Raw genomic sequence first — 57,671 nt, forward strand, 5'->3', positions numbered from 1 at the left:
TGCTGCTGCCGTTCGACGTCAGCTCCGGCCAGATGCCCTGGGACAGCCCGGCGGGTGACCGGGTGGGGTTGAAGCTCTCCGACGAGGAGACCATCCGCTGGTATCTGCCGGTGGCCTTTGCCAAGGTGAAGCCGGCGGTCGAGTTGCTGGTCAGGAACGTCGAGCCGGATGGTCCTGAGCGGGAGCAGGCGTCGGGGGTCGCCGTGCTGGCGTTGGCTTCCTTCGATGAACGGGGCTTCCCGTCGTCCAAGGTGCTGCTGTCCAGTTTCGGCTGGGCCTGCGGAGAGGTCCTGGCCGGCCGGATATCCGGCTTGCACCGGTATCTGGACGTCCAGGACGACCTGTGCCGGGAGATCGGTGACGCGCTGATCGAACGCGCCGAGGACGGCTGCCAGATTCCGACGACCAGGCGCGGGTTCGTCCTCGGTATGACCGCTCTGGAGCGGTGCCTGAACCTGCCGAAGGAGGTGCTCGAGCGGTCGCGGGTCGCCATCCGCGTCATCGGGGACGGCGAGAAGGAGCCGGTCGACATCATCAACAGCTTCTTCCTCCGCGACCTGCACCGCATCCGCACCGCCGTGCAGGCCGGTGGAGGTGGGCCGATGCTGAAAACCTATCTCGGGAACCGGTCGCCGCCGCACCGCCGCGACGTGTTGGCCGATAAGGCGCTGCTGGAGGATCTGCTGGCGCCGCGCCGTCTGCCCTTGGCCCGCTGGCCGGCTCCCAAGCCCGCCAAGCTGGTGACGTTGCAGCAGGCGGCGGTGAACGCCACCATGCGCGATCTGGCGGATGGCGGGATGCTCTCCATCAACGGGCCGCCCGGCACGGGCAAGACGACGCTGCTGCGCGACGTCGTCGCCGCCGTGATCCTCGACCGGGCCGACGCGTTGCTCGGGTTCGAAGACCCGGCATCCGCCTTTTCGCCTGCGAACCTCGTCGCCGAAGGTGGCCGCCGGCAGACGCTCTACAGGCTGGACGCCCAGTTGCGGGGGCGCGGCATCGTGGTCGCCTCCTCGAACAACGCCGCCGTGCGGAACGTCAGCGCCGAATTGCCTCTCGCCGGAACGGTGGCTCCGGATGTCGGCGTGCGCCATTTCCCCGGCACCGCCGATGCCGTTCACGGCAAGGCGGGGAGTTGCTGGGGGCTCATCGCCGCGGTGCTCGGCAACATGGCCAACCGCGCGGAATTCGTCGAGGACGCCTGGTGGCATCCGGATTGGGGGTTGGAAAAGTATCTCGCCGCCGTGACTGGGCGGGTGAAGCGCGATCGTGCGGGCGATCCGCCCCCGACGATCGTCGAGGTCGAAACGCCGCCGCGGAACAAGGCGGCGGCCATGGAACGCTGGCGGCAGGCTTGCCTTGACTACCGGGAGAAGCGGGCGTCGGCCGCCGGCATGCAGGCGTTGCGCGAGCAGATCCGCACGGCGCTGTGGACGGCGGCCTCGGTTCAGCAGGCCATGGACGACGCCCATGCGGCGCACCGTGCCGCTGCCGAGGATGCGGACAGGGCACGGGAGACCCGCCGCGCTGCGGAACTGGCGCTGGCGCGGCTCGACGCCGCCGTCGCTGATGCGCGCCGTCTGCTCGACGGCAACACCGCCCTTCAGCCGGTTCCTGTTTTTCGCTGGCTGGGCCTGGACGCCCGCTGGCGGCAACGGCAGGAGGAGGCGATGGACCTCCTGCGGCGCATGCTGGCCGACCAGGAGGCGGCCCGAACCGAACTGTCTGCCGCCGGGACCCGGATGGAGACGGCGGACGCACGGGCAAGAGCGGCCGAGACCGCGCTGACGGCCAGCCGGGAACGATGGGCGCAGTTGCGTGACCTGGAGGCCCGGTGTCCGGAGGTCTGCGCCGGCACCCAACTCGGGCCGTCGTTCTGGAGCGGTTCCCACAAAGCCATTCACACCGCCAGTGCCTGGGCGGACCCCGATTTCACCGCGGCGCGGGATGAGATGTTCGCCGCCGCGATGCGGCTGCACCGCGCGTTCATCGACGCCGCCGCCGGGCCGATGAAGTCGAACCTCGGGCTGATGATGGATCACCTCAAGGGCAAGCGCACGCCGTCCGGCGCCGATGCCCATCTTGGCGATCTGTGGGACAGCTTCTTCCTGATGGTGCCGCTCGTGTCGACGACCTTCGCCTCGTTCGACCGGCTGATGGACGGGGTGGGTGAGGGAGCCATCGGCTGGCTCATCGTCGACGAAGCCGGTCAGGCGACACCGCAGGCGGGGGTTGGCGCCGTGTGGCGGTCGCAACGCGCGCTCATCATCGGTGATCCGCTGCAGATCGAACCGGTGTCGAAGGTTCCCACGGGTCTCGTCCGGGCAATCTGCGCCAGCTACGGAGCGCACCCCGACCTGTGGGCGGCGCCGCGGGCATCCGCGCAGACCCTCGCCGACGCCGTCAGTCCGCTGATGGCCCGCATGGGCGCGGGCGCCGACGTCCGGGAGATCGGCCTTCCGCTTCTCGTGCACCGCCGCTGCCAGGACCCGATGTTCTCGATCTCCAACGAGATCGCCTATGGCGGGTTGATGGTGCATGCGGCGGGGGAGCCGGCGTCCCCCATCGCCGATGCCCTGTCACCGTGGCTTGCCGGCAGCGCCTGGATCGACGTCCGGTCCAACGCCGAGAAATGGAGCAAGGCGGAAGGTGAGGCGGTCGTCGACCTCCTGCGGAAGCTGGGCGTCCGGGGCATCCGGAAGCCCAGCCTGTACATCATCTCCCCCTTCCGGGCCGTGGCGGACAAGCTCAGGAGCTTCGTGCTGAAGAGCGGCGTCCTCGACGAGCTGGGCATTGAGGGAAAGAAGCCGAAGGAGGATTGGGGGAGGGCGCACATCGGGACGGTCCACACCTTCCAGGGCAAGGAGGCGGAGGCCGTGCTGCTGGTCCTGGGGGCCTCGGCGGAGACCAGCCGCGGATCGCGGAACTGGGCAGGCGGGACGCCGAACATCCTGAATGTCGCCGCCACGCGAGCGAAAAAGGTGATGTATCTTGTCGGCTCTCACGCAGCCTGGGTAAACACCGGGGTGTTCGCCGTCGCAGCCGCAGCACTTCCCGTCGTGTCTTGGCCGTTCGATCTGCGTGAACCTCCCGGTGAATGTGATGAACTGCCCTTTGAGTTGGAAGACGTTGCCGACGAGGAGGAAGGCGCCTGGTCATTGGCGGAATGACCTTCATCGTGGCGTCGATCCCGTCGACGGTGGCTGCGGCCCTTTCGATCCGCGCCGCCAACGACTTGGCGTCAGCGCCGGGCCGTTTCATCTGGCGGCTGGGGGCAGGCGTCCGGAGAAGCCGAAACCACGGCTGTCCAGCTACGAGGACATGGCGCCCAGGCCGGCACCAGCCCCACCGCCGGCCCCCCGCATCGAGAAGAAGGAACCGCCTCCTCCGCCGGCACGGCCGCAGGCCAAGGCGTCCCCGATGGAGAACCAACTGCGCAAGAAGGCGATGGAAGCCGGCGTTGGCGGCTGGAGCCGCAAGGAGGAGGGGGCGAGCGTCGCCTCTGCCCAGGCAGGAGCGTCGGACTTTACCATTACCGGTTCCGATTGCCTCGTGCTGGCGGGGACGCCAATCCCCTTGCTGACGGTAAACCATGTGGTGACCGAGCGCGGCGGGATCGTCACCGCGCGGGTGACGCAGGACGTCTGGGACGTCGGCTTCTCCTGTCTGGCGGTGCCCGCCGGTTCGGTGGTGATGCTGGACGTCGGTGCCACCGTCACCAACCGGAGCGGCTATGACGGACCTCGTCGCTGTGGTCCCTCCGGGGAATCACACGGCGCTGTCCTGCGGGAATCGCCGCATGAGTCGTACTCCGCAGGACTTGGTATAAGGTGCATGGCGGCCCGTTAAGCACGTGTCGGTCGAGATAGCTCGAAACGTCTGGACCGCGCCGGTTCAATTCGCGCTGGTTAAAAAGGGAGTTCCCAGTTTAATGAAGGTCCAGACACAGCGGCGGATGGTCCAGCGGCTCATACCGGCAATCAAGCTGATTGCGGGCGATTTCGAGGATTTCGGAGGCAAGCTGCTCGACCATTTGCTTCACGCCCGGCTCGAGCACTCGGGCGTGAACTTCCTGGGGCTTCCGGTCAGCCGTGTGCTGGACAGCACCAGTGATGACGGCGCCGTCGTCGCCCAATATTCCGCCGAGACCGACTATTTCACCGCCGGGATGGAAAAGGCGTCGGGCGACATCACCAAGGCGTTGACGCGCAGGCCGGACGCGAAGCGCATCTTGCTGATCGCGGCGGAGGAGAAGCGCCCGATCATCGCAGACGACTTCAAGAAGAAGGTTCTGCAAGAGGACCGGATGAAAGGCCGCTCGATCGGCATCTTCGGTGCGCAGAGCATCGCCGCTTGGATCGTCCGGAATTTGCTCTTCAACGATGCGGCGATCGAGGAACTGGCGGAATACCTTCCGGAGCTCGCGCAGATGCGCGACGAGGCGGCGAGTGACCTGCTGTTTCCCAAACTGCCCGCTTTGCACAGCCCTCGACCGACGGTTACCGCCGAAATCGGCCGGCGCTTGGCGGTCAGTCCCTGCCTGGTCCTGACCGGCATCGGCGGATGCGGTAAGTCGGAGGCGGCCACCGCCTTTGGTGTGGACGCCGCGAAGAACTACGATCTCAGGATATGGCTCGAGCCGGACGAGTTCAAGGGAGCAGCGGCGCTAAAGGCACTGCCGCTCGTGCGCGGCGGCACGAAGCGGAACATCGCTACGCTCCTGAAGCGCCAGCGCTGCCTCCTGGTCATAGACGACCCACTAGGCTCTGTGGACAAAGGTTGGTATCCAAATACGAATAGCGGCGAGCTTGACGAAGGCGATGAAGGAAGAGCGGGTCTTGTCATAACGGGTTGCGACCCGCCTCATCTGTTTGAGTTTGTTGAACATTCTTTCGATTTTGTTGCGAGCCTTGTAGGCCTCCTTGTCAAAAGCGGGCATTGTCTTGCGGGTTGGGTTCGGCTTGATGATCGGACGGATAGCCCGGATCAGCAAATGCTCACGGTTGGCATCGCTATCATAACCGGCATCGGCGAGCAGGGCCTTGGGAGAGGGGATCTCCAGCGGGATTTCCATCAAAGGGATCAATTGCTTGCTGTCGGATGCCTCGCCCCCGGTCACGATGAAGGCCAGGGGCCGCCCGGTCCGATCGCACCGTGCGTGGATCTTGCTCGTAAAGCCGCCGCGCGAACGACCAAATCCCGCCGCGCAGGTCCCCCTTTTGCGCCCGCGGCTTGGCTGTGACCCCGAACCGTCGTGCTATCGACCATCTGATCCTTCCAGTCGTCGGTAATGCCCAACTCGACCAGCGTTTCGAGGATCTCGTCGAAGACCCCTTGGACACACCAGCGCCGGAACCGTCGAAAGATCGAATTCCAGTTTCCATAGCGCTCCGGCAAGTCCCGCCAGGGAATACCAGTACGCAAAACATAGTTTATCCCGTTGAAAAAACGGCGATTGTCATGGGCTGGCCGGCAGCCTCGCCCGCGCTCCGAAGGCAAAAGCGGGCCAATCACCGCCCATTCGCCATCCGATATCTCCCCGCGCTCCATCAAGACCTCCCATCCAAATGAAGTCTTGAATCAGATTCTCCCTCCGTTGGGAAGCCCCTTTGTCCACAGAGCCTAGGGGTCGTCGTGCAGGCGGACCTTGTGGCGCTCTGTGGCCCCGGCTCGCATGTCCTGGTGACCGTGAGGGATATCACTCCCGGCGAGTATCGCCTCCCCGAGCTGACCCAAAGTGAGGCGCAGGCGATCCTCGACGGGGCGGCCGCCCAACCATGCCCGGCCCAGGTCTTCCAGACCATCTGGGCAACCGTGGGCGGACATCCGCTGAGCTTCGCTCTCATGAACGCGGCAGTCCGCAACGGGGCGATGTGGGAAGACATCGAACTGGATTGCCAAGCCGTCGGTCAACTTGCGGACCCGCAGCAGCGGCTCGCCGATCGGCTGCTAGACCGCTACCGCGAAGTGCTGAAGGACGAGCTTTCGCTCTTCGAATGGGTGGGTAAACCGGAATGCGACTACGGCTTCCTGCGCAAGGCGATCCTGCCGGCGGGGATAAGAAAGCTCAATGAGCGAGCGTTAACTGCCTCCGATCTGCCGTCGACGGTTCGCCTTCATGACGTCGTGTTCGCGAGCCTTTCGAGTTTGGACTGGTGGTCGGCCGAACGGCGGTCGCGCTGGAACGATGTGCTCGAGCGCTACCTGACGGAGACGTCAGGGCTCAACGATCTGAGCTTTCGGACTGCGGCTTTCAGCTTGCGCGACCGCCTTCGTGCCCTCGTGGAGGCGGGGGACAGGCGGCCCGCCTACGTCCTGGCGCTGCTGGAGATCACCAGTCCCGAAGGCAGCGACGCGCTCGATCTGGATGATCCCGTTCAGCAGGCGGCAGGGCTCTCAACGGCAGGTCGACCCATCGATCCGCTCCTGTTCCGGACGATCATCGAGACATTCGAGTGGCTATATCTGCGCACCAAGCAGGTCGGGCGGGACGAAGCCACCGCCTTCGCGAAAGGTGGGCTCCCGCTCTTCAACGATCTGGAGAAGATTCTGGGGCTCACACCGCGGCAGCGCTCGGAGATCCGCCATCATCGTGGCAAAGCTCTCGCGTGGATCGGTCTTCGTGACGAGGCGTGGAAGGAGTTCGAAGCCGTTCTCGCGAGCGCCGCGCCGCTAGATGCCTCGCGGCTTCAGCTCATGCGTGGCTACAAGCATGCCAAGGAGAACGATAAGGCCATCGCGCTGGGTGAGGAGGTCATGAAGTCGGCCGAGGCCGAGCCGGGCACCGTTTCGCCCTCGGTGCTTCTGGCGGTGATGCAGGACATGCCATGGCGCGTGGAGGCGGCCCGTATCCGGATTTTATGGCCACGCCAGGACTTCATCGTCCGCACCATCGTCGAGAATGCATCCGCCGGTGTCGAGCAGGCCTACAAGACGCTGGCGGCCGTGGCCCGCTTCTGGTCGAAGGAGGCACCCGAGGTTCTGGATGGGGTGCTGCAGGCGATCCCGAAGCCGGACACGGAGCAGTTCGAGGACGATGAAACGCGCAACGGCTTCGCGGACGTCATGTTCGAATATGGCCGTAGTCGAGGGGCTGACGGCGGCGATGCGCTGAAACTGGCGCTCGACCTATTCGAGGGCGCAACCAAGTCTTCGCCGTTCAACATTCAGCGTAAGGCCGAACTCCTGATCGTTATGGGTCGTTATCCGGAGGCCGAGACGATCCTGAGAGCGAGGGAGGATCTGAAGACGAACGGCTGGCTCCAGCGCCTGTTGGCGTTGGCGCTGCTCGGACACGGAGAGCCCGACGAGGCGTTGGTCTGGATCGACCGCGCTCTCTCAGACGCGCAGTGCCAATCGCATTTCCATGAGTTCTGGGAGCACCGCTACGAGATCCGCACGGCGCTCGGGGAGAGCGAAATGATCGAGGATCTACGCAAGGCCTGCTCGCTCGCTCCGGCTGGTCCGATCAGGGACCGTCTGGAATCCGTCCTTAAGTCGCCGGCGGTTGGCGCCAACGGTTGATATGCCTTCAAGCGGGCATGGCACGTGGTTCCAGGGCAGCAGGTCGGCGATGCGGTTGACCGCCGAGGCTTGTGGTGGAGCACCAGACCGAGCAGGCGAGCCTTGCCCGCGCCGCCAGCCGGGCCAGCAAGTTGGTCTCGGCCGATGTAAGGACCAGGGTCGAGGACTACACCGCCGATCCGGTGGTGATATGTGGGTAACTGAAAGGTTCACTGGATAAATATGATCACGGTCTCGCCCAGTCCTCGATCGTGGGCTCAGGCCCTTCGAGGGCTTGTCGAATATCGTTGTGGGAGGAAAACACTACCTTCCGAGACTCCTGGACGATGCTCCCGAATTCCGTATCGCATTCCAGTTCCGCTAAGATGAATTCCACTTCATCGCACGTGTCTATGAAGGCGGGGGGATGGTCGCTTAAAACCTTCACGATGCCTTGGGCCAAGGCGTGGCGGTGTTCTGCGGAGGTGTTCATCTGCATCAACTCCTGTACCTTCATTAGGGCGTCGATGACGGACAGGTCGTTGCGGACGTGCGGAAGCATGGCCTTCAAGTCAGCGCCCGGCAGCCAATCCTTGAGCTGTGAAAGCCCGCCCACGGCCGCAGGCGCCGCCTCCGCGATGCGGCCGATCCACGCCGCATGCTGGGTCTCGTTCGGCGAGAGCGACAAGAACGCCGACCAAGCTTTTATCAGCCGATAAGGTCCATTGCTGATCGTCGAGAGCAGCAGAGGATTGAGCACGCGCTCTGCATCATCTGCACGTAGGGCCATCACGCATTGCGCCACCTGCCCGTCATCCGGATCGAACAATAGCTCGCGCCATGCGAGATCAAAGAGCGGATGGGTGGGTATTCCGGAGAGTCTTTCGACGACGGGGCCCCAAACGTCCTTCCCGCCATGGTGTTTTGCCAGCACGGCAAGGATGGTTGGCCGGCCGGCATAAAGATGGATGACGGCCGAGAGCAGATCGGGGTTCAGGCGCGCCACCAACTGGTCGGCGCCGACATCCAGCCTGAGCCCTTCGCCGAGGATGGCTGCCTGCAGGCGCTCGGGAACAAGGGTTCGAGTCAGAACAGCGGCCCTAAGCCACCGCGCATCACTCCTGGGCGTGCTGATGAGCCTCTCGATTTCGGTCCGCTCCTCTTCCGTCAGCGCGTCCCATTCATCGACCAGATCGGCCAGGAACACGAGAGGAGCGCTAGTTCCCGGGAAACCGAGCAACCGCTGCACGAGACCCGCGCGCAGTGCCGGCGTTCCCCGGGTGCCCGCAATCAGGATATCGGCAACTCCGAGGGAGAAGTCGTCCGGGTATGCACCGCCGGCAATCTCACGCTCAAGCCACCCGATCCAGGCGTCGCTGAGCGCAACGATCGCTTCCCGCGGTAAGGTGCCCGTAGCTTCCATGGCGGCGCAGAAAAGCCGTGCCGGCGTGAAAGCTGTTTGCGCCGGCAGAGATCGCATGACCACAGGCATCATTGTCCCGAAGATCGGCCAAGCCGTGAGGAAGCCAGGACGGCCATGCCGGCCTACCAAAACTAGCGATTCCATTAGAGATGCGGCTGCCACGGGAGACTCAGCCATCCCGATGAGTCCTGCCAGAACCAGCTTTCGGCGCTCTTCGCGCATCTGTTCCCAGCCGGCCGCGATCCCATCCAGGGCTGCTCTCGCCATCCGCGGGTGGTCGTCACGGAAAATCCGATCCAGCACATGCTCATCATTCGTACGCGGAACGCCCAGCCAGATCTTGGCAGCCTCTGCCCGGATCGCCGCCTCCTCGTAACTGAGGAGGCGCTGCATGATTGTCAGCGAAAGTCTTTCAGGCTTGTGTCCGAGATAGCCCAGCACGCTCGCGACGGACTCGGGAGGCAGGCGACTGCCGCTCCCCAGGTGTTCCATGTTCGCTGCGATTGTGGACGCCGAATTCCCGTTTTGAGTTCCAACCGAGAATCGGTAGCCGGTAAACTCCCCCAATGGGAGCCGCGCGTTGCCATCGACCCACTCGAAATCGCGGAGGTCTCCCCAAGTTGCGTTCTGCACCCATTCGCCAATCTGATCCGCCCGATCCGGCATGCTCCCTAGTTTGCTGATCAGGAAGCGTAGGCAGAAGTCACGAGTTGAGGGGAAGAAGGATTTTTTCAATCCCTCAATGGCAAGGTCTAGAATTTTCTCTCGTGCGTTGGGACGGCGCCCGAGGACCTGATGAATCCAGGATAGATTTCGGGCGGTAGCCCGGGACGTCGACGGACTGTTGCAGAAGAGACCGCGTTCCACCATCCTTATGGCTTTATTGGCGTTGTTTTGTGTCGCGCCGTCAACGGTGGCTTCTGCGGCTGTCCTATAGTGGTCATGGCTGAAGCCGATATGGCTGCTCACGCCGACTTTGAGGATGGTCCGTCTCTCGAGTTCCTCAAGGCTATCCTCGGCTTGAGTGGACAGCCGCGGTTCCGTTTCGTACTGCGGTTTCTCCGTAGGCTTTTCCACTCCGCCCATGACAATGAGGCCCAGCAGTTTCGCCTTTCCAGGAAGACCTTCTCCACCATCGCCAGCAACAAAGGCCAGCTCGACCTTGGCGATGGGCTCCTGTACGGTCGAGGCGACGGCCATGCTCATTAACAGCTGTTCATATCCTTCGGCCGCGAGCGCACGGCCCAGGATCGCAGCCTCCTGCGTTGCCAGCCGACGGAAGTCCTCGACGCTGGCGCCTGGAGGCAACTCTCCGGCATTGGCAGCCAAGTAGAGCAGACTGCCCACTCCGAACGCGATATCGCCCGCCGTAATTGCCCGCTCAACCATCGCTGCTAGATCGAACGCGACATTGTACGTAATTGAGAACTGCAGCCAGACTCGCTGCAGGAAGTTGGCCGGTACCTGTTCGAGATCGTGCCAGCGGTGCATACCGGTCCGCACAGCCGAGACTTCCTGCACTCCGCAGATATGCAACAACATGTCGCGCTGTTGTGCTACGATCAGCTTCCGATTGTTACTGAGATCCTTGAAAAGACGCTGGAGCTTGAGCAGTTCCGTTGCGTTTTCCATTGCATTAATGGAGCTGAGGGGATCATCAAGGACTACTAATCTCGGATAATCGCTGGCATCGAGCAGGAAGCGTTCCGCCGATGCGACCTCTCTTGCCTTATGGATACGGTATCCGTGATCCTCGAATTCCGCAGCAATCCAACAGGCCGTATCTGACTTTCCTACCCGTGGCGCACCGGATAAGAGCAAAATATTGTCATCTTTGAGTAATTCGATAAGATTATGCTCGTTGCCACGTTCGATATAACCGGCGGGGCGGATTGCTGGCGGCTTTGCGGCGGCAATAATATCTCGTGCCTTTGAGAATGCATCTCCCTTTTTCTTAAGGTCGATGATGGCATCCCGTAGATCTCGTACTATGACAGGGGCACGATCGCCGGGAATCCGGTGCCGCCAGAGGTGCCTTTCGCACCGATCCTGAACGTCCTGCTGGCCGACGCGGTCGATAATGATGAGGCGGTGAAGCGCCTTCGCCATTTCCCTGACAGAGATCGTCCCCGCCAGTTCTCGGCAGCGCTCCTCCCGACGGCTTTTTAGGGACGTGTCCTCATCTGTACTCTTCGCCAGTCTGACTTGACCAAACGCCGTCAGCAGGTTCGACGCATCGGCCTGCCGGACGGTACCTTTCTCGTGGCATTCTCCGTCCCACTCCATACACTTAGCTGCCCTGTAGACCGCGGCACTGTCAGAACATTCCCCTGTCGTAACCAGTACCACGTAAAGTTCTGGATCGTCGATCAGTCGCTGTAGCAGGGGTTTGTCCGACTTGTATGGCCTGAAGTGCGCCAACCACGTTGCCAGCTTGTCAAGCGTGACCCGATTCTTCTCGCCCTTAACCTGAATTTCCGCCGTGATCCCAGGCTTGCTGGTGCCGAAGACAAGCCGACCATCTTCGCCGCCGTCAGGTTCCACATGGAAGGTGGCGTCCACAAAACTGTGAAAGCGTAGAATCATCTCAGCGCAGACAAGGTCCTGGAAAGTGTACTTCTCCTGACCGGTGATCTCGATTGTCATTCCGAATTGCTTGTTCTTGTGGTCGGGCCAGCGAAGACGAGCGACACGCGTCGCTCGCATCGCAGAGGGCGATACGCCCGCTGCTACCAGCGTAGCGTGCGACGAGCAGTCAACGCAAAATCTTTTGGCTTGAACATATCAGGAGGTGAGCTGGAACAGTTGTCTTTGATGACTCGTATAACAGCCTACTTTTGCGGGTGCTCAAAAGGGAAGCCAAAGTATATAAATGGTGCCCAGGCCTCCGGATGCTCGAAAGGCTTGTCCGAACCGAGTTCCGTCAGGAATCTAGAGGTGTGGAGAAGATATAGATCATTCTGCAATATTTCGCGGGCCTGCTGTCGGGGCAGGTTTCGCAGCCAGAGCTGGGCCGCGTGAACTGCTCTGTCGGCCTCAATGCCTTGAGAAATCAGCGTATGGAGGCGGTAGCTGAACAGACCGGAAGCCACATCCTGGCAGGCCCAGATCGACCCAACAACCCCTCGGGCACCCGCGATCAGGGCAGCAGTGGCAAGGCCGAGTTGCTCTGCGCTGGCAGGGCCACTCTCCGCCCGAGCGCTGTGACAGGCGACCATCACCACGACCCCAGTAGCCGAAAGATCCACATCGGCCGCGATCTGCTCAAAGCTAAGCGGACCGTCCCATGCTTGGATCGCCTGACGCGCTCCGTGACCGGCGAAGTGGACAACGTTGCTGCCATGCATGTGGGAAAGAATCGCATCCTTGGTGGCATCAGGGCCGAGGAGAAGTTTGGCTTCGGGCCCGTACAATCTTGCCACCGCCGAGGCTTCGGCGGTGGCAACGGGCAGATTGAGCGCGGTTGCCACGACCAGGGCTGGCCGGATAGGCGACGAAGTGGCCGGCCGTGGCAGCGGTCGAAGACGCGGCGACAGGCAGATATTCATATGGTCGATCGTCCGTCGCCCGTCCGGAAGTTCGGCGGCCTTCAGCGGGAGGTGCGCAATGGCACCGTCATGGACCAAGTAGACAGGGGAGTCGGGGGAGATCCTTGCTGTGCGGAGCAGACCCGAAACACTCTCCATCAGGCGGTGACCGACCTCCCGTAGCAATGCTTCAGTGCCGGCCACTATCCCGCCGCTACCGTGGTCAAGGCGCTGCCGCCAGCTTGAACCGTCGTAGGGGATCTCGGCCCACTTCGAAACGTATGTGCGGGTGAGGATTGGTACCGGGACCGCTCCTATGGAGTCGTTCCCATCGCCGCACCGGTTGAATAGGACCCAGGCATGGCCATACTGATTGAATGAGATTGTCAAGACCTGGGCGACCGGCGGTAGCGATCGCGCTAGCATCTGGATGACGCTCCCCTCATCGGCCTGCGCGTCGAATGACAAGCGAAGGTCCGGACCTTCTCCAGAAACCCCAGCCAAGCCCGTGACATCAATTCCTTGGCTGAGAAACCTGAGTTGGCGGCGCCGGTCGTTCTTCGTTCCGCTGGCAAGGTGATAGGCGGTAAGAGCGGCCCGCGCTTCATCATCGACCAGGATCGCCAGGAACAGCTGCCCCATTTCTGCAAGGCATTCCGACCAGGAACTGCAGACCGTCGACCGTAGGCCGAGCATCTCCCTCAGAGCGGCACCGGTGACCTGTTCCCGGGCGGCGCGGTCAAGCCGGACGACGGCATCGCGGTACGCCGCCGCTGCTCTTGGTAGATCCTTGCAGCGTCGCAGGATGTTCCCCTTTAACTGCGACAGCTTGGCCAAGTCGACCAAAAGCTCTGTGGACCCGCAGGTGTCTTCGGCTATCTGGAGGACTTCGGCTGCGCTGCGCAGCGTCCCTGTATCAGGATCATCCTCGATCATCAACTGGCTGCGGAGGACGGCGACGGCGATGTGCAGCAAGGGGGGCGCGCTTGAGTCGAGCCGTCCCTCCAGACGGGAGCACATCCCCTTAGCTGCCTCGAGGGAGGCGCTGCCTTTCCCATTTTCCAGCAGGGCTAGCCGATAATAGGCCTGGGCCAGATCCAGTGCGGTTCCAAGAGCTGCATGGTGGTGCATCTCCTCCCGGCAGGCCAGGGACTGCTTCAGGAGGTCGCGTGCAAGCCTCAAAGCGTTCGGGCTCTGCCCGTCCAGCGTTGTGATCAGGTTGGCCACATTATGCTCAAGACCTGCTCGAACTTCTGCCGACTTGGCTTCTCCACGAATTCTTCCGGCTTCAATCACGTCACTGATGAACATGTGCGCCGGCTCTTCATCTCCGAGGTCCGCAATGATGCGGACGCAGGTCGACAGCGATATCCTCACAGGATCAACGTCGATGTCAGTACCGGATCGCTCTACGATGGCCTGGGCTTGAAGAAGAAAGTTTCGACCTGCAAGGGCATTGGCGAAACGGTCCCCTTTCTCACTGCGGACCAGGGTCCCAGCCAGCTGGACGAGAAGTGCCGTCGCTGCCTCGTCTCGGTCTTCGCTCATGAACAATGCTACGCCGCTGTCGATGAGGGCACAGCCTCTGCTAACTGCATCGCTTTTCCCGGTGGCGACGAGGCGGGCTCCAAGCACCGCCTGACCGTGCCCGAGCACGTGGTTGCTGAGTTCGGTCCCGCGGAGGGCCTCCTCCAGGATCTCGGCTTCGTCCTCCAGAGCATCGGCGGTACTATAAGCGAGCGCCAGCTTTAAATTCTGGGCGGCGATCAGGACCCGCATGTCAGCGTCGGGGTCTTCAGACAAGGTCAGCATGGCTGCCTTTCGGCGCCGCTGCGCCTCTTCAAACGATATTTCCCTCGTCCGAGCCAAGTGGAAGGTTACCTGGAGCTGGGCGGTAATAGCTTTCCGTACAGGTCCCACGATGGTGAACACGGCCGCGCACCACTCGATTGCCCGGCCCAACGCTAAGGATAGAGAACCGCGTGGACCCGCCATGTGGCCCACGACGTGGGAGGATACCAGCAGCAGAAGTTCGGCGATTGGCTCAGCTAGTCGGCCGTCTGGTGTAGGCACTGCAGTGACGACGGCCTGTAGATGGTGCTCGACCGCCGTCCAGGCGGCGGGGCCGGCCGGCACGTCTGCGAACGCCATCAACGCATGAGCGTAGGCCCGGTCCCCAGTTTGCGTTCCTGGATGATCCAGAACCGAACTGGCCAAACCACGCGCTTCTCGTTGGTCAAGCTTGGAGGAGTTATGCTGACGCAGAAGAATGTAAGCAAGCCTGTTGCGGGCGTAGGCGCCGGTGTCGAACGACGCGGACAGATCGACCGCAGCTCTCAGGCTTTCGATAGCGACCGTGTCCCATTCGGGATAAGCCTCTCCGAGCAGGATCGCCAAGTCGCCTCGACACAGATGGGTCTGCAACGCCAACTGTTGGTAGAGGCCGCCGGCTCGGGGGATCGCCTGGAGTAAATCGCCTAACAGGGCGCGGAAAAAGGCTATGCCCGGCTGGCCGGTCGTGATTCTCTCATTTCGTAGAGAATGAGGCCGGCGAGGGGGCGATGCGGGGTTCGGACGAACGCAGCGAGGGTCTGTTCAGCTACGTGAGCTGTGAGGCTCGGGTTCCGGCCAACCACCCGTTGCGGGCGATCCGGGCCATCGTGGATGAAGCGCTGGAGGTGATGTCGCCAGCCTTCGAGGGTCTGTACTCGAAGATCGGGCGGCCGTCGATCGCACCGGAGAAGCTGCTGCGGGCGCTGCTGCTCCAGGCCTTCTACTCGGTGCGCTCGGAACGCCAGTTGATGGAGCAGCTTGATTACAACCTGCTGTTCCGCTGGTTCGTCGGGCTGTCGATGGACGCCCCGGTGTGGGACGTGACGGTCTTCACCAAGAACCGTGAGCGTTTGCTGGCGGGGGATGTGGCGGCCACGTTCCTGGCCACCGTGCTGGATCAGCCGCGGGTCAAGGCGCTGCTGTCGGACGAGCACTTCTCGGTGGACGGCACGCTGATCGAGGCGTGGGCCAGCGTGAAGAGCTTCCGGCCCAAAGATGGCAGCGGTGAGCCGCCGGGGCCGGGCCGCAACGGCGAGCGCGACTTTCACGGTGAGAAACGGTCCAACGAAACGCATGCCTCCACAACCGATCCCGAGGCGCGTCTCTACCGCAAGGGCAACGGGCAGCCGGCGAAGCTGGCCTTCATGGGCCACGCGCTGATGGAGAACCGCCATGCTCTGGTGGTGGATGTCCGGCTGACGGCGGCTACGGGCTTGGCCGAACGCGAGGCGGCGGTGTCGATGGTCGAGGCCATCTCCGGCTGCCACCGCATCACGCTGGGCGCCGACAAGGCTTACGACACCAAGGATTTCGTGGCGAACATGCGCCGCCTGGGCGCCACCCCGCACGTTGCCCAGAACACCAGCAACCGCCGCTCAGCCATTGATGGCCGGACCACCCGTCACCCCGGCTATGCCGTGTCCTTGCGCATCCGCAAGCGGATCGAGGAGGTCTTCGGCTGGATCAAGGGGGCGGGGCTGCGCAAGACCCGTCACCGCGGCACCGCCCGCGTCGGTTGGATGTTCACGCTGACTGCCGCCGCCTATAACCTGATCCGTCTGCCCAAGCTGCTGACAACGGCATAATCATCCCGGAGTCCGCCTGAATGGCGGCTCCAGGAGCCTGAGGGCGCGGAAAAAGGCGCCATCCAGACCAAAACAGGCCCCGAAAACACCATTTCCAAGCTTCAGCGGAGACAATGCCACCGCATCGGTCCGTTTTTCCGCGCCCTGCTAGGGCTCGACCGGCTTCTGCATCCAACCGCTCCGGGAGATGTGGCCAGCTCAATAGGCGGAGTCCGGTGGTGCAGGCGATTTTTGATGCCTGCGAGTCAGAGGCTCCCACGGCAAGCGCATAGCCAATCTTGTGAATGGCCTTGATGACCGATCCGCCGCCACCCGCCTGAAGCTGTGTGACCGCCAAGCTCGCCGCATATGCGCTCTGGTCCGCGCAATCATCGAGTGAAGGCACGTAGTGAGTGTTAGGCAAAATTCGCCATCCTATTTTGTCGGTCTGGATGCTAGAGGGCGTCGTTGGACGGCCGAACTCACTTCCAATTGGGATGATACCGGAGCATCTCATTCGGAGCAGCCGCCCAAGCCTTCGGCGTGGGGAAGACGATTCGGTGCAAGCTGTGCTTATCCAGCGAGTGTCGGCTGCCCAGGTGCCTTGGTTGGCTACATCACTTACGGTGTAAACAGCGCGGTGCTCATCCCTTTCACAATCGTCTGAACAGGGCCGGATCGGTGAGTGCGGAGACCGCGATCAGCCGTCGGTCCCCACCATTCGGCGCTGCGGACACGAACGCGTGCGGCGGTCGACCGGGACGGTCGTCCAGAGCCATGACGATGAACACCCGTGACGGCTGGCCGACCTTGGTGAACTGGTCGCCGACCGCGGCATTTGCCGGACGCCCGAACATCAGCGGTCCTCCGGCCGGCGCGCGAGCTCGTCGATGAGATGACCATAGCGCTCCGGCGGGAGATGCCGTTGGCTGGCGGCCATGGCCTGCAACGCAGCGTAGCCTGATGGGGTGAAATGCGCGTGGGGAAACCCCCGATCCGTTTCGGCGATCGTCACCAACCCGCGCTCCAGCAGGCTCTGCACGATGGCCGTGAGTTTCGGTTCGCCTTTTTGCGGGCCGGTCGCCCACCGCTTCAGAAGGATGCCGTCCGCCAGCCGCGGCGGTTCCGACCAGCGGCTCATGAACTCACGACGGATCAGGTCGCGTTCGGCGGGGGTGAAGTCCACGGTGTCGGTCATGGCCGCGACCGATAGCACCCGGACGATGTCCGGTCCAGCGGTGGCCGGGGAAACGTCCGCCACATCGAAGGGAAGCGCGACGCCACCGGGCCATGCCAGAAGATGGCTTCGGCAAACGGTGCAGTCGCTGCTGCCGAATCCCGGGACCGGAACCGACAGGGTGGCGAGGCGTGCGACCAGCGCGCATTCGTCGCCGGCGGGAAAAATCCAGCAGCCGGTCACGGTGCCCGCCGCGGTCAGGCGGTCGATGTGCCAGCGGATGCTCTTGTCCCGGCGCATGTGGCGGCCGACGCGGGCACGCAGTCCACCCGGGCCGTGGGCGCTGCCGCAGTACAGGTACCGCCCCGGCGGCAGTATGGCCTTGGTCCGGCCGGGCAGGGTGACGTCCACCGCCTCCGTCAGCCTGACGAGCAGAACGTAGGCGCCGGCGACAGGAGGGAGCGTTTCCGCCGTGCAGTGGAACTGGGAAGCCTGCCTGGACATCATCACCGTCACTTCAGCGCGGCTGGCGTGAGGCGTCAACGGGAAGCCGCCGGTTTCCCTCTCGATCGGGGAATACCGCGTTCGCGATGACCTCCTTCGTTTTTGGCTTCACCAGCCAGGGGCTGCATTCGGCCGGTCCTCCGGATGGACCGGGTCCAACCCCTTCACCGTGGAGTCGATCCCGTCGACGGTGGCTGCAGGCCCTTCCGCTCCACACCGTCAACGACCTGGTGTCAGCGCCGGGCCGTTTCGTCTGGCGGCTGGGGGCAGGCGCCCGGAGAAAGAGGAAGAGGGCTTGACGGTGTTCGCGACGGGTTTCGGGGCTGGGGGACAGGCTTCCGGCCGGCCCGTCGCGGAGACACGCCATGCCTGATACCGCGCGAACCGCCCGCTCCGGCGCCGACCGGACCAGCCTCTACGCCGAGATCACCGCCCGGATCATCGCCGAGCTGGAAGCCGGCCGGCTGCCCTGGGTGCAGCCCTGGGGAACCCCGGCCGCCGCCGCCCCGCTCGGCCTGCCCCGCAACGCCGCCACCGGCCGCGCCTACACCGGTGTGAATGTGCTCATCCTGTGGGGCGCCGTCGTCGCCCGCGGCTTCTCCGGCCAGAGCTGGCTCACCTTCCGTCAGGCCCTGGCACTGGGCGGCCACGTCCGCAAGGGCGAGCGCGGCACCACCGTCGTCTACGCCGACCGCTTCGTTCCCGGCGACGAACGCCGGCGCGCGCGGGATGCCGGGGAAGAACCCCAGGCGATCCCCTTCCTGAAGCGCTTCACGGTCTTCAATTGCACCCAATGCGAGGACCTGCCCGACGGCATCGCCGTGGTGCCGCCGGCGATCCCGGAGGGGCTGATCCTGCCGCGGGCCGAGGCGCTGATCCAGGCCAGCGGCGTCGATGTCCGCATCGGCGGCACCCGCGCCTTCTACAGCCCCCAGCACGATTATGTGCAGGTGCCGCCTCCGCAGGCCTTCTTCGAGCCCGTCAACTGGCATCGCACTGCGCTGCACGAACTGGGGCACAGCACCGGCCACGCATCGCGGTTGAACCGTGACCGTTCCGGGGCCTTCGGCTCCCGCAAGTACGCCTTCGAGGAGCTGGTTGCCGAAATTTCAGCCGCCTATCTCTGCGCGGCGCTCGGCATCGTCCCCACTGTCCGCCACGCCGATTATGTCGGTGCGTGGGTTGAGGTGCTGCGTGGGGACAATCATGCAATCGTCCGCGCCGCCAGCCAAGCCAGCAAGGCGGCCGACTATCTCCTCGGCTTTACGCCCGAAGCCGCCATGGCCGATGACGAGCAGGCAGCCATGTGATGGCCGCGCTCCTCCCGCGGTGCCTTGCGCCGGAACCGGCGTACAGCATAGCGCCGTGATGACGGGGACCATGCGTTCAGGCGGACGGTCACTTTGATGGGGCCGGGGAACGGCGCCACGAGGCGATGGTCCGCACCGCCAGCAGGGCCTCGGCGTTGTCGTCGATGCACACGTGGCGCCGCAGTTGAGCCACCGCCGGCCATTCGCCCCGCTCGTCGAAGGCCCGGCGCACCGCCGCGGCCATCGCTTCGTCCACCACGAACACCACAACCCTCCCCGGACGGCTCCGCCGAACCTGGCCGGGATGATGCGCATGGCGGGGCTCCCGGGCAAGCGGCCGTTCGGGCAGGACGGGGAGCACCAACCAGTTGCGAGGCCACGCTCGGCACCGAAGAGGGAGAGGAGGGCGGACATCGGGATGACGGATGAGGAGGTTGGGAGAGAGGCTCCCGGCCGTCCGTCGCGGAGAAGTTCGACATGGCCACGCCCAAGATCGTTCTCAACACCTCGCGCGACATCCCCTTCAACAAGCTGGTGCTGTCACAGGCCAACGTCCGCAAGGTCAAGGCCGGCGTCTCCATCGAGGAACTCGCCGAGGACATCGCCCGGCGCACCCTGCTGCACAGCCTCGCCGTCCGCCCGGTGCTCGACGCCGAGGGGGCCGAGACCGGTGTCTTCGAGGTGCCGGTCGGCGGCCGCCGCTTCCGGGCGCTGGAACTGCTGGTCAAGCAGAAGCGCATGAGCCGGACCCAGCCGGTGCCCTGCGTCGTGCGCACCGCCGGCCTCGCCGAGGAGGACTCGCTGGCCGAGAACGTCCAGCGCGCCCCGCTGCACCCGCTCGACCAGTTCCGCGCCTTCCAGACCCTGCGCGAGGCGGGGCTGGGCGAGGAGGAGATCGCCGCCCGCTTCTTCGTCACCCCCGGCGTGGTGAAGCAGCGCCTCAAGCTCGCCACCGTCGCGCCGGCGCTGCTCGACGCCTACGCCGAGGACCGCATGACGTTGGAGCAGTTGATGGCCTTCACCGTCAGCGGCGACCACGCCCGCCAGGAGCAGGTGTGGGAGGCACTGTCGCGCGCCTACAGCCGCGAGCCCTACCAGATCCGCCGGCTGCTTACCGAGGGGGCGGTGCGGGCGTCGGACAAGCGGGCGCTGTTCGTCGGCGTGGAGGCCTACGAGGCGGCCGGCGGGGCGGTGATGCGCGACCTGTTCCAGCACGACGACGGCGGCTGGCTGCAGGACCCGGCGCTGCTCGACCGGCTGGTGGCGGAGAAGCTGGAGGCCGAGGCGGCCACCGTCCGCGCCGAGGGCTGGAAGTGGATGGAAGTGGCGCTGGCCTTCCCCTACGGGCACAGCCGTGGGTTGCGTCGCTTGGCCGGCGAGCCGGTGCCGCTGAGCGAGGCGGAGCAGGCGACCTACGACGCGCTGCACGCCGAGTACGAGCGGCTGGAGGCGAGCGAGCCGGCGGAAGCGGAGGAGTTGGATCGGGTGGCGCGGCGCCTCGCCGAGATCGACGTGGAGCTGCGGGGGCTGGAGGAGCGGCCGCTGGTCTACGAGACCGCCGAGGTGGCGCGGGCCGGGGTGTTCGTCAGCGTCGATGTCGAGGGCGGGCTCCAGGTGGATCGCGGCTACGTGCGGCCGGAGGACGAGGCGCCAGTCGAGCCGGTGGTTCCGGCCGGCGGCGAGGAGGCGTCCGCCGTCCCGGTCGGTGGCGGGAGTGGGGCGGTGGCCGCTCAGCCGGCCGCCATCGCCGGCGGTGCCAGCGTGTCGGCCCCGGTGCCGGTCACGGGGGCGGCCACCGCGGAGGAGGACGAGGGGCTGCGGCCGCTGCCGGAGCGGCTGCTGATGGAGCTGAGCGTGCACCGTACGCTCGCCCTGCGCGACGCGCTGGCCAACGACCCCGACACCGCCTTCCTGGCGGCGCTGCACGCGCTGTGCCTGCGCACCTTCACCCAGCGCCCCGGCGCGTCGTGCCTGGAGCTGGACCTGAAGAGCGCCGGCTTCGGGGTGCAGCCGCCCGACCTCGCCGCCAGCGCCGCGGCCCGGGCGATCGACGCCCGCCAGCGCGCCTGGAGCGCCCAGCTGCCGAGCGAACCGGCCGCCCTGTGGGAGACGCTGGTGGGGTTCGACGGCGACAGCCGGGCGGCCCTGTTCGCCCACTGCGTCTCCTTCGGCGTCAACGCGGTGCACGAGCCGTGGAACCGGGCGCCGCAGCGCGCCGCCCACGCCGATCTGCTGGCCGGGGCGGTCGGCCTCGACATGGCGGCGGCCGGCTGGACGGCGACGGTGGACAGCTACCTCGGCCGGGTGCCGAAGGCGCGCATCCTGGAGGCGGTGCGCGAGGCACGTGGTCCGGAGGCGGCGCAGCTGATCGACCACCTGCGCAAGCCGGACATGGCCAAGGAGGCCGAGCGGCTGCTGGCCGGCAGCGGCTGGCTGCCCGAGCCGCTGCGCCGGCCGCTGGAGCCGGCGGCCGGCGGCAATGCCGGCGCCGAGGGCGAAGCGGAGGGCGGCGCCTCCCTGCCGGCCTTCCTGACCGGTGACGGGGAGATCCCGGACGACACGGACCGCAGCGAAGCGGTCGCCGCGTGACGCGCACGCCGCGGAGCGGCTCCGGCCGCTCCGCCTCCGTCCCCGTTGCTGGAGGTTCATCATGACCGAGCCCTTCATCACCATGGTCGTGCGTCTGCCGGCCGCCGCTCTCGCCGACGATGTCCCGGTCCTCGTGATCACCGCCGAGGCCGTCGTCATCGTGATTCCGGCTGGCCAGGGAGCCGTTCTCCTCGACCCGGATGTCCCGCGGGAGCACGTCCTGCTCCGCCTGACCGAGCAGGAGGTCCGGGAGGAGATCTGCACCGTGATCGAGGCCGACGGCACGCTGACCCGGCTGAGTCCGGAGATGGTCGGCGGCGCCGACATCCACGCCGCCTGCCGGGCCGTGGCTTCGAACACCAACCTCGGCGAGGAGCGTGGCACCGCGCGGTTCCGGGCGGCGCTGGCCGCCATCCGCGCGGCGGAACGCCGCCTCGGCGGTGCCCCCTGATCCGAGCCCCACTGTCGAGCCCGGCCGCCGTGCCGGGCTCCTGTCTTCTGGGAGAACCACCATGCCGATTCCCGACTTCGTGAAGGCGAATTTCGAGACGCTGCTGCGCGCCGCGGCCGTCGGCGATCTGGCGCTGGTGAAGGGCACCGACGCCCGCACCGGCGAGACCCGCTTTATTCTTTGCGCCGTCGCGCAACGCGGTGGCGAGGTGGTGCTCACCCCCTTCGGGCATCTGGCCGATGGGAACCCCTATGAGCTTTACCACCCGCCGTTCGATCCCGGCGGCGGGTAGAGGGCGAGGGGAGCGGGGGGCGGGGTGAGCCGGAGCGGATCGAGAGAGCGTCCGCCGGCCGCTGGTCTCCCCGCTCTCCCGGATCCTCCGCCATGACCCTGACCGCCGATCTCCGAACCGATGCCGTCGCCCCCTGTCCTCCGCCCTCGGTGGACACTGCGGCGGCCCTGCTCGCCGCCGCGGAGCGGCTGCTGCCCGGCCTCGAACGCGGCCGGGCCATCGACGCCGGCACGCTGCGCGCCGCGATGACCGCGGCGTTCGGCGGCTCCGACGCCGAGGGCGCCTGGAGCTGGAAGCTGGCCTACGACGCCGGCGAGGCGGCGCAGGTGCTGTTCCTGCGCCGCTTCGGCCCAGCCATGCAGGCCCGCGCCGCCAGCCCGGCGGCGTTCCTGGCCATGCTGGAGCGGCTGGTGGCGCTGCTGCCCAGCCAGACCCGCCGCTCCGAGGAGAGCCAGGCCCGGCAGCAGTTCTCCACCCCGCTGCCGCTGGCTGGTGTGGTGGCCGCCACCGCCACGCTCACCCCGGCCGACCGGGTGCTGGAACCCTCCGCAGGCACCGGCCTGCTCGCCGTCTTCGCCGAATTGGCCGACGCGAACCTTGTCCTCAACGAGTTGGTGGACGCCCGTGCCAGCCTGCTGGAGCGTCTGTTTCCCGGCGTCCCGGTGGCCCGCTTCGACGCGGCCAACATCCACGACCATCTCGATCCAGCGGTCCGGCCGACGGTGGTGCTGATGAACCCGCCCTTCTCGGCGCTGGCGGCGGTGGACGGCCGGGTGGCCGACGCCGCCCTCCGCCACCTCGCCTCGGCCCTGGCCCGGCTGGCGGAGGGCGGACGCCTCGTTGCCATCACCGGCGCCGGGCTGGCGCCGGACCATCCGGCGTGGCGCGATGCCTTCGTGCGCCTGCAGGAGCGGGGCCGCGTCGTCTTCTCCGCCGCCATCGACGGGACGGTCTACGCCCGCCACGGCACCACGGTGGACACCCGGCTGACCGTCATCGACCGCGTGCCGGCGGAGGACCCAACCGCCTTCCCGGCCTCGCCGGGCATGGCCCCCGACGCCGTCACGTTGCTGGACTGGGTCCGGCGCGGCGTGCCGCCGCGTGCTTCCGTTCCCGCCTCGGCAGCGGCTCCGTTGCCGGTGTTGGCCCGCCCCACGGTGGTACGGCCCGTGCGCCGGGCGACCGCCGTGTCGGTGGTCCCGATGCCGACGGTGTGCACGCCGGTTTCCGACCCGGCGGCCGTCGAACTGGCCTACGAGCCGCGCGACTGGGCGCCGGAGGCGGGGGCCCGCCTCACCGCCGCGCTCTACGAGCCTTATACGCTCCAGTCCATCATGATCCCCGGCGCCCAGCCGCACCCGACGCCGCTGGTCCAGTCCGCCGCCATGGCCGCGGTCGCCCCGCCCAAGCCCCGCTACCGCCCGCACCTGCCCGCCACCCTGGTCACCGGCGGCATCCTCTCCGACGCCCAGCTGGAAAGCGTCATCCTCGCCGGTGAGGCGCACACCGGCCACCTCGCCGGCAATTGGACCGTGGACGAGACCTTCGACGTCGCCTCGGCCGCCCCGGACGATGCCGAGGACGCGGTGCGCTTCCGCCGGGGCTGGTTCCTCGGCGACGGCACCGGCGCCGGCAAGGGCCGGCAGGTCGCCGGCATCCTGCTCGACAACTGGCTGAAGGGACGCCAGCGCGCGCTGTGGATCTCCAAGTCCGACACCCTGATCGAGGACGCCCGGCGCGACTGGTCCGCCCTCGGCCAGGAGCCCCTGCTGGTCACCCCGCTGTCGCGCTTCCGCCCCGGCGTGCCGATCACCCTGGAGCGCGGCATCCTCTTCACGACCTACGCCACCCTGCGCGGCGAGGGCGGCGAGGGCGCCGTGCCGCGTGTCCAGCAGATCGTCGACTGGCTCGGCCGGGACTTCGAGGGGGTGATCGTCTTCGACGAGTCCCACGCCTTGCGCAACGCCGGCGGCACCGCTGGCTTCGGCCGCGACGGCGGTCCCGTCACCCCCTCGCAGCAGGGCCGGGCCGGCCTGCGCCTCCAGCACGCCCTGCCGGACGCCCGCGTTCTCTACGTCTCCGCCACCGGCGCCACCACCGTGCACAACCTCGCCTACGCCCAGCGCCTCGGCCTGTGGGGCGGGGCGGACTTCCCCTTCGCCAGCCGCGCCGAGTTCGTCCAGGCCATCGAGGCCGGCGGGGTCGCCGCCATGGAGGTGCTGGCCCGCGACCTCAAGGCGCTCGGCCTCTACGCCGCCCGCTCGCTGTCCTTCGAGGGGGTCCGCTACGAGATGGTCGAGCACCGGCTGACGCCGGGGCAGGTTGCCATCTACGACGCCTACGCCGCTGCTTTTCAGGTCATCCATGCCAACCTGACCGCGGCGCTGGACGCCGCCAACGTCACCGGGGCCGGCGGCACCCTGAACCGCGCCGCCAAGGCCGCCGCCCGCTCGGTCTTCGAGGGTGCCAAGCAGAGATTTTTCAACCATCTGATCTCGGCGATGAAGGCGCCGACCGTGCTCAGGTCCATTGAGCGTGACCTTGCCGCCGGCCATGCCGTGGTGGTGCAGCTCGTCTCCACCGGCGAAGCCTTGATGGAACGCCGTCTGTCCGACATTCCGACGGAGGAGTGGGATGATTTGTCGATTGACGTCACGCCGCGCGAGCTCGTCCTCGAGTACCTTGCCCACTCCTTCCCGACCCAGCTGCACGAACCCTTCACCGACGCCGACGGGACCCTGTCGTCGCGCCCGGTGTGGCGGGACGGCCAGCCGGTGCCGTGCCGCGAGGCGGTGGAGCGGCGCGACCGCATGATCGAGCGGCTGGCGGCGCTGGAACCGGTGCCGGGAGCGCTCGACCAGATCGTCCAGCGCTTCGGCGCCGGCATGGTCGCCGAGGTCACCGGCCGGAGCCGGCGCATCGTGCGCAAGACCGATCCCGGCGGGGACGAGCGGCTGGCGGTGGAGAGCCGCCCCGGTTCGGCCAACCTCGCCGAGACCCGTGCCTTCCTCGACGACGAGAAGCGCATCCTCGTCTTCTCCGACGCTGGCGGCACCGGCCGCAGCTATCACGCCGATCTCGGGGCGAAGAACCGGCGGCTGCGGGTGCACTACCTGCTGGAGGCGGGGTGGAAGGCCGACGCCGCCATCCAGGGGCTGGGCCGTTCCAACCGCACCAACCAAGCCCAGCCGCCGCTGTTCCGCCCGGTCTCCACCGACGTGCGGGCGGAGAAGCGCTTCCTGTCGACCATCGCCCGCCGGCTCGACACGCTGGGCGCCATCACCCGCGGCCAGCGCCAGACCGGCGGGCAGGGGCTGTTCCGCGCCGACGACAACCTGGAATCCGTCTACGCCCGCGCCGCCCTGCGCCAGCTCTACGGCCTGCTGCACGCCGGCAAGGTCGAAGGCTGTTCGCTAGGGGACTTCGAGGCGGCGACCGGGCTGGCGCTGTGTGACCGCGACGGCGGCCTGCGCGAGGAGTTGCCGCCGATCACCACCTTCCTCAACCGGCTGCTGGCCCTGACCATCGGCTTGCAGAACACGTTGTTCACCGTGTTCGAGCAGCTGCTCGCCGCGAAGATCGAAGGCGCCATCGCCTCGGGCACCTACGACCGCGGCGTCGAGACGCTGGTGGCCGACAGCTTCACGGTGACGAACCGGCGCACCCTCTACACCCACCCGGCGACCGGAGCGGAGACCCGGCTGTTCACGCTCGCCCGGCGCGACCGCAACCAGCCGCTGGGCCTGGAGGAGGCGCTGGAGAAAGGGGCGGGGCCGCAGGCGCGGCTGCTGGTCAACGCCCACTCCGGCCGGGCGGCGGTGGCGGTGCCCGCCGCCGGGCTGATGCTGGACGACGGCACGGTGGAGCGCCGGGTGCGGCTGCTGCGGCCGCTGGAACGCCTGACGGTGACGCTGGCCGAACTGGCGCAGAGCCACTGGCGCCCGGCCGAGCCGGAGGCCTTCGCTGCCGTCTGGGAGAAGGAGATCGCCGCGGTGCCGGAGTTCACCACCAGCACCCTGCACCTGGTGACCGGGCTGCTGCTGCCGGTGTGGCGGCGTCTGCCGGACACGAACCTGCGGGTGGTGCGGCTGCAGACCGACGACGGCGAACGGATCATTGGCCGGGTGGTGGCGCCGGACGCCCTGGCCGAGGTGGAACGCAACTTCGGCGCCGGTGCCGTGCCGGTGCCGTCGGCGGAGCAGGCGTGGGCCTTGGTGGTGGAGGGGCGGGCGGCGTTGCATCTGGCCGACGGGCTGCGGCTGCGCCGGGTCACGGTGATGGGTGCCCACCGGATCGAGCTGTCGGGCTTCAGCGAGGGGATGGTGGAGCGGCTGAAGGCGCTGGGGCTGATGTCCGAGATCATCGCCTGGACGCTGCGGCTGTTCGTGCCGGTGGGCGAGCGCGGGCCGGCGGTGTTCGCCGCCCTGCTGGCCCGCCACCCGCTGCTCCGTGTTGTCGACCGGACGGGGCCGTGAGGGGCCGGCGCCATGTCCGTTGCGTCGGAGATGGCGCAGCGCCTCGCGCGGGAGGCCGAGGCGGTGTGCCGCCATTACCTGCCGCACGGACGGCGGGAAGGGCGCTACTGGCGGGTCGGTGACGTCCGCGGCACGCCGGGGGAGAGCCTCTACGTCCGGCTGCACGGGACCGCCGCGGGCCGATGGGCCGATCCCGCCGCCGGCGAACACGGCGACCTGCTCGACCTCATCGGGCTCAACCGCGGTCTCGGCCGGCTGGCCGACGTGCTCGACGAGGCGCGTGTCTTCCTTGGTTCGCCGCGGGCGTCGCCGGAGCCGCGGTGGGAGCTTCCAACTCCCATCGGCTCGCCGGAAGCCGCCCGCCGCCTGTTCGCCCGCTCCCGGCCGCTTGCCGGCACGCTGGCCGAAGCGTACCTGCGCAACCGCGGCATTCCGGATGTCCGGAAATACGGTTCCCTGCGCTTCCTGCCGCACTGCTGGTATCGCGACGCCGATGACCGGCTCGCCCGGGGGCCAGCGCTGATCGCCGCGGTCACCGGTCTGGACGGCCGCCTCACCGGCGTGCAGCGCACCTGGCTCGACCCGTCCGGCGACGGCAAGGCGTCGATGCCGTCGCCGCGCCGGGCGCTGGGCCACCTGCTCGGCAATGGCGTCCGCTTCGGCATGGCCCGCGACGTCCTGGCGGCGGGGGAGGGCGTCGAGACCGTGCTGGCGCTGCGCACCGTCCTGCCGGCCTTGCCCATGGTCGCCGCGCTCTCGGCCGGGCACCTCGCCGCCCTGCGCCTGCCGCCGACGCTGCGCCGCCTCTACGTCGCCCGCGACAACGACGCCGCCGGACGCCGGGCGGTGAGCCGGCTGGGGAGCCGCGCCGAGGCCCTCGGCATCGAGGCGCTGGTCCTGGCACCGGTGCTGGGCGACCTCAACGACGACCTGCTGGCGCACGGCGTGATGGCACTGCGGGCGCACCTGCGGGCCCAGCTCGCCCCGGAGGATGTGGCGCGCTTCTGGGCCGGCCCTGATCGATCATGGGGAGCCTGAGCCTCGGCGGACGGGCGCCGGTCGGAGCGGGCGGATGCCGGTCCGGCCGGCGGGAGGCCGCGGCCACGGCCTTTCAGCGGGCGATCGGGCGGCAGCCGGGCTGGCTCCGCAACGGCGGGGAGCACCTTTCTTCCCCGGCCGGCTGAGCCGGCCTTCCTCGCGGGACAAGAAAGCCGCCCCCCGCCGTCCTCCGCTGGCGCTGCGGCCCCAAGAGGGTGCGGACCCGCCCCGCCCGCCGCTGGGGATCGCCACAAAGGCCGCGATGGGCGCGGCCGATCCTCCAGCCGAAGGGCAGCCGCCATGGTCACCGACGCCGACGCCGCCGAACTCCGCCACGCCTCCTCCCCCACCGACCACGCCCTGACCGAACTCCAGCTCTACGGCCACCGGCCCTTCCAGGACGATCCCGATCCCCGCCCACTGCCCGACGAGACCGCCATCCGCGCCGCCCTGGCCGACGTCTTCGACGCCCTGGTCTCCACCCTGACGGACACCCGCCTTGAGCCTGACCTGGCCGACCTGCTGTGGTCCGCCGTCAACCTGTTCCACCGCGCCACCGACCGCGTGCAGCGCGAGCTCGACGACAACGAGGACGCCCAGAAGCGCAGCCAGCGCGAGCAGGACGGCTCGGAGATCCGCTCGGTGGAGCTGGAACGGCTGCTGGCCGAGGGGCTGACGCTGATCGAGCGCCGCACCGCCATGGAGGCCTTCCGCGACCACGCCGCCGAGCTGTTCGAGGTCCACACCGGCTCCGGCTGGCGGCCCCGGGCCGGCTCGCTGGTCAGCCACCGCACCCTGACGGCATCGCTGATCGACAGCCGCGACTTCCTAGCCGCCAAGCGGCGGGCCGAGACCGAGCCGCTCCTGCCGGCCGGCCCCCGCATCGCCTTCACCGGCGGGGTGGAGTGCAACGACCACCACCGCATCTGGGCGGTGCTCGACAAGGTGCGCACCAAGCACCCCGACATGGTGCTGCTGCACGGCGGCAGCCCGAAGGGGGCCGAGCGCATCGCCGCCTGCTGGGCCGAGCACCGCAAGGTGACGCAGGTGCTGTTTCGCCCCGACTGGGCCCGCCACGCCAAGGCCGCCCCATTCAAGCGCAACGACCGGCTGCTGGAGGCGCTGCCGATCGGCATCGTCGCCTTCCCCGGCTCGGGCATCGCCGCCAACCTCGCCGACAAGGCCCGGCGCCTCGGCATCCCGGTCTGGCGCTTTGGCGACGGCGCCTGAGCGCCGCCGTTCCGGCGATCCGCTTCGGCGGATCGCCGGCCTTCCGTAAATCCGTTGTCCTGGACAGCCGGATCGGCGGCAACGCGCCGATGGTGTTGAAAAGCCGGGTCTCGGTACCCGGTTCGCCCAAGCCCCCGTCGGCGTTGCGCTGAGCCTCCTCAAGGCCGCTCCGCCGACAGAGGCCGAAGCGCGGCGTTGTTAGGCTGCCAGCTGCTCCGCGCGCTCCTGCATGCGCGCTACGGCCCCAGAAATCGAGTCGATGTCGGGAGCGAACAGATGAGGCATTGCGTCGAGCAGCCGTGGCAATTCGAACAACCGGTTCCGCGCAAGATGATCGAGCGCCAGCGTCCGGGCGGGACCGTGTGACCAAGCGATCGTACCGGCCAGCGTCGGGAAATGGGTCTCTTTTTCGATCCCGCGGATCCAAAGCCATGGATCCAGGCGCGTGACCCCATCATCGGTGACGTGCCACAACGGCTTGTAGTCCCGGGCGAAGGTCACGGTGGAACCATCCTTGAGCGTCCAGTAGCCATAAGGCAACCATAGGCGGCTCGGCGCGAAATCCTCCAGCGGCACCCTCGGGGTCACGACCTCGAAATCAGCGCATATGCCGTAGCCCGTATCGTAGAAGAGATGGGTGGGGCGTCCCATCGATTTCAGATAGGCGGTTCTGTTCGAGCCGGGCGCCTTCACCCGGACGATGGTGCCAGCCTTGCCGCGCCCGGGCGGACCGAAGAGCCGATCACGCCAAATCATCGTGCGGAGCCTGAGGGCGTCGTCGAGTGTCAAATCGCTCAGCAGGCGAGACTTGGACAGCGCATACTGCACGTCGCCATGATCGGCCGCCAGCCTGTCTGCGACCGAGAGGATGATACACTTGGCCTGCTCGAGATTTATCCGCGCGGCGGGCATCAGGCTGGCCAGCGTGGACGAGATCATATCGTGCCAATCGCGGTAGCCGATTGCGCCTGCGACCGCCTCCTGTGCGGCTGACAGTTTCACATGGTGTGCGTGGCGTGCGAGCAGTTTCGCGGCCGCCTTGGGCCGGTCGAGATTGGAGAAAAAGAGTCGCATGTGAACCACTCCGGCGGTGCTTGAAGAGGCGTGTCCACTAGGCCCGCGCGCACCTGGAAAGGTCCGGGTCGTGATCGCACTCCTGCCCTCGGGCTGCGCCAATGTGGACGGCATGGCCGGATCAGCCGTACGCAGGATGACGGACTTCTCGACGCGGTTCAACACCATCCTGCAACCATGGCCGGTCGATCACGCGATCAATCAGGCCATTGGTCACTTTCACGATGTGGCGCCCCCTTTGAGAAGCCCGACGAGGTGCGTGCCAAGCACCCGGACATGGTGCTGCTGCACGGCGGTAGCACTAAGGGAGGCCGAGCGGCGGATCACCAACTTTTCCGTAAATCCGTTATCCTGGATAGGCGGATCAGCGGCTATGTACCATCTCTAGACATTCATCGGTATGTGGACGGCGAGCATTTTGGTGTGGTTCTGAGAGGAGATCTTCGCTTCGATTGCGCACATAAGATCAAAATATCTCAAAGTCATTATTTTCGGTTTCGTGGGTATTCTGAAACACATTCACCCTACGGATGATGTCTGAGTAGCCCACCTTACCGACAACGCGCTCTTCCTCATTTTCCTCGATATGTTCTCTCCACGCCTGCCGGATAAGGTTTCTCGTATATTCGGCGACATTAGAATCGCTCCATTTTGGTAGACCCGTAATAGACCGTGGCCAACTGCTGTTGTTGCATCTCGAGATTGCGCCATCGTGCTTGAGTACAACAGATATATCCTCGGAAGTGCGGAAATCATCCCGAAATTCCTTTGGATGAACGCTATCCTGATCTTCATCATAATCGAACTCGCCGTCGAAGCTGATAGTAATTTCTCTCACTGATCCGAGTTTTTCGCTGAATTCGTCCGTTGAGAGCCAATCTGCTCCCCACTTTATGAACTTAAGGTCTCCAATGTCACCGCCGCATTCAAGCACCACTTCCGCGGCACGCGCCTGACGTTCCTCATCCTTCACAGATGCAGCAATTAAGCTGGCCTGCTCCGATGCCCAGCGTGAAAGTGCCTCTTTTGTAGCAAGCGGTTGCGCTATATCCCGGGCAGCTGTTGTTGCCTCCCCCAACAAGATGCCTTCGACATTATGGAGCCTCCCTGCGCGAAGCCCCGAAATGGTTATCCACCCCCCATCTGCTGAGAACGAATACCGGGATGGCGAAATGTAGGCACGCCCAAAAACCTGACCGTCAATGCCACTGATGGTCTTCATGAGCGCTCGATCCGACTTTGTCGCGTCACCATCAGTGCGGCCTCCCGTTGGGTTGAGGCGCCGAACCAAGTCTAAGTCGCTGATTTTCAGCCAGTCGCCTGGCCGAGCTACCGTTTCTGTTCCTTCCTGGACGATAATCTCGGTTGCGATATCAAGGTTGGGAGCCACAGCGCCAACCAGCTTTGCCAATGAGAGCGCTTCCTTAGTGTAAGAGTTGACGTGGAGAAGGCCCCCCGCTCGGTGTGGGTGGTTCTTCAGTAACACCTCTATGCGCGTGCCACCATCAATGGGAACAGGTGCCCCAGGTGCAGGAGAAAGGATAGGACGTGAACTTGTCCCGTCACGAAATTCTAGGAGATTTCCTGTATCCTGCCCTCTGTCACAACGTCGCGAATACACACGGACAATCGGTCCCAGCATGAAAATTGAGAAGAAGCCGATACCAAATCGCCCGATGGCATGCATTCCGGAGGCCATCAGACCTGGAAATTCTTCCATCGCTTGTGGAGACCGCCAAAAAGACGTTCCAAAATCGAGAAGCGGCCCTGTAAGCACGTACTCGGACATGCCGATGCCGTTGTCCTCAACGACCAACCAAACTTCGTCACCTTCTGGAACTAGGCCTATCGTAATCAGACCCCAGTCAGCGGCACGCTTCTGGTATCTTCGTCTGGCTTGGACAGCATCGGCAGCATTTTGGATGAGCTCACGTAGTGCAACTGTTGGATCATTTCCGTAGAGCTTGGACCCGCCGAGGTTCTCCACAATCCGTGGAACATCCGAGACTTGGAGTCGAGCATCGACTGGACGCCAACCTCGAGTTTGAACGGAGCGGGCAAGAATTTCTGGTGACCCTGCTCCTTTGATCCGTCTTGCCTTCAGAACTTCGCGGTTCCGTCCCTGTAGGAGCAAATCAACATCCCGAAGTTCGCGGTCGACAGCATTCAGCGTGTCATATGCAAGCCACCAAGCCTCCGCATCCTCTTTTCCGAAGGGCTGTCCCGTGGTGAATACCATTGCGTCGAGCTCGATATGCGGCCTAGCTAAACGCTCCTGAAATGCCCAATGAAGTGCCGAAATCCCACTAGGATTGGTAATCGCGCGAAGGAATCTTGGAGCGCGACGGCTGTCAAGGTGTAGGGCGTCGGCAACGCGCAGAAGGCAGGCGAGTTTAATCCGGTCAATCCGATTGAGCGTCCGGTTCGCAAGCGCTCCAAGATCGCCCGAGAATTCTTGCTCAAGTTTGTGTATGGACCACCAATGGCTGTGAGCAATCTGACCGATTGTCGGTCCATAGAATCGGCGAAGTTCTGAATCTTCGACCAGATAAACCTGCGATCCGTCTGCCGTGCGCCATGCCTGCTCAGCGAGTTCCTCAGCACGCTCTGCATGTAGGCGACGAAGGACGTCCGGTACGATGCGTTGTATAATTTCGGCCGGTGGGTCCTCAACATCGAACTTTTCGTTTCCGCTTTCCTCCGACGCCAAGGCGAGGCGTGCGACGGCATCCTTCCACGCCATCGTCGTCCTCACTTCTGTTAGGCCACCAGGATAAGCAGCCAGACTCATTGCGGCATCGTGCAGAAGGATGCTCGCGCCGAGAACAAACGCTTCTGCCGGATTGACGTTGACGGCTCCCTCGGCAACCGAAGATGCGGTGTCCCACAGGGCATCCAGATGGCTGATATCATGAACCGTCATTCCGGGTAGGTCGACGGCAATCCGCGAAACAAGTTGTGCCGCGCGCTCTCGAATCGAGAGATACTGAGTTCTAACAGGGCGCGGAAAAACGGACCGATGCGGTGGCATTGTCTCCGCTGAAGCTTGGAAATGGTGTTTTCGGGGCCTGTTTTGGTCTGGATGGCGCCTTTTTCCGCGCCCTCAGGCTCCTGGAGCCGCCATTCAGGCGGACTCCGGGATGATTATGCCGTTGTCAGCAGCTTGGGCAGACGGATCAGGTTATAGGCGGCGGCAGTCAGCGTGAACATCCAACCGACGCGGGCGGTGCCGCGGTGACGGGTCTTGCGCAGCCCCGCCCCCTTGATCCAGCCGAAGACCTCCTCGATCCGCTTGCGGATGCGCAAGGACACGGCATAGCCGGGGTGACGGGTGGTCCGGCCATCAATGGCTGAGCGGCGGTTGCTGGTGTTCTGGGCAACGTGCGGGGTGGCGCCCAGGCGGCGCATGTTCGCCACGAAATCCTTGGTGTCGTAAGCCTTGTCGGCGCCCAGCGTGATGCGGTGGCAGCCGGAGATGGCCTCGACCATCGACACCGCCGCCTCGCGTTCGGCCAAGCCCGTAGCCGCCGTCAGCCGGACATCCACCACCAGAGCATGGCGGTTCTCCATCAGCGCGTGGCCCATGAAGGCCAGCTTCGCCGGCTGCCCGTTGCCCTTGCGGTAGAGACGCGCCTCGGGATCGGTTGTGGAGGCATGCGTTTCGTTGGACCGTTTCTCACCGTGAAAGTCGCGCTCGCCGTTGCGGCCCGGCCCCGGCGGCTCACCGCTGCCATCTTTGGGCCGGAAGCTCTTCACGCTGGCCCACGCCTCGATCAGCGTGCCGTCCACCGAGAAGTGCTCGTCCGACAGCAGCGCCTTGACCCGCGGCTGATCCAGCACGGTGGCCAGGAACGTGGCCGCCACATCCCCCGCCAGCAAACGCTCACGGTTCTTGGTGAAGACCGTCACGTCCCACACCGGGGCGTCCATCGACAGCCCGACGAACCAGCGGAACAGCAGGTTGTAATCAAGCTGCTCCATCAACTGGCGTTCCGAGCGCACCGAGTAGAAGGCCTGGAGCAGCAGCGCCCGCAGCAGCTTCTCCGGTGCGATCGACGGCCGCCCGATCTTCGAGTACAGACCCTCGAAGGCTGGCGACATCACCTCCAGCGCTTCATCCACGATGGCCCGGATCGCCCGCAACGGGTGGTTGGCCGGAACCCGAGCCTCACAGCTCACGTAGCTGAACAGACCCTCGCTGCGTTCGTCCGAACCCCGCATCGCCCCCTCGCCGGCCTCATTCTCTACGAAATGAGAGAATCACGACCGGCCAGCCGGGCATAGCCTTTTTCCGCGCCCTGATAGTCCTCCATGAAGCGCTTGCCGAATTCCTTCATGGTAGGGGATGCCTTGCGCCGGTCGCGTTCGGATGCTGGATCGCCGCCGCGCCGGACATCGGACAGGTGCTTCATGGCCTCGGTCCGGGCGACGTCAGGCGTCAGGACGCCATGGGGGCCAATGTTGACGCGGCGCAGACGGCCGCCGGCCCGGAATTGGGCCAGATACATCTTCCGGCCGGAAGGATAGACGCGCAATCCGAAGCCCTTCAGTTCCTCGTCCCAGAGGAAGAATTCCTGCTCGCCGGGGACGGCGGCATCGACGGACCGTTTCGTGATCTTGACCATAGAGTACCCCCACGAGCGCCGGCATCTCCGGAATCAAATCGGAATCACCTGGGAAGAATTGAGAGCGTTTCCGATGAAGCTGTAGCGTAGATTGGCTTCAATAAAACTCCAATGGAAACAAGGTATTATGGTGGGATTGGATGCCATGGGGTGCTGCCGGAAACGTGCGCGCAGGGGTCTGAAAACGAACTCATAACCTGAAGGTCGTCGGTTCAAATCCTCTCCCCGCAACCACTGATAACGACAAACCCGTAGCATCCGCTGCGGGTTTTGTTGTTTTTACAGCCTTTCCAATGGCTTGCCGCTCCGTCCAGTTGAGGATCGTGCCCAGTTCGCCGTGAAGCGTCGCGTAAATCTCGCCTCGTTCTGGCCCCGGTGTGAGCGAAATCTTCTCGATCAGCCCACGTAAAGTCTCTGCCGCTTCCTGGCGCTCTTCCTTGCGATTGAGCGCCTTGGTCAGCGCAGAAACCTTCTTCGCATAGATCGCCGAGGCGCTCGGCAGAATGTCCGGGGTGTCCTCTGGCGCATCGGCCAGCAGGGTGGTCAGTTCGGTCTTGCGGGCCTCCAGCGTGTCCATCTCTGCCTTCATGCTCTCATGGAACATACCAGCCTTGATCGCCTCGATGATGCCGCGGATCTGCTTCTCGATCTTTACCAGTTCCGCCTTCCAGGCATCGCCGCTGGAGCGGCGTTCCCGGTTCAGCCGGTTGGTCTCCTCCGCGTAGGCGCGCATGGCCTCCTCAACGATCTCAGGCGCCATCATGCGGTCCTTCAGGCCGGAGAGCACGCGGGCTTCCAGATCCTCACGCGGGATCGTGCGGCTGTTTGAGCACGCGCCCTTGCTGATGTGGTTCGAGCAGGCGAATCTATCTGCACCGCGAAGTGAGTAGGGGCCTCCGCAGCAGCCACAGAACACCAGACCGGACAGAAGGGACTTCGGCCGACGTGTGCCGTTCAGGCGGTTCTTTTTGTGGTGCTTGCGCACGGCTTCGGTGACGTTGGCAAACTTCTCGGCGATCTCGCCCTGTCGGACACGGACTGAATGCCAGAGTTCGTCATCGACAATGCGCAGCTCCGGCACATCCTTGATGATCCATTCCGATTCCGGGTTCAGGCGTGAGACGCGCTTTCCGGTGGATGGATCTTTGATGTAGCGAAGCCGGTTCCAGATCAGACGACCGATATAAAGTTCATTGTTCACCAGCCCCGTGCCGCGCTTTACATGGCCCCGGATCGTGGTGTCGCTCCAGAGCTTGCCAGCCGGACCCGGGACACCTTCCTCGTTCAATGTGCGGGCGATGGTGCGGGGGCCGACGCCGGCGGCGAACTCGCGGAAGATGCGCCGGACAACATTCGCCTCGGCTTCGTTGATTTCCCGGTCGCCGCGAATGGGATCACCGCGCGCATCGAGCTGCTTGACGACATTGTAGCCAAAGCACAGACCGCCACCCGATTTGCCGTCCTCGACGCGGCCGCGAATGCCGCGATGGGTTTTGGCGGCAAGGTCTTTCAGGAACAGCGCATTCATCGTGCCCTTGAGCCCGACATGAAGCTCGCTGATCTCGCCCTCCGACAGCGTGACAATCGGAACGCCTGCGAACTTGAGGTGCTTGTAGAAGGTGGCGACGTCAGCCTGGTCACGACTGATGCGATCCAGTGCCTCTGCCAGAACGATGTCGAACTGGCCAGCCTGCGCATCCTGAAGAAGGGCCTGAATGCCGGGGCGCAGGATCATGCTCGCGCCGGAGATGCCAGCATCCTTGTAGGTTCCGACGATCTTCCACTTCTCGCGCTTCGCCTGCTCGCGGCAGATACGTAGTTGGTCCTCGATCGACGCTTCGCGCTGATTGTCGGAAGAGTATCGGGCATAAAGCGCAACGCGGGTCATCGGTCAGTCCTTTCAAGCTCCGTGTGAGGGGGCAGGTTAATTCTGTTCAGGGTCGGAGGCGGTTTCGACGGCTTTGCCGCTGCGCTGCGCCGCTGACAGCAGCTCGTCATATTGGGCGGCCGACATCAGCACAAACTCGCGCCGGCCATGTCGCGTGATCTCTACCGGCTCACGGTGAGACTCGTTCAGATACTGTCCGAACTTGCGCTGGAATTCGAGGGAGGTTGTGGTTGGCATCGCAGACTCCAGGAGAACAGGTCTGCCTATATAATACGTATTACACGTATAAATGCAAGAGGATTTGCAGGTCAGCTACGTAGGTGGCGTTGACCTTTGCGCTCCGCTGCCAGCTTGCGCTCAAATTGTTCGCGGGCGATCTGGCGTCCGATCAGGCGGGCCAGTGACATGACTGCAGCGTCTTTGCGCGCAGGATCGTGCCGGTCCGTTTCCGGTCCGTTCGAGGCTGTGACCTCGATATCGATCCTGTTCCGCTTGACCGCCATCGTCTCCAAAATCCCGTGCCCGGAAAGGGGCTGGGACAATGGAAGCGCGGAATGTCAGCCGAGGGAAGGTCTCGGGCACCGCTGTGCGGTGAATGGGATACCGTTGCGTAGAAAAGGGACGGCGTATTTGGAAGCGAAAGTGGCTGAACAGATCCCATAAGCACACAGATGACTTCGAATCTTCTCCATCTGCCACTTGCATAATGAATACCTAAACCGTTGCGTTTTTAACGCAAGCCTGAGAAGCATAGAGAAGTGACGCACAATGTTAAGACTAAACACTATCCGAAAATGGTAACCATAAGCTAAGTAATCTCAACATAGCCAATGAGTTCTGCAGAGTAGCTTCCATCTCCAGCTGCGGTGCCCTTATGCTTGAGCTCCCGTTGAAGGGACGGCTCGACGGTCTTGCTGAAGATGCTGATCCGCTCATCCTCGCCCAGGAAAGGTCGAGAGGGCGACAACCTGAGCACCTGATCAACCTGGCGCTCAATTGCAGGAAGCCTTGTCCCCTCAGGGCTGACCGCGATGGATTGTATGGTTGTCCGTTTTTCACCTTGACCGTTGGTCGCTTCCACAAGCCACAACGAGAGGATGGCTGGTTCAATTCCATTTCCCTCAAGGGCTACTCCGAGAAAATTCGGATTGAGCGAACGCCACCTGCCCAGTTCCTCCTGGACCGCTGGATGATCAAGCCCCAGGAGATCGCACGTTTCGGAGGAAGTTGCGACATCGCGGTTTAGAGTAAATCGAATGCGGCGGGCACCATCGACCGTAAGTAAATCGATAGTCTCTGCATCAACCTTCGAGATCCTTAGATTCCGGTCCGCCATGGCCACCGACAAGAAATCAACCAACCGCTCCAAACCCGTGGAAACATCGGAGAACGGCTTGTAATCATCCAGACTGAAGCCTTCGAGATCTTGGAAGAGATCAAATACTACCTCCCGTGCCTCGCGTGCGTTTGCCAAGGCCGCCTCAAGTTCAACTGCGGTCCGTTTCAGCTCTGGGTCACCCAGAGCCTCTTGGTAAAGCCGGTCGTAGTTCAATCGCTCTGACAGCTGCCCAAGTATCTGAGAACGCAGATCTTCTGCGACGTTGCCTTGCTCGTCGACTTTCCCGAGCGTTCTCGCGATTTCCGTAAGCTTGTCGTCAAGCAGAAGAAAAATGCGCCCTTCGATCGTATCTGAAAGGACCAAGTTGTAGACTTGCGCGGTGTGCGCTTGACCATATCGATGAATTCGACCGATCCGCTGTTCCATATCCATTGGATTCCAGGGCAGGTCAAAATTGAAAAGGATGCGTGCGAACTGCAGATTGATGCCCTCGCGGCCTGCTGCGGTGCAGACCATTACACGCGGCCCATCCTTCAACTTGAAGCGGCGTTCAGCAGCGGCTTTGGCGCCGTGATCACCGCCACGGAGAACTACGACGCCTTGACCGGGATATGTCGCCTCGATTTCACGGGCCAAGAGGTCCACTGTCCCCAAATACGTGGCAAAGATCACAATCTTTTCGTTGGGATTTTGACGCCACAAGGTACCAAGGCCGTCGAGTAGCTTCTGCACCTTGGTTTCACGCTGCACCGGAAAAACCGAGAGCAAGTCTGCAATTCGCAACCGCTCTTCCGGTAGATGCAGGTCGATCGCTGCCGAGGCGACATCCTCCATATGAGAAGACGCAAATTCCGAGCCATAAGGATCGGACGCCATCTCCAGCGCTTCCTCGTCCAACTTCTTTGCGAGCCTATATTTTAGGTCGGCCATTATCCGGTCGACTTCACTTTTCCCGATCGGATCCCTTTCAAGCCCCCATTCGGCATGAATCAGCTCCCGCGCTTCATCGAACAGTCGCTCGCGACCTTCAATATCAAGCTCCTTGTCCCGCAGAAGCGCCTCTTGCAGGGTGAGCATGAGCATACGTCGCTTGAGTGTCCGCCTCACGGCAGCGAAGCTGGACGCTGCGATCTTTTGGAAGATCGCCATGAGAAAGCCCAAGGCTCGCCCTTGGTTTCCTTTTCGTTTGGCCAGGTCGAAACCTTCTTCGAGGTATTCGCGCAGCCGCTCATAAAAGCGTCGCTCTTCGTCACCCATCAGGAAGGATTCTGTATGTACCCACCGGCGTGCGAAAAGCGGATCTCCATCCGGGCGGCAAGCATCCGCCTTGGTCCGTCGGAACATCACGGTATTCAAGCGATGTCGATTTTCCAACATCTCCTCAGGGCTGCCGAAGAGCGTGGGATTTAACAGTTGGACGAGCATCCAGAACTGGAAGTGGTTTCCTTGATGTGGCGTCGCGGAGAGGAGAAGGAGGTCTCGCGTGTGACCTTTCAAAGCCTCGCCGAGTTTGTAGTTTTCCGTCTTCCGAACTTTCCCTCCCGTTCGGTAGGCGGTCAGGTGGTGCGCCTCGTCAAAGACAACAAGATCCCAATGTGGAGCTTCCAACAGGCGTTTGATGCGCGCTGGCCGCTTCAACGTGTCGATGCTGGCAATGAGCCGGTCATGTTTCGCGAAAGCGTTAGTCTTGCGGTCGGTGATATCGCCTTCCGACCCAAAGACCTCGAAGTCCAGGTTGAAGACTTCGTTCAGCTCCCGGTGCCAGTTGTTCACGAGGCCCGCAGGCACAACCATCAGGGCACGATCAAGCTCACCGCGGCTTGCCAATTCGCGGAGCACGAGCGCGGTTTCGATTGTCTTTCCGAGACCGACTTCGTCGGCGATAAGAAATCGACGAGGCGAGGCTGTTGCGATGCGATGTGTCAGAACGACCTGGTGGGGCAGAAGGTCGATCCGCGCGGACGTGAGCGCGGACGCGCTCTCCATCACGGGCAGTGCGTGAGCCTCGTAGGATAGCCAGACGGATCGTGCCCGCTCGGCGGTTCCCTCTACTGATCGCAGAATGCGCTCGGTGCGCGACAGCTCCTTCTGAACGCTGGCGATCGGAACGCGGCGCTCTCCGATACTGAAGAATGCACGGAGGTAGCCGTCGCGCGGTGCTTCAAGCACAACGCCGGCGCCGAAATCGAGATGGGTGATCCGCTCACCGGGGCCGAAGGTGGTCTGTTCCATCTGCACGATCAGGTGATCCTCAAATGGAACAGGCCCACCGATTTACCGCCCTGCGCAAGAATGATCTCTTGCGGATACTCCCAGGCTTCTCCCCACAAGACCCGTCCGAAATCGATAGTCTCGCTGGAAAACGGCGCAGAGCACCGCCACCGCACGGCATCGGTCGCAAGGTCGATGGGCATTCGCCTCTGGCCGTTTGGAAGCCAGAACACCAGCGATGCCTGACCATCGTAGAAATCCTGGAAGGAGAGGATCGCTGATTTCAGGGCTCCGCCAAGCCAGGCATCGGCGTCCGCCGGCGACAGAAGGTCGAGGCAGGCATCGAGGCCCGCCACGACCAATGTGTCACCGCCGTTGCTCGGCAGTTCGTCCGGCCACGATTTGGTGGCAAGCATCAGCTGGCGCAGGCTGTAGACCTCGCTCGCCCGCGCAACCTTCGCGAAGGCGTCGTCGTCCCAAATCCAGCTGACGCCCCGACGTTGCCAGACGCTGTCGAGCACCTGTTTCATGCTCAATCCTCCAAGAAGAACGACAGCTGCTGGACCTGCTCTTTGTTGCTGGCAGCCCAGTTGTTGTAAATGCTCAGTGCCCGCGAGGCCGCGTTGCGCATCTGCTGCGTCTGACCCCGCTTGCTCATCCATTCGAGAAGGCTCTTCAGCGCCGCGTGGGGCTTGAAGTTCTCGTTCTTTAGCGTGTCCGCCGCGTTGATCCCGCTGCCGTCATAACAGGCCCCCATCAGAACGAAGGTTTGGTCCAGGTCGGCCGACAGTTTGCGCCGGTGTCGTCCCTGCCAATCCTGTGCGATCGCGAGCGGGTCGTTGAGGTAGAACACCTTTTTCTCTTCGCGAGCCCAGCCGCGGCTTACGAATTCATCCGGGGCGATCCCCGAGCCGCGCAGCATCTTCTGCATCTGGTCGCGCGCGAGCTCGGTCTTGCCATCGAAGATGCGCAGGAACTGACGGGTGATCGGCTCTGCGGTCACCGGCGGTGGCTCGGAGGCCTTGTTGGCATCTTCGTCGATCAGCTGGTTGATGCCGACGAGGGCATCCTTGACCGAAATCGGCCGGCCTTCGTCGACATAAACCTTCCCGTAGTGCTGCGAGAAGTATTCGAGCGCCTTACCGCGCCGAATGACCTGGATGTCGGCTTCTGGAAGACCCCGCTGGGCGTGATTTTCCAGCAGGCCTTGCAGCTGACGAACGTCAGCCAGAACCTCTCGGCGCATACGGGCCCAGCTGACGGCCTTCGGTTCATGAATGCGTTTCCGGCACACGTGCACGATGTCGTATTCGATGGTCTTGGAGCCAAACTCTCCTTCGCCCTTCGTTTCGTCCGAGCGGATTGGATAGGTCGCCTCGAGATAGAAACCGGCGTCGAAGAGCGATTCCAACACCGATACCCACGGAGCGTCTTCACTATGGTGGAAGGTGAATGCCAGTACTCCGCCGGGTTTTAGGACACGATGAGCCTCGCGCCAGCAGCCGGTCAGCAAGCGCTGGTAAAATCCATCCGGGTCGTCGGGCTCACGCGCTTTGTTGGACACGGCCTCCATTGATTTCGGTGTGTATTCCGGGCCGAAGTACTCTGGGTACTTCGCCTTCAGCGGGAGGCGGAGCCAAACGTAGAAGAAGTCCGCAAGTTCGGAATAATGAAGCAGGCCACCGAAGGGAGGATCGGTAATCACCAGATCTATTGATTGGTCACCAAACTGGTTCAGTTCCGTCGAAGATCCCTGGAATATCTCCGTTTCTTGCACAGCGTCTCCGGGGAAAACTTTTTCGCTTTTTCCCGAAATCTCAGCGGCAAGCGAGGGGTGAGTAACGGCAAGCGTGTCGGCACTCACCGGATCCCAAGGGTGTTGAGACCATTCTTCACCGGACTCAATAACTTCTGAGCACGAAACCCAATTCCCTCGCCCAAGTGAGCTAAAGACGCAGTTTTCGATGATATTTGCTTTGGGATGATAGTTATTGTTGCTCATGTGGGGGACAAGTTTGTCATACCCAACATCCCAGAAACAAAACATATTCTGGTTGCGGAGATACTGCTGGAACGCACCAAGAACATACTCTCGCGTTGCCCAGCTGTAGTCACCCGTTTCCACGATAGACTTGAGGATCTGCGACAACACGAGAAGCTGCCGTGGATTAAACATGGTCCACCAATGCGTGAACCCATAGTTCGTGCGAATATCGCTGTTTGCGATGGCCGTCATGAAGCCATACGGAACCTCGGAACGGGGCCAATAGTCAGCTAGATCGCTGTCCTTTCGCTGCTCCCACTCCTCGATTGCAGCGCTGTATTGGTCTGCCAGCTGTTCGTCGAAGGGGGCAAAGAAGCGGCCGCGATAGGGCGCTCCGGAATCTCCGCGCTTGGGCGCGAGCCCCTGGATGCCATATCCTGCGACCTGTCCGCCTTTCTTGGAATCGCGGATCGAATTCATTACATCCTGCTGCGAACCACATGATGCACAGGTGAAGGTGGACCGCTTCGGAACCGTGCCGCCTTCCTTGCCGGTCGGGAAGGTCACCTTGGTCTCGGGACAAGTGACCGTGTCCGGCAGCTTGCCGCGTACCTCCAGCAGCCGAATATGGCTCGCCCGCTCGGAATTCCAAGCACGGGTTGATGCCGCGTCGTCCTGCGGTGCTCCGCCAAATTCACTGCCATCCGGGGCAGTTTTCGGGCTGCCAGCCAGCCATTCAGGATGGACCAAGAGCGTGAGATCGACCTTCTTGTTTTTGCCCTTGTTGAGCTTCACTATTTCGGTGTGGCCGCAATGGGGGCAGATGACCCGGCCTTTCCGATCGAGGATCGAATAGGGCTTTTCGTCGGGCGCGACATAAAGCGGAACGTCGGGCGCCATTCGCGCCTCGGCGTCCTCGATCTCGAAGCGCTCACTGCATGACGGGCATTTGTGCGCCCAATGCTTCACGGTCAGCGTTTTCACCGCCATCACCGGATTGGTCATGATCGGCGTGCGGTGACCGCAACCTGTTACCTGGCAGGGCCCGTGCTTCGCCCAGAAGGTATAGATGATCTCGGGCCCGTCGTAGGCGTAGTCTTTCCGCTCCTCAGGCTTCAGGGCCAACGGATCGAAATCCGCGCCCATCACCTTGCCCGAGGGTTTGTGCGTCCAGGTGCCTTTCTCGCCGTTCGGGCCATCGCAGTAGTAGAACGGCATGATCTGCGGTTTCACCTCGGCCTCGATATCGGCCAGGAGGCGCCTCACCTCATCGAGATCAACATCGGCCAGTTCCTGCTTCACCACGAACCATGCGACCGGGTTCAAGTCGTTGCCAGACATCTGCATGCCGAGTCGCGATCCTTCGACCAGCGTCGTGCCGCCGCCCATGAAGATGTCGGCCACCTTCAGGTGCTTGAAGGCGCCTTTCTTCTGGTGGTTGGCGTAGTAGTTGTCCCAGACCAGCTTCGCTGCATGAGAGGGATCCTCGGGCGCCTTGGTCGCCGCCGAGATCAGCATGGAGCGGAACACGCTGGACCGCCGCCGGGCCCACCATTTCGACATCTGGTAGATCGGTTTGCCCGCGTTACCTTCAATCACGGCGACCTGGTTCACGGGCAGGATCGGGAAATCCACCTCGAGGCAGGTCTTGGGGCGGTTCGGATCGCTGAAATCGACGGTTTCCATGGCGACGGCTTTGCCGGCACCAACCGCACGCGCGACCTCTTGGGCAATCTGTTCTTTCTTGGTCGCCATGGGCGTAAATTCCTTACTTCGTCAATTCAACAAACGGGCAGAGCATCTCGAACAGGGACAAGCCGCCATGCGCGAGGGTGGGGTAGCCGCCCTGGCTTTTCCATTTCCAACGCCCGACTGCGAGTAGGTGCTTGCCGTGCTGGCTATCCACCGAAAGGGCAACGGGCGGGACAAAGGGACCGGGATCGTGGTCGCCGGATAGAAGCCGTCCGCTCTTCAGCGCGCCCTTGAGGAAGGAGGCCTGTTCGTCCATCGCGTCGTAGAACAGCCCTGTGGCGGCATACCCATGATCAGAGGTGATGACCAAACGACGACCGGTCGCGAGGCGCTCGACGAATTCCCAGAAATCGTCGCTGGTCAATTGTGTTGCGATATCGCGCGTAAGGAGATCCAGACCCTGACCGGCACCGGCACCGTCGTGCAGCTTGCTATCGGGCCATTGGTGCCAAAATACCCAATTCGGCGAGGCATCGATCAGGCCGGCGCAATCCTTCCAAGGCAGGTCAATCGTCTCGGTTCTGGCGGGCGCCAGCTTGTGGACGAGCCCACTGCCGTTGTTCTGAAGCTGGCTCCGGCTTCCGAAGCCTAGGGCTTTGGCAAAGGCATTCGTCTCCGACGGTATTTCCGCACCGTAGCCGGCAGCGGTGTGAACAACAAACCCGCGTGCCTTTGCGCCCTCGAGAAGCCAAGGCATTTCTCGCAGACTAAGCCCATCGAGAATCAAGACGGCCTTGGCGCTGTAAGGCGCGGACCACCATTCAACGATCTTCTCAGCATTGCGCGGGGCGGCGTTCCCAAAGGTTTGCCACAAACCCCATGCCGCCGACGACAGAAAGTGGTCGATCTCGCCGATGGCCCGATCCCGTCGGGTCACTTCTCCAGGCGCCTTTTCGGCATCTATTGGTGCTCCGCAGATCGACATGACGCGCTCGATGATCGTGGCCCAAGCCTCATCATCAGGAGCTGTCGTCAGGCCCGCAATCGCTTCCAAGTCCAACGCCATCAGTTGTCCTCCTTGTCGAGCGACAACTCGAACGTCATGCCATCAGGCAGTTTCTTGAGGAGTTCCTTCAGCTGCGCGCCAGTCGCAGCGTCCACCTTTATGGTGACGGCTTTCACAGGCGTTGCTGGACCAATTCCCCAACCTTCGAGTTTCCCGATAAGGTTGAGCGGCGAGGTCGCGGGTGCGGCAAAGGGCATACGAGGCGCGCCAGAGCTGGCACCACCACCGAAGATGCCGCCACCAGGTTGCGGCATCGGGTCCGGCGCGCCTGGTACTGATCCCGGGTTCTCGGACATTCCTCCGGGAGGCGCTGGCGTCGGCTCTGTGCCCCCGCCGAAGAGCCCGCAAGGGGGGGGCGTTCCCGGAGCTGGCTGTGGATTCGCCCCCCCGGTCGCTGGAACAGCAGACGGCGGCAAGATGAACACCTCGTCAAGCTGGCGTCCTGTGTACGAAAGCTTCGGCCGCAAGCGTCGCCACGCGGTCTCTTCGTCCTCGCCTGACTGGGCCTGCAGATACTCCATTCCTCGAAGGTTGATCGCGATCTTGCCTTTGGCACAGAGACGCAAGATCCGCTCTTTCATGGCCGTCTCGCCCAACCATGGGATACAATCCTGGCCTGCCGGGCGAGGCTCTTGCAGTTCCTTAAGTATCTTGCCGACCGAACTGTTATTGGTTGCGGCCTCAAGCACTAGGTGTTCAAAATCCTCAGGGACGAACAAGTCGTTCGTCATCGCGATTTCAATCGCTTCCGGAACCTTCGCTCCTTGCTCGCGAAGTGTCTCGATATGGAACTCGCATTTCGACGGGTCGCCAAAGTTCCAACTGTGCAGCACGGCAAAACGATCAAACCGCTTCTTGAGAATGTCCCGCAGCTCACCTTGGTATTTCGACTGCAGTTTACGATACTCCGCATTCTGCGCGCCCCATTCCTGCGCCTTCATTTCCGCCCTAGCGAGGACAAGAAGGTCACGATCATAGAAAGCGTTCGAAGTCCCGTTCCGAGGGATCAGGAACCGAACCGTGTTCCGACGTTTCTGGAGGTGATCTTTGAGCCACCGCCCAAGGCGCTCATCAATGCGATCCGGCTCCTCGGGGAGCACCAAAATCGGTAGCCTGTCGTCCCAACGCTCGGGCTGTTCACTCTCGTCCAAGCCCGTCCAAGGGTCGTTCAGCCAATTGCGGGGCAACGCGATGACACGGAATGTCTTGGCGACTTCCTCGCTGCCACCGATGACGTAGCGGGTTTCCTTAGCGAGTTGAATGAGGTCCGATCCATCCGTGAAAAGCTTGTCATTTCTCGCGGAGGCCATGACTTTGGCCTGAGGGTTTTCCTCTTCCTTGAAGACGAGCCGCGCTCCATCTTGGTGGATATTGAAGCTGTTCTCGATGACCGTTGCGAGCTCAACCTGGAAAGCATTGTCATCGACTGGTTTTGCCCGCGTCAGGTCGATTTGCAGAACAGAAGGCTCTGCGCCGGCCATGTTTCCGACCGCTATTGACCGCAGCCACAGCGAGCCGATGATTTCCTGAAGATGTGGGACCTTCGAGGCGTGGTCTGGCACGGCTTCGGTTACAGAGGTGAGGTTGCGAAGGGCTTTGTCGCGTAGGGCGCGGTGTTGCTGATTGGCAACCGAGTCCAGAAGTGCTCCGATCCCGGATGCATCATCGTCGAGCCGAAAATCGGCAGCTGTCAAAACTGGAGCGTTCTCGCCGCTGCTCTTATGCAGGTTCGCCAAGATGCGGATGAGGTCGCGCGTCTCTTGGGCGTCTGTCGCCACAAGCACCTGATCCTCCAAGAGTTGCAAGAGGTGCGGCGCGAAGGGCCAGCATTCGACAAAGTCTCGCCGCTTCCTGTCCTGTTCGGAAGATGGCGTACCGAGCTGCCGAAAATATTCGTTGATGTGAACGTCGAGGGTGCTCTCGATTGCCGAGGAGCCGATCTGCAACCGGTTTTCAAACAGCCGATGGAGGAGCATGCGACGGCGATCATGCTGGATCTTGTCCGGGCTACCGCCAGCACGGAAATCCACCTGAACGGGATTCACCCTGTGGATCTGCTGGTATGCGTCGCTTGTCCCGTTTCGAACCGAAACCACGAGCACGAGGAGTTCGGGGTGCTCCTTTGCAATCTCAGAGAGGATCTGGATGAAGTTGAACGCCCAGTTTTTCCACGGATACTGTTTAGTGTTCGTGAGGCCGTCGAACCAGGTCTGAAACTCGTCGAGCAGCAGCATCGTCGGCGAATGCCGGAGCATCTCGAGGATGAGCTGGTCGGACGGAATGTCAGTCTTGCTGGCACCCATACCTTCCCACTTCCCCTTGATGTATGTGCCGTGTGGATGCCGTTCGAACAGAATGTCCCAGAGGAACTTATAGCGCTGACGATGGAGACTTTCCCCGATGACGAGCATGCCATTCCGCAGCGGGATTTGACCGATCGCCGGGTCAGACAGGGTAGTGGACCAGCTCTTCAACCAATCTCCGGTTGAGGCAGGATCACTAACAGTGTGATAGAGAGCGGCCATAAGGTGTGACTTCCCGAGGCCGCGTTCACCAATGACAACAACCGGTCGACCTTGCTGGGGGCCGACGGCTTCGATGCCTTTCAATAAATCGAGCGTAGGGTACGTGATCTCAAGAAAGTCGCGGGCCGGCACTTGGGTCGCCCCCGTATTCGCATCGTTGGACAGCTCAATTGCCGTCCCTTTGAGGCGCCGCCCTTTGAACTCATCCCTCAGCTTCAAACCAAGCATTTACGCCTCTCCAATTCGTTCTGCCGGCTTAGCCGGAAATGATGTTTCCCGGTTCAGCAGCACGATCTGCTGATCCTGCGGATTCCTCGCGGATGGATCCGTGTCCAGTCCAAGGCGCTTGAGCGTGTAATAAAGCAGCGCGCGGCGAACCTTGATCTCGACTTTCCCGTCCTGCATGCCGTAGTCGAGCGCGATCACCTTGGCCTGTGTCTCAGACAGGCCTGGGTGGGGCCCAACCTCCAAGGTAATCTCCGAATGCCAATCGTCGTCTCCGGCGGCAGAGGTTGCAGCCTCGGCGGTCCCTCGCACCTCAAGCATCCGCGACAGCAGGAAGTCCTTGAAGCAATCGTCGGTCATGCAGAAGGCTCGTGCATGCCAACGAAACCCATCGAAAGCGATTGCATGGGGTGCAATCCATCGCCAGCGTGGATCTGGATTGGACAGCGATTGGTAATTAACCTCTATCGCTTCGGCGCGGCGAATGGCGCCAACGACCGCGCGCAAGGTTTCAGAATGAACGCCGCGCGCTGGAGTGGGCGTCGAACAAAACTCCAGCACATCGGTGATCCAGCAATCATCGCGATCCAGGATCCCTTCTTCCAAGGATCGCAACTGGGCCAAGTAACGACCTGCGTCCAGCTTCCCAAACACTGCCTTGAACCCCGGGCCGCGCACGTAGGTGCGCGCACTCTTGTCGTAGGTCATATTGTCGGGGGCGAAGCTGATGTAGCGATTAAGGTCGGATGAAGCCTGGTTCACCGACAGCCCGAACTGTTCCATGACATCGCTTCGGTTCACATGCCCCTCCCAAAACAGGCGAAACTCGATGAACTCGAGCCGCTGCTCGACGCCCCAGCGAAGATCCGACCTGTCGTTTTCCACAGCCTTGCCCTTGGGTTTGTTGTGAGTGTGCTAACTGTGCGCACACAATTTCTGTGCCCTTTGCACGCTATCTGATCGGCAGAGCGCGGGCAACTAAATTTGTAAGCAAGGACAGTTGTTTGCGTGGATAGGTGTGATTTGTAGTGGGAGAATAAATGCGAACTTGCCGGGCTCGGGCTGTCGTCGGAATGTTATTCCAGTCGTGGCGTCAACATGCTGAAATTATTGCCATTCTGAATATTTTCCATTTTTTGTTAAAAAATATACAAGCCATCCAGATGTTATTCCAGCGGGTACTGTTTGTTGATTTGATTGAAAATCACCACCTAGATTTGTGTTCATAAGGAAACCTGAACTTAAAACGGGTCGTACTATCCGAATTCGCGGCATCGAATGTTCGTCAAAAAAAAGCCGCCTTTCATGTTTTGCGTAATGGAACATGGTGTTCTGCATGATTAACTATGTCTTGCGCGATGTCCTTCCAATTGTGGGTTTGTTTCGCGAGTGCCAAATCGACTTGCCAGATATCTACTCTAAGGTTGGTCGCGGTGTAGCGCCATGTTGTTGCGGCCAATTTCTGTTTGATCGCAGGATAGAAAAGTATGACGCGGCTTGCATTGTAGGCCGCCCCATAGGACGCGAGTTGGTATAGGTCGGCTTGGCTCACATTTGGCGTAGAGCCTGAATGTTTTCCGAGATCCTTCCATTTCGTATCAATGACCAGTGGACCTTCAGGCGTGTCAATGACGATATCCGGGATCAGAGGGTAGGCGCCATGCTGCAACAGGGTGTGCTGTCGGCGCTGAACTGACACTGATCCGGGCGGAAGAACCCGTTGCAGCCAGCGGGCAACATACCGTTCAAACAGCATGTTCATCGGAAAGAGCAACGAAATGCCCGTGCCGTGTCCGGAACTCGTGTTTTGCCACTCTGCTTCCATCAGCATGCGCGCAAGCATTTGGGCCTGGCGAAACCGCTCATTCATCCGGTTCCAGACGATCCGCTCCCTCAGGGGGGCGGGGCTGGTGGGGATGTCGGCGAAGCGGGCTGTCAGATTAGCGATCCGGCGCCGCAGAGGCTCGGAGCGCACAAAGGGGATGATGTGCAACAGGCTGGCCTTGAACAGCCGGTTGAGCGGCGTGTTCTCGGAAAACTCGTCAAACCGGCAATGCAGGCGGGAAGGATCAACCGAACGGCGAACGATCTGCTGCCGCACATCGAGCGCTCCCCGCAGCTTAGGCAAAACATCCTCCTCTGGCACATAGTCGCGCGTCAGACCGGATTTCGCTTGTTCTGCAAGGCGTGTCACAAACAGATTGATAAAGGCTTCGAGAAGATCGCTCTCCTGTGCGCCCATCTGCGCGATCTGCCCTTCTGAAAGCGGTATGTCGAAGGCCACCGCAATCATCCGCACAAGGGTTGCTCGCAATGCACCGTCCTCATCGGTGAGCTTGGGCAGTATTTCCAAACTTATCCCTGGAACGGAAATAATGCCGCAAACCTGCTTGGTTTCCAGCTTCCGAAAGCCGCGCGCCAGTACGCCGTTCTCTGCCACGCCAAGCCTGCGGGCAGCCGTGATTGCGGCAAGATGCAGTTGCTCGGCTTGTCCTTCGCTGATTCCGTCGGGTCCAATGGGCAGAGAAGACCATTCCGGCAGCGAGTAATGGCTTTTCTGTTTGGGCATTATTCCTGTCCCAGAAGAGCCATGTAAGCTGCTTCAGGGTACGCGCCTTCTTCCCGAAAAACATCGGAATAGCGATACCGATCCTCAGCAAATCCTTCAGCCCCCTTGGGAACCGGAATAGGGGATCGATTCAGGAAGCCGTCGCCGCCACCCAGAACAATGCGAACCCGTTCAATGTCGTCATGGAAATACTCACGCAGCAGCGGGATGACCTTGAACGCCATGATCCGATCGAGGTCGGCTTTCGTCTTGACGCCCATAAACCAGGCGTGGCCGATCTGGGCATCCTCTCCCAGAAAATAGACAAGGCGCAGATTGAGGTTGTCCAGAATGGCTGCAAGATCGAGCGCACTATCGTCGAGCTCGATGCCTGCGAGTTCTGCGGAATCGGGTGGCAGTTCCTCAAACACGAAACGCCGCCGCAGTGCTGTATCCAGCAGCGAGATGGATCTGTCGGCCGTGTTCATCGTGCCAAGGATGTACAGATTGGCCGGAAGAGAGAATGCGGTCTTGGAATAAGGAAGTGTGACGGTGATCGCCGCAGGCGCTCCCCGTCTCTTGTCTGCCTCCAGAAGCGTGATAAGTTCGCCCAGAACCTTCGAGATATTGGCGCGATTGATCTCGTCAATGATGAGGACATGGTTGCCGGCCTGCTTCGACGCCCGCTCTGCAATCACTTTCAGAACGCCTCCTTCCGGTTCGAGCGTGAAGCCTGCCCCCGATGCCATCGGCTTGGGTCGCAGTCCCTCGACGAAATCTTCGTAGGTATAGCTTTGGTGGAAGGTGACGAAGCCGATGCGCCCGTCCTTGACCAGTTGCTCATAGGACGCGCGCACTGCACCCGGATCGGACGCCACCTGGCCTAGACATATCTCGACGGCGCGTTGTGCGGTACTGAATGTCTTGCCCGTACCCGGAGGGCCGTAGAAGATCGTATTCAGTTCAAAACCGGATGGAGCTGGCACGATGGCTTCTTCATCGAGTTTATCTGTCGAGTGCGCCTTCTTTTCTTTCGGCTTCTGCCAGACAGGCCTGAAGTCACCCTCGTAGAAATCGACGTGTGAACCATGCTTGGCTTCAAGGCTCTTGCGCAAAGTCAGAAGTGTGTCATCGAGCTTGGCTATGCTCATAGCACCGACATCGGCTGCGGTTATGGCCCCGAAGCCAGCCAGAATATCCCGTTTATGCTGGCCGGCGCTGATGCGCTCGAAGCTGTCAGGAAAAAGCAGGAAGGGCAGGATATGGCGCAACTGCCGATTTTCGCCGTTCACCTGTATCTCGAACCAACTGGCAAATGCGCCGCCGTCCCCAAGCAGGCGTCGACGTTCATCAACAGGCCTGGATTTGAGATCCTGCATGGCGGTAATCAACAGAACGAGCTCGCGCCATTTATTGTTGTTATATCCTTGGCCAGCCCGGCCCACACCGTAAAGGACCTGTTCGGTCAGGGCCGCCACATCTTGCGGCAAGTCCTGGCCTGACCAGGACCAAACCTCGCGGACTTTCCGATCCTTGGTCGGGGGAGAGACATCGCCACGCTGGAAGGCATAAAGTAGCCAGATCAGCTCGGCCATCAGGCAGTGCGCTTCAGCGGTTGCGTCAGACAGCTGGACTTTCAGCTTTTCAAAGAACTTGCCTTCGCCTTCATCGAGGTTCTGGACGTAGGTACGTTGCAAATCTGCAAAGTGTTCAGCGGTCCAGAGTGAGCGTCCAGGTGAAAGCAGGGAACCATCGCCGATCAGACAATCAGTGCGAAGGCGATCCATCGTCTCGTAAAGCGGAGAAAGATCAGCATCTGGGTTATAACGGGCCACGAAAATTCCTCGGAAATACTTAGATATGCAATATTCGTCTTCCGACTGGCGCGAGTCGGTCCAGCTTGCATAAGAAACCAGCAAAGCTCTTTTTGTCCAGTATACAGAGGCATTTGGGGGAAAGCCTTCCCCCTGGTCGGCACTGGCGTTGCCGACGCACCCCCATCAGCGGGGAGACCCCGCAACGCCCCCGAGAGTGAGAGTGCGGACGGGGTTTCCGTGACGGGTTGAGGGCTGGAAGAGAGGCTTCCGGCGCCCGTCGCGGAGATCATCCCGATGGCCAGACATGATCGCAGCCCCGCTGACGGTGGCGCGCGCAGCAACCTTTACGACGACATCACCAACAAGATCATCGCCGAGCTGGAGCAAGGGCGTCTACCCTGGGTCCAGCCCTGGGGTGCGGCGCCCGATACCGCCCCGCTGGGCCTGCCGAGAAATGCGTCAACCGGCCGGTCCTATTCCGGCATCAATATCCTGATCCTCTGGGGCGCTGTCATCCAGCATGGTTACCCTGGTCAATCGTGGCTGACGTTCCGTCAGGCGCTTTCGCTGGGTGGCAATGTCCGGAAGGGCGAACGCGGCACCACTGTCGTTTATGCCGACCGTTTCACCCCCGAGGACGAAAAGCGCCGTGCCCGCGATAAAGGTGAGGACGCGCATGCCATTCCGTTCCTGAAGCGGTTCACGGTCTTTAACGCCGCACAATGCGATGGTCTGCCTGATGACATCACGGCAGTCGCGCCGCCACCGCCGCCGGGCCTGATCGAACCTCGGGTCGAGGCGTTGATCCGGGCCACCGGCATCGAGTTCCGTATCGGTGGTAATCGCGCCTTCTATATGCCGTCGCTCGACTATGTGCAGGTGCCGCCTCCGCAAGCCTATTTCGAGCCGATCAACTGGCACCGGACGGCCCTGCACGAGCTGGGTCACGCCAGCGGCCATCACAGCCGCCTCAACCGCAATCTGACCGGCTCGTTCGGCTCGAAGAAATATGCCTTTGAGGAAATGATTGCAGAACAGACTGCGGCTTTCAGCTGCGCTGCGCTCGGGATCGTGCCGACCGTGCGTCATGCCGACTATATCGGGTCGTGGCTGGAGGTCATGCGCGAGGATTCCCGCGCCATCGTCCGCGCGGCCTCGCAGGCCAGCAAGGCGGCGGACTGGCTGCTGTCGCATCTGCCGGCCGAGGACGCCGGGGAGCCGGATGCCAGCGTAACCGAGACCGACCGGAGGGCTGCGGCATGATCCTCCTGACCGGCACACAGCGCGACCGTCTGCTGGCCAATGGTCGCCAGCGCGATCAGGATCACATCCCGGTCGTGAAGTTCTTCAACCCACTCGGTGAAGGCGTCTGGCTCGCCACCGAACTGGATGACGATGGCGACATCATGTTCGGCCTGGCCGATCTCGGCTATCCCGAACTGGGGTCATGGAGCCTGAGCGAGATGCAGTCAGTCCGGCTGCCCTTTGGCATGGGCATTGAGCGAGATCTGCTGTTCACCGGGGATTTCTCGATCTTGGTCTGGGCCGAGGCCGCCCGTGAAACCGGCAGCATCCGCGCCGCCGAGCGTCTGCTCTACCGCGTCGGCGCGGGCTTTTCCCGTACATCCGCCGATACAGAAAACCGGAGTGCCTGATTTCCGGGTTTCAGGTTCTGCGGCTGGCGTCGCTCTCTTCAGAGGAAGAGGGCGGCGCTTCGCTTCGTGACGGGCTGATAGCCGGAGAGAGAGGCTCACCGGCGTCCGTCATGGAGTCACTGACATGGCCACTGCCGTTCAGAAGATCACGCTGTCGTCCTCGCGCGACATTCCCTTCAACAAGCTGGTGCTCAGCCAGTCCAACGTCCGGCGCGTCAAGGCCGGGATCTCGGTCGAGGAACTGGCCGAGTCCATCGCCCGTCGCGGCCTGATCCAGTCCCTGCATGTCCGCCCGGTCGTGGATGCCGAGGGGAAGGAAACCGGCATGTTCGAGGTGCCCGCCGGCGGTCGCCGTTTCCGCGCGCTGGAACTGCTGGTCAAGCAGAAGCGCCTCGCCAAAATTGCGCCGGTTCCGTGTGTGGTGTCGGAGGCCAGCGCCGATGTGCTGATCGACGAGGTTTCGCTCGCCGAGAACATCGAGCGTGCTCCGCTGCATCCGCTGGATCAGTTCCGCGCTTTCCATGCCATGCGCGAAAAGGGCATGACCGAGGAAGCCATCGCCGCCGCGTTCTTCGTGGATGCCAAGGTGGTGAAGCAGCGCCTGCGTCTGGTTTCGGTCTCACCGGCATTGCTCGACATCTATGCCGAGGACGGCATGACGCTGGAACAGCTCATGGCCTTCACCGTCAGTTCTGACCATGCGCGTCAGGAGCAAGTCTGGGAAGCGATCAAGGATGGCTGGCAGAAGGAACCCTACCACATCCGGCGCTTGCTGACCGAAACCACGGTCCGCGCCGCCGACAAGCGGGCAGTGTTTGTCGGAATTGCCGCCTATGAGGAGGCTGGCGGCTGCGTGCTGCGCGATCTCTTTCAGCAGGACGATGGTGGCTGGCTGCAAGATCCGGTGCTGCTCGACCGGCTGGTGGGCGAAAAACTGAAGGCCGAGGCCGAAGCCATCGCCGCAGAGGGCTGGAAGTGGATCGAGGTCGCCATCACCTTTCCCTACGGTCACGATCATGGCCTTCGTCAGATTGTCGGCACTACGGTCGATCTGAGCGAAGAGGAACGCGCCACCCGCGAGGCATTGCGTGACGAATATGACCGGCTCGAAGCAGAATATGGCGAGGCTGACGAACTGCCTGACGAGATCGACGCCCGCCTCGGTGAGATCGAACAGGCGCTGGAAACCTTCGAGCGCCGCCCGATGACCTTCGAGCCGGAACAGATCGGCATGGCGGGTGTCTTCATCAGCATCGACACCGATGGCGCATTGCTGATCGAACGCGGGTATGTTCGCGCCGAGGACGAAACGCCTGCGGAACCGGAGGCTGAGATCATTGACCCGGAAACCGGCGAGGTGATCCAGCGGGCTGAACCGGAGGTGAGCCGCATGTATGCGGTTATCACGCTGGGCGGCCAGCCGGTCGAAACGGAGGAGGAAGACGAGGCCGACACCATCAAGCCGCTGCCCGATCGTCTGGTCAGCGAACTGACCGCGCATCGCACGCTGGCGCTGCGGGATGCGGTGGCGGTGAACCCGCATGTCGCCATGACGGCACTGCTCCACCGACTGGTCATGGATCGCTTCATGCCGCATTCCAGCAAAGGATGCCTCGAAGCGCAGGTCCGAAAAGTGGATCTGCCCGCACAGGCCGAAGATCTGCGCGATAGCGCCTCAGCCAAGGCCATTGCAGACCGGCATGAACGCTGGGGCGATCATGTCCCGGCAGACGATGCCGCTCTCTGGGATTGGCTGACCGATCTGGATGATGGGTCGCGCATGGAGTTGCTCGCCCATTGCGTCAGCTACGGTATCAACGCGCTCTATGAGAAGCCCAACCCCTATAGCGGCGCGGGCGTCAGTCAACACGGGCTGGACATCCGCCTGTCGCAGGCTGACCGGCTGGCCCGTTCGACCGGCCTCGACATGGTGGCCGTGGGCTGGCGGCCGACGGTTGGCAACTATCTCGGCCGCGTGACCAAGCCGCGTATCCTTGAAGCTGTGCGCGAAGGGGCCGGAGACCGGGCCGCCGATCTGATCGGGCACCTCAAGAAGGGCGACATGGCCAAGGAAGCCGAACGCCTGTTGGCCGAGACTGGCTGGCTGCCTGAGCCGCTGCGCATGGTGGGCGATGGTATCGACGTCGATCCGGCATCGGGCGCTGTGGCGGAAGTCGATGATCTGCCCGATTTCCTCTCCGGCGATGGCGAGGACGACCCGGCTGACGACGAGGAAGAACAGCATATGGTCGCTGCTGAATAGCACTCATGCGGGGCGGCTTCGGTCGCCCCGTTTATCACCCGCCATTTCCGCAACTCGCCCGGTCCTCGTGATCGGGCTTTTTCTTTGGAGAGCCGCCATGGCTGCCAGCATCAGCATTGACGAAATCATCGCCCAGGATCGGGAGAACCATCCGAACGAACGCACGCTGCCTTGGGAAGAAACCCGCGACGGCATCACCGTCGTCGTCGAGCCAAAGCCCCATTGGGCCGAAGACATGCGCGTGTTCCGGCTCGATGCTCGTGAATATTGCCGCTACGCCGAATGGACTGCCCATGGCGGCCGCGCGCGCTTCTATGGTCATATCGACACATCGGGCGACGATCTGATGATGAAAGCACGCGCGATGATCGCCCGCGAAATCGCCGATGGGCTTTGGAGCTGAAGACCCGATCGCAGGGTGTCGGGCCGTGAGGATGCGAGGCCTGCACCGGACGGGTCCAATCCGGCTTCACCATGCAATCCGCCATACCCATCAGGACAAGCGGCAGCCATTTCCGGCCTGAAGGGAACACGATCCTGATGCCAGCATGGTGGCAAGGCTGGCGCGGCAGAGCATCTGCGACGGGTATCCGGCATCCTGTCAGATGCGAAAAACCACCCCCGCTTCCATTCGCAAACCTTGGTCCGATCCGTCTCTTTGACATTCAACCCCAAAGGGGTCGGCTTACGCGCGCGTGCCGCCCTCGGGGATTCGGAAAAAGTCCGAACGCCCTCGGGTGATTGCAGATCCGGTCAGACACTTCGGGCGCCTGTCGCGCGGGGGATGGTCCCCCGCCTCCCAAGACAGGAGCCGGAACCCATGTCCTATGCAGATGCCACTGCCTTTGCCGCCAGCCTCGCCACCACGCTGATGGTTTCGATCGTTGTGTTCCAGGCCGGAGACGGCACCCACGCCGCTTGCCCCGCCGCCGAGTTCGACGGCGACGACGACATGGTGAAGCTGGAGCTGGACCCGTGGGAATAAGGCGCGAAAGCGCCTCATCCCCGACGGCCCGAACGCGACACCCGCGATCGGGCCTTCAGCCTTGCGATGGTTGCCCATCGCCGGCAGCGGAACCGGGGACAAACCCCAGTCAGAGAGGAAGAGTGCGGGCCGTTCGGCCGTGACGGGTTGAGGATCGGAGAGAGAGGCTTTCCGGCGCCCGTCATGGAGTGATCCCGATGACCTTTGCCCGTTCCGAAACCTTCCGTTCTATCGGCCAAATCCTGGCGTCCGAGGTGTTACCCGCGCTTTTTCGGGCGCAGAAACTGCCGCTGCGCATCTCCTGCATTGGCGTTGCCAGTTATGATGCTGGCGATGATGCTGAAAGCTTCGACCGCATGATCCCGCTTGCGGAATGCCCATCGCCTGAAGAAGCTATGCATCTGGCATCGCTGTGCCTGTCGCGAGGCGGCATCTGCAACGGGCCGGATAGCTTTCCGTATTTCCAGCCGCGCATCATGCTCATTCAGGACTGCGATCAGCGCCTGGTCCTCGCCGGCGAAATCCGCGCCGACATTATCCTCTGGGAACAGCCCGTCGCATCCGATGCCGAAGCACGCAGGATCGTGACCGAGGCCAGCCGCCTGCGCGGTATGGCATTCCGGACATCAGATCCCGCA

39 protein-coding genes (2 of these 39 only partly in view) are annotated in these 57,671 nt (G+C 63.1%); 17 read left to right on the top strand and 22 right to left on the bottom strand.

Annotation, left to right across the window (positions count from 1 at the left end):
• Both M2352_RS16955 and M2352_RS16960 read left to right on the top strand, forming a co-directional pair.
• Nucleotides 1-3,170, top strand: partial view of a DEAD/DEAH box helicase gene (locus M2352_RS16955; protein WP_264665735.1) — the 3' portion only. Its footprint begins 151 nt before the window's first position; the window shows 3,170 of its 3,321 coding nt (coding positions 152-3,321); its start codon lies beyond the left edge, outside the window; the stop codon is at nucleotides 3,168-3,170.
• Nucleotides 3,171-3,420: 250 nt separating this feature from the next.
• Entirely contained in the window at nucleotides 3,421-3,849 is a 429-nt protein-coding gene (locus M2352_RS16960) for a hypothetical protein (RefSeq protein ID WP_264665736.1), read from the top strand.
• Nucleotides 3,850-4,759: 910 nt separating this feature from the next.
• Here the strand turns inward: M2352_RS16960 and M2352_RS26600 are convergent.
• Both M2352_RS26600 and M2352_RS26605 read right to left on the bottom strand, forming a co-directional pair.
• Entirely contained in the window at nucleotides 4,760-5,164 is a 405-nt protein-coding gene (locus M2352_RS26600; protein WP_406567259.1) for an IS5 family transposase, read from the bottom strand.
• Nucleotides 5,116-5,550 carry an IS5 family transposase gene (locus M2352_RS26605; protein ID WP_264663615.1) on the bottom strand — a complete coding sequence of 145 codons (435 nt, stop codon included), beginning with the start codon at nucleotides 5,548-5,550 and terminating at the stop codon, nucleotides 5,116-5,118. Before M2352_RS26605 ends, M2352_RS26600 begins: the two co-directional genes overlap by 49 nt.
• Before the next feature lie 84 nt (nucleotides 5,551-5,634).
• Here M2352_RS26605 and M2352_RS16970 point away from each other — a divergent pair, with 84 nt between their 5' ends.
• Complete coding sequence (locus tag M2352_RS16970; protein WP_264665738.1) at nucleotides 5,635-7,524, top strand: hypothetical protein; 1,890 nt, start codon at nucleotides 5,635-5,637, stop codon at nucleotides 7,522-7,524.
• A gap of 226 nt (nucleotides 7,525-7,750) precedes the next feature.
• Here M2352_RS16970 and M2352_RS16975 read toward each other — a convergent pair whose 3' ends face one another.
• Nucleotides 7,751-11,572, bottom strand: a complete 3,822-nt coding sequence (locus tag M2352_RS16975; protein ID WP_264665739.1) for an nSTAND3 domain-containing NTPase — start codon at nucleotides 11,570-11,572, stop codon at nucleotides 7,751-7,753.
• Nucleotides 11,573-11,757: 185 nt separating this feature from the next.
• A complete protein-coding gene (locus tag M2352_RS16980) occupies nucleotides 11,758-14,850 on the bottom strand; it encodes a CHAT domain-containing protein (protein ID WP_264665740.1) in 3,093 nt (1,030 codons plus the stop codon).
• 164 nt (nucleotides 14,851-15,014) lie between these two features.
• Between M2352_RS16980 and M2352_RS16985 the strand changes: the two genes are divergently transcribed.
• A complete protein-coding gene (locus tag M2352_RS16985; RefSeq protein ID WP_264662801.1) occupies nucleotides 15,015-16,091 on the top strand; it encodes an IS5 family transposase in 1,077 nt (358 codons plus the stop codon).
• Between the two features lie 632 nt (nucleotides 16,092-16,723).
• Here M2352_RS16985 and M2352_RS16990 read toward each other — a convergent pair.
• Both M2352_RS16990 and M2352_RS16995 read right to left on the bottom strand, forming a co-directional pair.
• A complete protein-coding gene (locus tag M2352_RS16990) occupies nucleotides 16,724-16,927 on the bottom strand; it encodes a hypothetical protein (protein ID WP_264665741.1) in 204 nt (67 codons plus the stop codon).
• Nucleotides 16,927-17,754 (bottom strand): GIY-YIG nuclease family protein, encoded by an 828-nt coding sequence (locus M2352_RS16995; protein WP_264665742.1) that lies wholly within the window; start codon nucleotides 17,752-17,754, stop codon nucleotides 16,927-16,929. The genes M2352_RS16990 and M2352_RS16995 overlap by 1 nt, the downstream gene beginning before the upstream one ends.
• A 362-nt stretch (nucleotides 17,755-18,116) precedes the next feature.
• Between M2352_RS16995 and M2352_RS17000 the strand changes: the two genes are divergently transcribed.
• Nucleotides 18,117-19,061 carry an ArdC family protein gene (locus M2352_RS17000; protein WP_264665743.1) on the top strand — a complete coding sequence of 315 codons (945 nt, stop codon included), beginning with the start codon at nucleotides 18,117-18,119 and terminating at the stop codon, nucleotides 19,059-19,061.
• Nucleotides 19,062-19,149: 88 nt separating this feature from the next.
• Here the strand turns inward: M2352_RS17000 and M2352_RS17005 are convergent, their stop codons facing one another.
• Entirely contained in the window at nucleotides 19,150-19,326 is a 177-nt protein-coding gene (locus M2352_RS17005) for a hypothetical protein (RefSeq protein WP_264665744.1), read from the bottom strand.
• 212 nt (nucleotides 19,327-19,538) lie between these two features.
• Between M2352_RS17005 and M2352_RS17010 the strand changes: the two genes are divergently transcribed.
• From M2352_RS17010 to M2352_RS17035, 6 genes are all read left to right on the top strand, one after another.
• A complete protein-coding gene (locus M2352_RS17010; RefSeq protein WP_264665745.1) occupies nucleotides 19,539-21,650 on the top strand; it encodes a ParB/RepB/Spo0J family partition protein in 2,112 nt (703 codons plus the stop codon).
• A 61-nt stretch (nucleotides 21,651-21,711) separates the two neighbouring features.
• Nucleotides 21,712-22,101: a hypothetical protein gene (locus tag M2352_RS17015; protein ID WP_264665746.1), complete on the top strand. Its 390-nt coding sequence runs from the start codon at nucleotides 21,712-21,714 to the stop codon at nucleotides 22,099-22,101.
• Nucleotides 22,102-22,162: 61 nt separating this feature from the next.
• Nucleotides 22,163-22,393 (top strand): DUF6117 family protein, encoded by a 231-nt coding sequence (locus M2352_RS17020; RefSeq protein WP_264665747.1) that lies wholly within the window; start codon nucleotides 22,163-22,165, stop codon nucleotides 22,391-22,393.
• A gap of 92 nt (nucleotides 22,394-22,485) precedes the next feature.
• Nucleotides 22,486-26,868 (top strand): strawberry notch-like NTP hydrolase domain-containing protein, encoded by a 4,383-nt coding sequence (locus M2352_RS17025; protein ID WP_264665748.1) that lies wholly within the window; start codon nucleotides 22,486-22,488, stop codon nucleotides 26,866-26,868.
• A 12-nt stretch (nucleotides 26,869-26,880) separates the two neighbouring features.
• Entirely contained in the window at nucleotides 26,881-27,906 is a 1,026-nt protein-coding gene (locus M2352_RS17030; protein ID WP_264665749.1) for a DUF7146 domain-containing protein, read from the top strand.
• A 300-nt stretch (nucleotides 27,907-28,206) separates the two neighbouring features.
• Entirely contained in the window at nucleotides 28,207-29,136 is a 930-nt protein-coding gene (locus tag M2352_RS17035; protein ID WP_264665750.1) for a DUF2493 domain-containing protein, read from the top strand.
• Between the two features lie 198 nt (nucleotides 29,137-29,334).
• Here M2352_RS17035 and M2352_RS17040 read toward each other — a convergent pair whose 3' ends face one another.
• From M2352_RS17040 to M2352_RS17110, 15 genes are all read right to left on the bottom strand, one after another.
• Entirely contained in the window at nucleotides 29,335-30,210 is an 876-nt protein-coding gene (locus tag M2352_RS17040) for a hypothetical protein (protein ID WP_264665751.1), read from the bottom strand.
• A 466-nt stretch (nucleotides 30,211-30,676) separates the two neighbouring features.
• Nucleotides 30,677-33,133, bottom strand: a complete 2,457-nt coding sequence (locus tag M2352_RS17045) for an HD domain-containing protein (RefSeq protein WP_264665752.1) — start codon at nucleotides 33,131-33,133, stop codon at nucleotides 30,677-30,679.
• Nucleotides 33,134-33,354: 221 nt separating this feature from the next.
• Nucleotides 33,355-34,431, bottom strand: coding sequence for an IS5 family transposase (locus tag M2352_RS17050; RefSeq protein WP_264662801.1), 1,077 nt, complete (start codon nucleotides 34,429-34,431; stop codon nucleotides 33,355-33,357).
• A 23-nt stretch (nucleotides 34,432-34,454) separates the two neighbouring features.
• Nucleotides 34,455-34,835, bottom strand: a complete 381-nt coding sequence (locus M2352_RS17055; RefSeq protein ID WP_264665753.1) for an Arm DNA-binding domain-containing protein — start codon at nucleotides 34,833-34,835, stop codon at nucleotides 34,455-34,457.
• Nucleotides 34,836-35,025: 190 nt separating this feature from the next.
• Complete coding sequence (locus M2352_RS17060) at nucleotides 35,026-36,723, bottom strand: recombinase family protein (protein ID WP_264665754.1); 1,698 nt, start codon at nucleotides 36,721-36,723, stop codon at nucleotides 35,026-35,028.
• Between the two features lie 36 nt (nucleotides 36,724-36,759).
• On the bottom strand, nucleotides 36,760-36,960 hold the full coding sequence (locus M2352_RS17065) for a type II toxin-antitoxin system prevent-host-death family antitoxin (RefSeq protein WP_257539437.1): 201 nt from the start codon (nucleotides 36,958-36,960) through the stop codon (nucleotides 36,760-36,762).
• A 71-nt stretch (nucleotides 36,961-37,031) separates the two neighbouring features.
• The gene (locus tag M2352_RS17070) at nucleotides 37,032-37,226 is read right to left on the bottom strand and encodes a hypothetical protein (protein ID WP_257539438.1); all 195 of its coding nucleotides are present in this window, start codon (nucleotides 37,224-37,226) and stop codon (nucleotides 37,032-37,034) included.
• A 305-nt stretch (nucleotides 37,227-37,531) separates the two neighbouring features.
• Nucleotides 37,532-40,294, bottom strand: coding sequence for a DEAD/DEAH box helicase (locus M2352_RS17075; protein WP_257539439.1), 2,763 nt, complete (start codon nucleotides 40,292-40,294; stop codon nucleotides 37,532-37,534).
• A gap of 8 nt (nucleotides 40,295-40,302) precedes the next feature.
• Nucleotides 40,303-40,803 carry a hypothetical protein gene (locus tag M2352_RS17080; protein ID WP_257539440.1) on the bottom strand — a complete coding sequence of 167 codons (501 nt, stop codon included), beginning with the start codon at nucleotides 40,801-40,803 and terminating at the stop codon, nucleotides 40,303-40,305.
• 2 nt (nucleotides 40,804-40,805) lie between these two features.
• Nucleotides 40,806-44,012: a hypothetical protein gene (locus M2352_RS17085; protein ID WP_264665755.1), complete on the bottom strand. Its 3,207-nt coding sequence runs from the start codon at nucleotides 44,010-44,012 to the stop codon at nucleotides 40,806-40,808.
• A 13-nt stretch (nucleotides 44,013-44,025) separates the two neighbouring features.
• Nucleotides 44,026-45,015 carry a hypothetical protein gene (locus M2352_RS17090; RefSeq protein ID WP_257539442.1) on the bottom strand — a complete coding sequence of 330 codons (990 nt, stop codon included), beginning with the start codon at nucleotides 45,013-45,015 and terminating at the stop codon, nucleotides 44,026-44,028.
• Nucleotides 45,015-47,768: an ATP-binding protein gene (locus M2352_RS17095; protein ID WP_257539443.1), complete on the bottom strand. Its 2,754-nt coding sequence runs from the start codon at nucleotides 47,766-47,768 to the stop codon at nucleotides 45,015-45,017. The genes M2352_RS17090 and M2352_RS17095 overlap by 1 nt, the downstream gene beginning before the upstream one ends.
• The gene (locus tag M2352_RS17100) at nucleotides 47,769-48,650 is read right to left on the bottom strand and encodes a WYL domain-containing protein (RefSeq protein ID WP_257539444.1); all 882 of its coding nucleotides are present in this window, start codon (nucleotides 48,648-48,650) and stop codon (nucleotides 47,769-47,771) included.
• Nucleotides 48,651-49,068: 418 nt separating this feature from the next.
• A complete protein-coding gene (locus M2352_RS17105; RefSeq protein ID WP_257539445.1) occupies nucleotides 49,069-50,334 on the bottom strand; it encodes an McrC family protein in 1,266 nt (421 codons plus the stop codon).
• Nucleotides 50,334-52,148, bottom strand: a complete 1,815-nt coding sequence (locus M2352_RS17110) for an McrB family protein (protein WP_257539446.1) — start codon at nucleotides 52,146-52,148, stop codon at nucleotides 50,334-50,336. Before M2352_RS17110 ends, M2352_RS17105 begins: the two co-directional genes overlap by 1 nt.
• A 276-nt stretch (nucleotides 52,149-52,424) precedes the next feature.
• On the opposite strand from M2352_RS17110, the gene M2352_RS17115 reads away from it, so the two are divergent.
• From M2352_RS17115 to M2352_RS17140, 6 genes are all read left to right on the top strand, one after another.
• Nucleotides 52,425-53,393, top strand: coding sequence for an ArdC family protein (locus M2352_RS17115; protein ID WP_013368621.1), 969 nt, complete (start codon nucleotides 52,425-52,427; stop codon nucleotides 53,391-53,393).
• Nucleotides 53,390-53,785 carry a DUF2958 domain-containing protein gene (locus M2352_RS17120; protein WP_257539448.1) on the top strand — a complete coding sequence of 132 codons (396 nt, stop codon included), beginning with the start codon at nucleotides 53,390-53,392 and terminating at the stop codon, nucleotides 53,783-53,785. Before M2352_RS17115 ends, M2352_RS17120 begins: the two co-directional genes overlap by 4 nt.
• Before the next feature lie 124 nt (nucleotides 53,786-53,909).
• Nucleotides 53,910-56,048, top strand: coding sequence for a Spo0J and enkurin domain-containing protein (locus tag M2352_RS17125; protein ID WP_257539450.1), 2,139 nt, complete (start codon nucleotides 53,910-53,912; stop codon nucleotides 56,046-56,048).
• A 97-nt stretch (nucleotides 56,049-56,145) separates the two neighbouring features.
• Nucleotides 56,146-56,451 carry a hypothetical protein gene (locus tag M2352_RS17130; protein WP_257539452.1) on the top strand — a complete coding sequence of 102 codons (306 nt, stop codon included), beginning with the start codon at nucleotides 56,146-56,148 and terminating at the stop codon, nucleotides 56,449-56,451.
• Between the two features lie 417 nt (nucleotides 56,452-56,868).
• The gene (locus M2352_RS17135; protein ID WP_010335706.1) at nucleotides 56,869-57,033 is read left to right on the top strand and encodes a hypothetical protein; all 165 of its coding nucleotides are present in this window, start codon (nucleotides 56,869-56,871) and stop codon (nucleotides 57,031-57,033) included.
• Nucleotides 57,034-57,230: 197 nt separating this feature from the next.
• Nucleotides 57,231-57,671 carry the 5' portion of a hypothetical protein gene (locus M2352_RS17140; RefSeq protein WP_257539454.1) on the top strand. Its footprint extends 108 nt past the window's final position, so 441 of the gene's 549 nt are visible here — the first part of the coding sequence; its start codon is at nucleotides 57,231-57,233; its stop codon lies beyond the right edge, outside the window.

It is taken from the genome of Azospirillum fermentarium (assembly GCF_025961205.1).
Classification (GTDB): Bacteria; Pseudomonadota; Alphaproteobacteria; order Azospirillales; family Azospirillaceae; genus Azospirillum; species Azospirillum fermentarium.

Bases quoted from the DNA above. Each gene is read 5' to 3' on its own strand.
- M2352_RS17010 (WP_264665745.1), top strand. From the start codon at position 19,539: ATGGCCACGCCCAAGATCGTTCTCAACACCTCGCGCGACATCCCCTTC.
- M2352_RS16985 (WP_264662801.1), top strand. From the start codon at position 15,015: ATGCGGGGTTCGGACGAACGCAGCGAGGGTCTGTTCAGCTACGTGAGC.
- M2352_RS17060 (WP_264665754.1), bottom strand. From the start codon at position 36,723: ATGACCCGCGTTGCGCTTTATGCCCGATACTCTTCCGACAATCAGCGC.
- M2352_RS17115 (WP_013368621.1), top strand. From the start codon at position 52,425: ATGGCCAGACATGATCGCAGCCCCGCTGACGGTGGCGCGCGCAGCAAC.
- M2352_RS17020 (WP_264665747.1), top strand. From the start codon at position 22,163: ATGCCGATTCCCGACTTCGTGAAGGCGAATTTCGAGACGCTGCTGCGC.
- M2352_RS16975 (WP_264665739.1), bottom strand. From the start codon at position 11,572: ATGACAATCGAGATCACCGGTCAGGAGAAGTACACTTTCCAGGACCTT.
- M2352_RS17050 (WP_264662801.1), bottom strand. From the start codon at position 34,431: ATGCGGGGTTCGGACGAACGCAGCGAGGGTCTGTTCAGCTACGTGAGC.
- M2352_RS17065 (WP_257539437.1), bottom strand. From the start codon at position 36,960: ATGCCAACCACAACCTCCCTCGAATTCCAGCGCAAGTTCGGACAGTAT.
- M2352_RS17120 (WP_257539448.1), top strand. From the start codon at position 53,390: ATGATCCTCCTGACCGGCACACAGCGCGACCGTCTGCTGGCCAATGGT.
- M2352_RS17040 (WP_264665751.1), bottom strand. From the start codon at position 30,210: ATGCGACTCTTTTTCTCCAATCTCGACCGGCCCAAGGCGGCCGCGAAA.
- M2352_RS17090 (WP_257539442.1), bottom strand. From the start codon at position 45,015: ATGGCGTTGGACTTGGAAGCGATTGCGGGCCTGACGACAGCTCCTGAT.
- M2352_RS16960 (WP_264665736.1), top strand. From the start codon at position 3,421: ATGGAGAACCAACTGCGCAAGAAGGCGATGGAAGCCGGCGTTGGCGGC.
- M2352_RS17105 (WP_257539445.1), bottom strand. From the start codon at position 50,334: ATGCCCAAACAGAAAAGCCATTACTCGCTGCCGGAATGGTCTTCTCTG.
- M2352_RS17000 (WP_264665743.1), top strand. From the start codon at position 18,117: ATGCCTGATACCGCGCGAACCGCCCGCTCCGGCGCCGACCGGACCAGC.
- M2352_RS17075 (WP_257539439.1), bottom strand. From the start codon at position 40,294: ATGGAACAGACCACCTTCGGCCCCGGTGAGCGGATCACCCATCTCGAT.
- M2352_RS17035 (WP_264665750.1), top strand. From the start codon at position 28,207: ATGGTCACCGACGCCGACGCCGCCGAACTCCGCCACGCCTCCTCCCCC.
- M2352_RS26605 (WP_264663615.1), bottom strand. From the start codon at position 5,550: ATGGAGCGCGGGGAGATATCGGATGGCGAATGGGCGGTGATTGGCCCG.
- M2352_RS17030 (WP_264665749.1), top strand. From the start codon at position 26,881: ATGTCCGTTGCGTCGGAGATGGCGCAGCGCCTCGCGCGGGAGGCCGAG.
- M2352_RS17055 (WP_264665753.1), bottom strand. From the start codon at position 34,835: ATGGTCAAGATCACGAAACGGTCCGTCGATGCCGCCGTCCCCGGCGAG.
- M2352_RS17080 (WP_257539440.1), bottom strand. From the start codon at position 40,803: ATGAAACAGGTGCTCGACAGCGTCTGGCAACGTCGGGGCGTCAGCTGG.
- M2352_RS17130 (WP_257539452.1), top strand. From the start codon at position 56,146: ATGGCTGCCAGCATCAGCATTGACGAAATCATCGCCCAGGATCGGGAG.
- M2352_RS16995 (WP_264665742.1), bottom strand. From the start codon at position 17,754: ATGATGTCCAGGCAGGCTTCCCAGTTCCACTGCACGGCGGAAACGCTC.
- M2352_RS17015 (WP_264665746.1), top strand. From the start codon at position 21,712: ATGACCGAGCCCTTCATCACCATGGTCGTGCGTCTGCCGGCCGCCGCT.
- M2352_RS17085 (WP_264665755.1), bottom strand. From the start codon at position 44,012: ATGGCGACCAAGAAAGAACAGATTGCCCAAGAGGTCGCGCGTGCGGTT.
- M2352_RS17135 (WP_010335706.1), top strand. From the start codon at position 56,869: ATGTCCTATGCAGATGCCACTGCCTTTGCCGCCAGCCTCGCCACCACG.
- M2352_RS17045 (WP_264665752.1), bottom strand. From the start codon at position 33,133: ATGACGGTTCATGATATCAGCCATCTGGATGCCCTGTGGGACACCGCA.
- M2352_RS17095 (WP_257539443.1), bottom strand. From the start codon at position 47,768: ATGCTTGGTTTGAAGCTGAGGGATGAGTTCAAAGGGCGGCGCCTCAAA.
- M2352_RS17125 (WP_257539450.1), top strand. From the start codon at position 53,910: ATGGCCACTGCCGTTCAGAAGATCACGCTGTCGTCCTCGCGCGACATT.
- M2352_RS17070 (WP_257539438.1), bottom strand. From the start codon at position 37,226: ATGGCGGTCAAGCGGAACAGGATCGATATCGAGGTCACAGCCTCGAAC.
- M2352_RS16990 (WP_264665741.1), bottom strand. From the start codon at position 16,927: ATGTTCGGGCGTCCGGCAAATGCCGCGGTCGGCGACCAGTTCACCAAG.
- M2352_RS17025 (WP_264665748.1), top strand. From the start codon at position 22,486: ATGACCCTGACCGCCGATCTCCGAACCGATGCCGTCGCCCCCTGTCCT.